Origin of the sequence: Pseudomonas sp. Pdm06 (genome assembly GCF_014851795.1) — a bacterium.
GTDB lineage: Bacteria > Pseudomonadota > Gammaproteobacteria > Pseudomonadales > Pseudomonadaceae > Aquipseudomonas > Aquipseudomonas fluorescens_AA.
Genome location: NZ_JACVAH010000001.1, coordinates 571,565 through 628,970, shown reverse-complemented (window position 1 = coordinate 628,970; position 57,406 = coordinate 571,565). Strand labels below are relative to the sequence as shown.

Below are 57,406 nucleotides of genomic sequence, written 5' to 3'. Positions count from 1 at the left end.
ACCGACCGCTGCGGCCTTTCCCAAGCCGATGCTGATCATTGTCTTCGGCATGTTCAGCGGCCTGCTGCTGGCGATCGCCCTGGTCTATGTGCGTGAGTTCTTCGATCACCGCTTCAAGCACCCAGCGCAAATCACCCGGCAGTTGGAAGTGCCGGTGCTGCTGGTGATCAACGAACAGTCCCCCGAGCAGGTCAATCCGCACCGCAACTGGAGCCTGCCCAGCCTTGTCCATTGGGTGCGAAATTGAACGCGCCGTTCGACCCGCCCCACCACAGCAGCCCCCTGTCGATCATTCATCTGCTCGACAGCGGTGGCTTCTATGGGGCCGAGCGGATGCTGCTCGATCATTGCCTGGCAACGCCCGGACAGCACGAGGTGCTGTTCCTGGCGGCGCCACCGACGTTGATCACACGCTTTCGCCAAGCTGGGGTCGATTGCCGTCACTGCGCCAGTTGGGCCGAGCTGTTGCAGCACCTGCGCCAGCGCCGGGACGAGCGACCGCTGATCAACACCCACAACTTCAAAGGGCTGTTGTTCGGCTGGTCGGCGGCCACGCTGCTGCGCCTGCCGCTGGTGATCACCCAGCATGGCTTCACGCCGCGCAGCCCCAAACAACGTTTCTACACCTGGCTGAGCCTGCAACTGTGCCGCACCGCCTCGGTCAAGCGAGTGGTCTGCGTGGCCGAGAGCATCGCCACGCTGCACCGCCGGGCCAGCGTACGGGCGGAAAAACTCGACGTGATCCCCAACGGCCTGCCAGCGGCCAGCACGCCACTGGCCCACCGCATCGACCAGCAACGCTGGCGGGTCGGCTACGTCGGCCGTTTGAGCAGCGAGAAAGGCCCGGACCTATTCCTCGACGCCATGATCCCCCTGTGCCAGCGGCATTCGTCGCTGCACGCGGTGATGCTCGGCGACGGCCCGGAACGCCAGGTGCTGCTCAAGCGCATCACCGACGCCGGGCTGCCCACGCGCATCGAATTACCCGGCTACCAGACCGACATGAACGCCTGGTGGAGTCGCCTCGACGCGCTGGTGATCAGCTCGCGCACCGAAGGCACCCCGATGATTCTGCTCGAAGCCATGCAGGCCGGCGTGCCAGTGGTGGCGTTCGGTGTCGGCGGCATTCCCGACGTGTTGCAGGACCGCCATAACGGCCTGCTCGCGGCACCGGCCGACAGTGCGGACCTGGCGGCGCAGATCGAAACGCTGTTCAGCGAACCGCCCCTGGCGCGGATCCTGGCCGACAACGCACGCCGCACCCAACAGGATCGCTACGACCTGCGCACGCTGGCCGAACGCTGGTCGCAGCTATACATCCGCACGGCACGGGAGGCTCGCTCATGATTGTCCCACTCTCGATCGTCAGCCTGCTGGGCCTGGTGTGCCTGGCGTTGCTGGCCAGCCCTTATCCGTTCCTCGCCCCGGGCGCGGTGCTCGGCCTGGTCGGCGTCGCCGTGCTGTACCGCAAGCCCGGCTGGGGTTTGCTGGGTATTGCCGCGCTGGTGCCATTCGAAGGCCTGTTCAAGGACAACGCGTTTTCCGGCAGCAAGTTCTTTGGCCTGGCGCTGATCCTGATCCTGATGCTGCAACTGGCCCTGCACCAGATTCCCGCGACACGCTTGCGCAGCAATATCTGGAAGCCTCTGATCGGTTTCATGATGCTGTACGGCCTGAGCCTGTTGATCTCGGAAAACATGGACCTGTCCCTGACCCATCTGCGAGAGCTGACGGTGGGGCTGATTCTATTCGTGATCACTTTGCTGATCGGTCGCGAACTGAACCTGGACCTGTTCGCCCGCCTGATGACGGTGAGCGTCTCCACCACGTGCGTGCTCGCGATGTTCTCGGTCAAATATCAGGATCAGGGCCGCGCTTCCGGCCTGCTGGAAGACCCCAACGCCTTTGCGCTGTTGATTGCGTTCACCGTACCGCTGGCCTTGTGGCTGGTACTGCGCAGTCCGAACTTGTTGCACCGATTGTTCTGGAGCGGGGGTTTCATCCTGTTGCTGGGCGGCATGACCAAGACCGAGTCGCGTTCCGGACTGGTGGTGCTGTTGCTCAGCCTGGTGATCGGCTTGTACCACTATCGTGCGCAGCTGCCGCGTATCCGTCCGCGGCACCTGGGCTTCGCCATGCTTGGGCTGGCACTGTTGATTCCCCTGGCGGTCGCGGTGATGCCCGCCGGCTACGTGGCACGCATCCAGTCGTTGAGCATCCTCAGCGCCGGCGTCAATGCCCACAAGGACGAATCCCTGGGCCGCCGCGCCTCGTACATCCTGGTCGGCAGCCAGATGATCCGCGAGAACCCGATACTCGGGTCAGGGCCTGGAACCTTTCCCCTGCACTACGCCCCCACCGGCTATGCCAAGGCGTTCTCGGCCAACCGCAAGCTGGGGGACCTGTATCGCCGGGCCCATAACACCTACCTGGAAATCTTCAGCGAAATCGGCGTGCCGGGCGGGCTGATGTTCGTCGGCATGCTTGGCCTTGGCCTGTACAACCTGCTGCACGCCCGTCGGCTCTGGCTGCAGCGCCGCGACTGGGCGCAGGCGGACCTGCTGACGCACCTGGGCATGAGTTTCCTGTCCCTGGGGCTGTTCCTGATGTTTCTCAGTGCGCCGAACCACAAATTGCTGTGGATCATGCTCGCCCTCACCAGCGTGTTGCGCTACGACGCCGAACAGGCCGCGCCACAGGAGGCTCGTCCATGAGTGGCATCAGCATTGTGATCCCGATGTACAACGAGGCCCGGCACATCGGCCGGACCCTGCAGGCGGCCCGGGAAGCGGCCCGCCAGGCAGGCTTGGCGTGCGAGTTGATCGTGGTGGACAACGGCTCCGACGACCACGGCCCGCGCATTGCCAACGAGCTGGGCGCCCGGGTGCTGATCGTCCCGGGCGTGCACATCGGCGCCCTGCGCAATCGCGGCGCGGCCCTCGCCAGCGGCGACTGGCTGGCGTTCATCGACGCCGACATCGAGATGCCGGCCGACTGGCTCAAGCTGTTGCTGGAGCTTGAAGGCCACCAGGGCGATGTACTGGGCCTGGACCTGGACACGCCCCGGCAGGCACCGTGGTTCGCCGAAGCCTGGCAGCGCCGCAGTCAACGTCCGGGGTCACGCCTCTTGCATCGGGTGCAGTGGCTGCCCAGCGCCAACCTGTTGATGCGCCGCAATTGGTTCGAACGGGTCGGCGGCTTCGACGAAACCCTGCGTACCGGCGAAGACAAGGATTTTTCCCTGCGCCTGTGCCAGGCCGACGCGCAATTGCTGTTGGTCAACGAAAGCGTGGCCCTGCACTGGGGCTACGAAGGCAGTTGGCGCGAGTGGATGAGCAAGGAGCTGTGGCGCCAGGGCAGTCATCTGCAATTGCTGCGCAGCCATGGCCCGAGCCTGCGCCTGCTGCGCTTCCCGGCCCTGTCCGTCGGCGCTTGGTGCTTGGACCTACTGGCCCTGCTCGCGGTGCTCCAGGGGCAGTTGCACCTGGCGCTGATGCTGTTGCTGGTCACTGCGCTGCCGCCTCTGCTGCTGAGCCTGCGCCAGAGCCGGCGCGACCCGCGCCTGACCCTGCAATTGTGGGCTTTGCATGGGGTGCGCCTGCACCTGACCGGCGCCGCCTTGCTGCTCAACCTGTGTCATTGGAACGTCAGGAGACCTGCCCGTGGCTGAGTTCATTTATTGGTCGTGCCTGCTGCTGCCGGTGTACGCGTACCTCGGTTATCCCTTGATGCTGAGCCTGCTGGCGCCGCTGTTTCCGCTGCGGCGCTATGGCAAGGCGTTGCCGATGGACGTGAGCATCGTCATTGCCGCCCACAACGAGGCGCGGCATATCGAGGAGAAGCTGCGCACCTTGCTCGCCCAGGATTACCAGGCGCACTCGCTGCAAATCATCCTCGCCAGTGATGGTTCCACCGACGACACGGTGGCTTGCGCGCGCAAGGTGATCGACCCGCGCATCACCGTGCTCGACCTGCCGCGCCAGGGCAAGGCCGCCGCCCTCAATACCGGTGTCGCCCACAGCCGCGGCGAGATCCTGGTGTTCACCGACGCCGACAACCAATGGGCCGTCGATACCCTCGGCCACCTGCTGGCGCCCCTGGGCGATCCGGAAGTCGGCGCCTGTGCCGGGCACATGGAGATCCCGGTGCCGGGCAAGGGCCTGAGCCTGGGCGACAGCCTGTATCGCCATTACGAAGGCTGGTTGCGGCGGGTGGAGAGCCGCACCGGTTGCATGGTCTCGGCCGACGGTGCCTTGCTGGCCCTGCGTCGGGCGCTGTTCCAGCCGATCCCGGCCCAGGTCAACGACGACTTCTTCCTCAGCACCTGCGCGCCGGCCGCCGGCAAGTCCATCGTCTACGTGCCACAGGCCCGGGTCACCGACCAGGGCGTGGACGAGGCCGACAAGCAGTTTCGCCGGCGCCAGCGGGTCACCGTTGGCGGGTTGCAGAGCCTGGCCCAACGCCGGGAGCTGCTCAACCCTATGCGTCACGGGCTCTACGCCATCGGGCTGATCAGCCACAAATTGATCCGCCGCCTGGCGCCGGTGTTGCTGTTGCCCCTGTTGCTGAGCAATGCCTGGCTGTGGAACGACCATCCGTTCTACCGCCTGAGCCTGCTGGCGCAGCTGCTCGGCTACACCATGGCGCTGATCGGCTTGATGGATGCCGGCCACCGTTTGCCCCGGCCCTTTCGCCTGGCGGCGTTCGTGCTGGTGACGCTGGCGGGCATGAGCATAGGGCTCTGGCAGTTCCTGCGGGGTCATCGCTACAGCCAATGGAATCCCGAGCAGAATCGCTAAGGAGAAGAGCCGATGTCGATCAAACAAGTCTTCAAGCGCACCGGCGGCTGGCTGTACCTGAACACGTCCCTGGGCCGCCACCCCCTGCGTGGCGCCAGCGTGATCCTGATGCTGCATCGCGTACTGAACAACGACCGCGCCGCCGAATTGCCCCACCGCAACGAGCTGTGCGTGGGGCCCGATGCGTTTGAACACTTGCTGATCTGGCTGCTACGGCATTTCGAGTGTGTACCGCTGATGAGCTTGTTGCTGGCTGATCCTGAAAGCGTCCCGAACCGCCCTCGGGTGGCCCTGACCTTCGACGACGGCTGGCGCGACAACGCCATGAATGCCTTTCCGTTGCTGCGCCAATACCAGGTGCCGGCGAGCATTTTCCTGTCCACCGATTTCATCGGCAGTCGCCAGCACTTCTGGTGGGAAAGCATTGGCGAGACCCTGTGGGGCAGCCATGGCCAGGTGGCCCGACATTCGTTGATCGAGCACTTGCAGCACGCCGGCCGCCCGTTGCCGGTGCTGCTCGATGACATCGACGACGAGCGTCGCAGCCTGGCGTTGCTGCATTACCTGCAAAGCCTCAAGAGCCTCGATCCACGTACCTTGAGCGAGCTCACCGACGCCTGCCCGCAGGGTTCCCAACCCCAGGCCCTGGACTGGTCCCAGGTGCGCATGCTCGAGGATTCCGGCCTGATCCGCTTCGGCCCCCATGGTGCTAGCCACTCGATTCTGACCGGGCTGGACGACCAGCGCCTGCACGAAGAACTGACGCGCAGTTGGACGGCCCTGGAAAACGGCTGCGCCCAGCCCTTGCCGGTGTATTGCTACCCCAACGGCGATCACGATGCCCGCGTGCGCCAACAGGTGGCGGCCCACGGTTTTACCTTCGCCCTGGGCACCGAGGCGGGGCTGTATCGCAACGACGGCGACCCCTTGAACCTGCCGCGCTTCGGCGTCAGCCAGCGCAATGCCCATCATCCCGAATTACTGGCCTGGCGAATTCGCCGAGGGACACGCCCATGAGCCGTGCTCATTACCTCAAGCACCTGGCTCTGAGCATGGGCACGCGCCTGGCGATGATCGGCCTGCGCCTGCTGCGCAATGTGCTGTTGGCACGGATTCTCGGGCCCAGCGAACGGGGGTTGTTTGCCTTGCTCAGCACCCTGCCGGACCTGATCAGCGCCGCCACCAGCGGCGGCCTGAATTCCGCCGTGGGTTATCAAGCGGCGCAGCAGCGTTCAATGGGTTTGTTACTCAGCCAGGTGCTGGTGTTCGGTTGCCTGCTGGCCGGGTTGCTGACCTTGCTGGTGGTGGCGCTGGTGCGCGAGTTCGGCGGCGAACTGGACATCACCACGCAACTGGGATTGCTCGCCTGGCTGCTGTTGCTGGCCGTGCCGTTGACCGTGCTCAAGAGTGGCCTGCTGACGCTGCACAACGCCTCCGGTGGCGTGGGCGCCTTCAATGCCTTGCGCCTGCTGGAATCCCTGGCGCCCCTGCTGTTGTTTATCGCGCTGTTCTGGATGTGGAAAGACACGGCGCTGGAAGCGGCGCTGATCAGTTGGCTGGCAGGCCTGAGCCTGGTGGTGCTGGCCGGTTGGGTGTGGTTGCGCCGCGATCATGTGGTCACCCTGCGCTGGGATCGCAGCCGTCAGAACGAACTGCTGCGCTACGGCGCCCGCAGCCATCCGGACCTGCTGTTCCAGCAAGTGCTGCTGCGCTCGGATTTCCTGTTCATCGGTGCCCTGCTGGGCAGCACGGCCCTGGGTCACTACGCCATGGCCAGCGCCGCTGCCGAACTGCTGCTGATCGTGCCGGAAGCCGTCACCACGCCACTGATGAAACGCCTGCTGCAGCAAGACAGCGACATGCAGCGCCTGACCCCCCTGGCCCTGCGCCTGACCGCCACGGTGATGCTTGGCGCCTGCCTGACCATGGCGCTGATCGGCGAGTGGCTGATCGTCACCTTGTTCGGCATCGCCTATCAACCGGCCTATCCGGCCTTGCTGGCGTTGCTGCCAGGCCTGTTCGGGCTGTGCTACGCGAGCATCCTGCGCCTGGATCTGCTGGGCAAGGACCGACCCGGCACCGTGTCGCTGCTGATGGGCGTGGGCGCGCTGTTGAACCTGGCGCTGAACCTGATCCTGATTCCCCGCTACGGCATCGTCGGCGCTGCCGCCGCGTCGTCAATCGCCTACCTGTGCGTGACCCTGGCGCTGCTGGCGATGTACTGCCGCCTCAGCGGCGTGGCGCTGTGGCAGACACTGATCATCCTGCCCAGCGACTTGCTGCCGATGCGCCAGATGCTGCTGGGGAAATCGGCATGAGCAGGGTTGCCCGCCAAGCCGCCATCGCGAGCGAGCTCGCTCCCACAGGGTGCGGGGTTGTTCTTGTGGAAGCGGTGGGTCAGCTTGCGTCAATGGTGGATGTGCCGCCCTCTTCGCGAGCAAGCCCGCTCCCACAAAAACCTGGTGCCGAACACACTATCCGCGACCACCACAAATCAACTGTGGGAGCGAGCCTGCTCGCGATGGGGCCAGTACGGCATGGGTGGAAAATAGCCGCTGGGCTGTGCCTTTGGAGCCTGGCCTTGTTGGCCCATGGCGCGGCCATGCAATGGACCGGCATCCGCGACGGCAGCCTGTACTTGCAGACCGACCGCCCGGATCAAGTGACCGTGCGCTGGGTACCCGCCTGGCAGGCCAATGCCAACACAGAACACCTGTACCTGCTCAACGGCCAAGGGCGCCTGGTGGGTGAACGCCTGATCAAGGCCGCCGAGGAACGTGGCGAGCAGCAGTGGCCTTTGCTGCCGGGGGCCGCCAGCTATCGCCTGGAAATTCCCGGCTACAGTTTCCGCCGCTACACCGTCGAACACGACGCCCATACCCGGGCGCTGTTCGCACCGGCCAAGGTGCATTTCAATGCCGAAACCCACGACGGCGATGAGTTGTATTTCAAGGTCGCCCCCGGCGAACAGGCCGTACTGGCGGGCAAGTTCCACGGCGGCGTGCGCAGCCTGCAAGCCCGGCGCGTCACCGATGGCAAACAGGTGCAGTTGAACCTCAAGCCGTATCCAGCCTATGGACAGTTCGATCAAGTGGCATTGCCCGTCGCCAATGTCGAGCAAACCTGGCGCCTGCAATTGCAGGGCAACGGCAAGGCGGCATTCTGGCTGGATGGCACGGCGAACCTGTTCGCCCAAAACCCAGAGCATCTGCAACCGCTGCGCCAGGACCCGGGGCAGGCGCACCTGAAACTCTATGGCGATGTCCTGGGAACAACCCCGAAACTGGGGGTCTACCTGCCCTACGTCATGCCCCCGCCATCGGCCTACCCGGTGATCGAAGCCATCAAGCCCCAGGCCGCCAGCTACTACAGCCTGGTCGACATCACCGCAGACAGGCCGGACTATGAAAATCAGTTTCGGCGCCTGTACCAGGACCGCTTCGGCATCACCCGGGACATCACCCTGCTGGCCGGTAGCGCGCGCAAGGCCGACCTGCAGGCCGACCGCGTCAGCAACAACGGCTTGCAAGCCTGGCTCAAGGCGACCCGCGCCTTGGGCGGCAAAGGCATCCACTACCTCAGTTTCGCCGATGAGCCGAACCTCAACTACCCGGATTTCGCCAGCTACCAGCAGGTGTTCGAGAGCATGGCCAATCAGGTTCGCGCCATTCCCGCCAATGCCCGTGCCGGGGTACGCATTGCCATACCGGCCAGCTCCCGGTTCACCAATGGTCCTTTGGCGGAGAACGCCGTCGAGCGGCGCGGGATCGATTGGGCGCGGCGCTTGCTGGATAAATACGGTGACCAGATCGACGCCCTGGCCTGGCATGAATGGATGATCCGCGACCTGCTGGCGACCCGGGTCTATCGCAACAGCGTGCGCCGCGCCGCTGGCCTGGTGGGCCTGGACAGCAAGGGCCGGCCGAACAAGGCCTTGCTGCTGGACCAGACCAACATGTCCAGCGGCTCGAGCCTGAGCCCCTACGACCAGGAAACCCACTACGCCGCCCTGTGGTGGACGTCCGTGGTCATCAACGCCTCGGCCGACGGCTGGCTGGACATGCTCAACTGGTTCATGCTCGCCGACGAACCTGAGTACCCCAAAGGCATGGTGCGGGTGCTGGACAGCCAGCGTTTCGAACTCAAGCCGGTGGGCCTGGCCCAGCAGTTCATCCAACAGCATTGGCTCAACCAGGTGCTACGCCTGGATAACGACGCCTTCGAAGTCGACGTGCTGGCCATGGCCACCGACACGAGACGCAGCTTGCTGGGCGTGAACAAAAGCACGCGCCCGCAACAGGTCAGCCTGGACGGCGCGTCCTGCCCCCAGGCGCAAGCAGAGCTGGTGTATTTCGGCCCCGACAGTCAAAGCCGCAGCGCCCCGTTCAACTGCGAGGCCGGGCAGATCCGTTTTCTCCTGCCAGGAGAAACCGTGTTCGCCCTCGGCTGGACCGCCCTCTCTTTCCCCCCACCCGCCACCCGTCAGGAGGCACCATGAGCGTTCTGCAAGCATTACGTGATGGCATTCAGAAAAAAGGCCTGCGCGCCGTTCTCAAACAGTTGTTCAGGCGCTACGTGTTTTTCCACACCCGACTGGTGTGGCTGGAGCACGATGTGCGGACCCCACTCCCCCCGCATAACCTCAAGCCCTACCCACCGATGCGCCTGGAGTTCATCACGGTCAGCAATGCCGATGCTTTTGCCCGGCACTTCGGCGACCGCGTCGAAACCATGCGCGAGCTGGCAGCCGAAGGCTACACAGGTTTGATGTACCTGGATGCTCAGGGCGACACCGTGGGTTTCGCCTGGGCCAGCACACGAGACTATTTCGACCGCCATTTCTATCGCTGCAACTTCCCGATCAAGCCGGGTGAGTACTTTCAGTTCGGTGGCGAGATGATCCGCGCCTACTGGGGTTCCAGTATGTCGGCGGACATGCAGTTGGAAATGTGGAAAATCATGGTGGACAGCGGCTGCAACACAATGGTCGATGTCTGCGATTTGCAAAACACCCCGGCGATCAAGATGCACCTGCGCATGGGCTTCCAGGAGCGCGGCAAGATCACCCATGTGTATCGCCTGTTCGGTCGCTGGCGGTTTTTCCGCGACACGTTCTACCGCGGCTCGGCACTGAACGCCTTTCGCAAGCCGGCCCCGCCGCTTGCATCGACTGCGCCGGCCTGATGTCCATGGCAATCCAACTCCCCATTGCGAGCAAGCTCGCGATGGGGTCTTTCCCTAACCGGCCCCCGCCAGGAGGCACCATGAACGTTCTGCAAAAATTGCGTGATCGCATTCGGAAAAAAGGTCTGCGCGCCGTTCTAAATCAGCTGAGCAGGCACTACGTGTATTTCCACGAACAACTGGTGTGGATGGAGCGCGATCTGGTCAGCCCGATACGGCCCAACAACCTCAGGCCCTATACGCCGTTGCGCCGGGAGATCATTACCACCAGCAATGCCGATGCCTTCGCCAGGTACTTTGGCGACCGTGTCGAGACCATGCGCGAACTGGCTGCCGAAGGCCACACCGGGCTCATGTACCTGGACGACAAGGGCGACACCGTCGCTTTCATCTGGGGCAGTACACGAGACTATTTCGACCGCCATTTCTTTCGCTGCTGGTTCCCGGTCAAACCGGGCGAGTTCTTCGAGTTCGGCGGGGAGCTGTACCGCGCTTACTGGGGAACCCAGCTATCGGTGGATTTCCAGCTGGATCTGTGGAAAGCCATGGCCGAGCAGGGTTGCAACAAAGTGGTCGACGTCTTCGAGCTGAGCAACATCCCAGCCGTCAAGCTGCACCTGCGCATGGACTATCAGGAGCGCGGCCAGATCACCCACATGCATTGCTTGTTCGGCCGCTGGCGGTTCTTCCGTGACACGTTCTACACCGGCTCGGTCCTGGACTCTTTTCGTAAACCGGCCAAGCCGGTTCCATCCACTGCGGCGGCCTGACGTCCATGACCATCCGGTTCCAATGGTGTCGCTCCCTGGGCGCGGAGGACTTTCCTGTGTCAGCTTATGAACAGCTGCGAACCCAGGTGGCCGACGCAACACCGTTCAACACCCTGGCCTGGCTGCAAGCGGCGGAATTTGCCCTGTTGCCTGATCAGCAATTGCATGTATTACTGGGCTGGCAGGACCAGAATCTGTCGCTATGCCTGCCCCTGGTTTCGGGACGTGAGCGTATCGGCGGACTGCGGTTCCGGGTGGTGCATCACTTGGGTTACCCCTTGGCCGACCGCATCGCCCTGCTGGTGCGCCTGGATGCCGAAGGCATGGGCCAGGCGCTGATGCAGATCCGTCAGCAGGTGCCCCACGCGATGTTGCAACTCAATGAAGTGGTGGAGCCGGTCGGCGAGCAAAGCGTCCTGAGCGCGTGGATGGCACTGAGCTCCACCGGGGAGCGGCGGCTCAGTTGCCGGGTTCCGGTGCACTTGATCAGCGACAGTGATCATCGGGAAGTCTCTGGCGATCCACGCTACAAGCTGCGTCGGGCGCGCAAACGGATCGCCGCTTGCGGTGCCGAAATCCGCCGAGTGACACCGGACGCCATCAGCATGGGACAGCTGTTGCGAGCCCTGGCCGACGTCGAGGCCGCCAGCTGGAAGGGTGAGGAAGGTGTCGGCATTTTCGCCGACCCCAGGCGCCGGCAATGGATGAACCATGCCTTCACCGCCCTCGCCGCCCAAGGCCAGGTGCGGGTGGTGATGCTGGAGCTGAACGGTGAATGCATCAGTTATCGCCTCGGCCTGCTGGACCAAGGCCGATTGTATGACTACAACCTGGCGTTCCTGCCGCAGCACGCCGACCTGGGCAGCGGCCGGGTATTGCTCGAAGAGTGGATTCGCTGGGGGCTGGACGAAAACTGGCGATGGATCGATGCGTCACGGGTCAGTCTCGATAATTCCAGCCATCAATTGCACGAACGCATGACCGGACAACTGGAGCACTGGCGTTGGAGTTTTTATTCCTGGCACCCCGATGGCCTGATTCTCGGGCTCGCCTTGCGACTCTGGAAAAGTCTTAAACCCTGGCTTCGCAAACACTCCCCCCAAAAAACCACGGCGACAGATTCACCCTCTATCCCCAAGGAACAGGAGATCTCACATGCCCCGCCAAGTGATCATCAACGCTGACGACTTCGGGTTGTGCTTCAGTGAAAACGCGACAATCGTTCGAGCCTTCGAAGCAGGGCTGATCAGTTCCGCCACCATCATGGCCAATACGCCGGGCTTCGAACAGGCGTGTGTACTGGCCCGACTGCCCCGGCTCAAAGGGCGCATCGGGCTGCATTTCAATCTCAGCCATGGGCAGCCGCTAAGCCAGGCCATAAAGTCACGCCCGGCGTTTTGCGATGCGGACGGCCAGTTCAGCTTCAGCCTGTCACGCTATTGCCTGCATCTGGGCTCGAAGGACCTCGCCGCAATACAGGACGAACTCCAGGCGCAATGGCAACGCTGCCTGGACCACGGAGTGCGCCCAAGCCACCTCGACTCCCATCAGCACGTGCATAACATCTGGCCCATCGGAGCATTGGTGGCGCGCTTCGCTGCGCGGCAAGATGTGTCCATTCGCCTGGCGCGCAACCTCGGAGCCAACCTGAATATACCCAAGCGCATCTTCAAGACCTTACTCAACCGCCGCCTGCGTCGCTTATGCGGCGCCACGGCCGACTATGTCTGCACGCCAACCGACTTGCAGCACGCCGCCGCACCAGACCATGGCTTGCTGGAAGTGATTGTTCATCCAGTGCAACTGGACGGGGATTTCGGCGACACCTACCTGGCTCCCGGCTGCTCGTTGACCCAGGTGCTGCATCAGCGCCTGGCGGGGGTGCCGAAGGTAGGGTATGGCACCATTGAGCGGACGTTCGAGCTGGTTCAGCTCGAGGATGCGTAATGACCCCTCTGCCATGGAGGCTTGATTGTGAGAAGGGTGTCCTCCCCTAAAGGACTAGGGAACAAGGCTCAGGGTTTGGGGATTTTCCAGCGCCGAAAAGCGCGCTTCAGACGAATGACCGTCACAAATCCCTGCGCCGTTTTCGGAGAATCTGCTACAAGGCATCTTTGGTTTCAGTAGCGAATGGCATCGATGTCTTCACTCTTACTTTCTGGCCTGAGACGCCGCTGGTTGGCCTGGCTGTGCATGGGCGCATTGATGGTCGGCCTGCCGGTGGGCTGTGCTGTGTTGCAGCATAAGGAGCGGGAACTGGTCTTTCGCATCGAGCCGGGGACGGCGAGCTGGTTCAGTGGGCTGCCCAGCAGCGTGCAGGAGTTCGACCTCAAGCCAAAAAGCTTCAAGGCCGGGGAAAACATCCACGGCTGGTGGTGGCCGGCCGAACGCAAGAACGCGCCGGCCATCCTGTATTTGCACGGTGTGCGCTGGAATTTGACCGGCCAGTTGTTTCGTATCCAGCAACTGCGAGGGCTGGGCTATTCGGTGCTGGCCATCGACTACCGGGGCTTTGGCAAAAGCCAGGGAGACCTGCCATCGGAAGCGAGTGTCTATGAAGACGCGCGCATCGCCTGGGAGCGTCTCGCAGCGCTGCAACCAGACCCGAGCCTGCGGCTGATCTATGGTCATTCCCTGGGCGGCGCCGTCGCGGTGGATCTCGCTGCGCAGCTCGGTCAGCAGGCAGCGAAGGATGGCAAAGCCCAGGTCCGGGGCCTGGTGATCGAATCCACGTTCACCTCCCTGGGCGATGTCGCCACCTCGATGGCGAATACATCCCTGCCGGTACGCTGGTTGCTGTCGCAGAAGTTCGACTCCATCGACAAGATCGGCGAGATCAACATGCCGCTGCTGATTGTCCATGGCGCCGCCGACCGCTACGTGCCGCCACGCTTCAGTGAGCAACTGTTCAACGCCGCCCGGGAACCCAAGCGCCTGTTGCTGGTGCCCGGGGCGACGCATAACAACAGCATGAGCCTGGCGGGCAAAAACTACCGGCAGGCGTTGGACGCCCTGATGAAAAGCGCCCCCACCCCCGTGGCCGGAAACGCCACCACCGGCCCGGCCAAAGCGGGCTGAGCCATGGAAATACCCACGCCTTCTTGCGGGAAGCGGTGGGTCAGTCATGGAAATGTTGGGTGTGCCGCCGCCATCGCGAGCAAGCTCGCTCCCACAGTTTTTCGAGGTGTTCTCAACTGTGGGAGCGAGCTTGCTCGCGATGGCGGTGAGTCAGGCGACCATGAACCGTCAGGATCCCGCGCCAAACCGATCACGGCTGTTGGTCAGGTGCAACCACATGGCCGCGCGGGCGGCGTCCGGGTCCTGACGCTTGATCGCGTTGAAGATCGCCTCGTGCTCAAGGTTGGCCAACTGCGCCAGCTTGCTTAAATCGGCCTGGCCGCGCTCGGCCACGTTCACCCGGGTCCTGGGAATCATCGCACTGCCCAGGTGCTGCATGATTTCGACAAAACAGGCGTTGTCCGTGGCTTCGGCGATGAGCAGATGGAAACGCCGGTCGGCTTCGACACAGCTGTCGTTGTTGTTGGACAACCGCTGATAGTCATCCAGCGCCTGGCGCATCTGCTGCAACTGGTGTTCGCTGCGGCGCTGGGCCGCCAGGGCGACGGCCTGGGTCTCCAGGCCCAGGCGCAGTTCCAGGATCGCCCGCACTCCCGCCGCGGTGTCGACATTCAGGCGCAACCCTGGCTCGCCGGTTTGCGCCAGCACGAAGGTGCCGATGCCATGGCGGGTCTCTACCAGCCCCGAAGCCTGCAATTTGGAAATCGCCTCGCGCACCACCGTCCGGCTGACGCCATGGGCCTGCACGATGGCACCTTCCGATGGCAGCTTCTCACCCGGTTTCAACTGCCCCAGCAAGATGCTCTGGCTCAGCTTCGTCACCAGGTCATGGGCCAGGTTGTGGGTACGCTTGCGCGGGGGCGCGTCGGTGTCTTGCGGCATCGCCGGGGTTCCTTGAAAACAGGCTGACTGATCGTATCACCAGCGGGCGCCGGAAATCTCATTGTCAAGCCATTAACTTGTATGACAACACTCAAGCTCAGCCCATCCCAGCAAAAATCGCCCCTTCAAAAAACGGCTTCGCGCGAGCCAGGCAGACGCTGGATAAAATCACAATAGCCGGACAACCCCAACAAATACGCCATAAAAACGCCATTCACCTAATCCAATGATGCTGAAAAACTGCTTGTCATCCAAAAAAATCAAGTTGTATGATGTCTATCAACATCGGCACATGCACGATGCCCCGCATAAAAATAACGAGTGGGAGAAAAACCAGTGAACACATCCAGCCTCAAGGCGAATGCCGGCGCGGATCCGGTGCTGCTGTCGGCCATCGCCAAGGTCAAGCGCCACATCCTGCCGCTGTTCGTCATCATGTTTATCGTCAACTACATCGACCGCGTGAACATCGGCTTCGTCCGTGCCCACATGGAGCACGACCTGGGTATCGGTGCCGCGGCCTATGGCTTTGGTGCCGGGCTGTTCTTCATCGGCTACGCGCTGTTCGAAGTCCCGTCCAACATCCTCCTGCAACGCATCGGCGCCCGCATCTGGCTGACCCGCATCATGCTCACCTGGGGCCTGGTGGCGGCGGCCATGGCCTTCATCCAGAACGAAACCCACTTCTACATCCTGCGCTTTTTGCTGGGCGTGGCCGAAGCCGGATTCTTCCCTGGGGTGATCTACTATTTCACCCGCTGGCTGCCCGGCGTCGAGCGTGGCAAAGCCATCGCCATCTTCCTCAGCGGTTCGGCCATTGCGTCACTGATCTCCGGCCCGCTGTCGGGGCTGCTGCTGCAAATCAACGGCCTGGGCATGCACGGCTGGCAGTGGATGTACTTCATCGAAGGGATGTTTTCCGTCTGCCTGTGTGTCTTCGTCTGGTTCTGGCTGGACTCCAAGCCCCATGACGCCAAATGGCTGAGCCGCGAAGAACAGGATGTGCTGGTCAAGGCCATCGACGATGAACAGCGGGCACGGGAAGCCGCCTCGCCGATCAAACTGTCCATCGGCCAGTTGCTCAAGGATCGCCAGATCATCCTGTTTTGCCTGATCTATTTCTTCATTCAATTGACGATCTATGCCGCCACGTTCTGGCTGCCGAGCATCATCAAGAAAATGGGCGAACTGAGCGACATTCAGGTCGGGCTGTTCAATTCGATCCCGTGGTTGCTGTCAATCGTCGGCATGTACGCCTTCGCCTCGCTGTCGGCCAAGTGGAAATTCCAGCAGGCCTGGGTCGCCACCGCCCTGTTGATCGCGGCAGCCGGGATGTTCATGTCCACCACCGGCGGACCGATTTTCGCCTTCGTCGCCATCTGCTTCGCGGCCCTGGGTTTCAAATCGGCGTCGTCGTTGTTCTGGCCGATTCCCCAGGCTTACCTGGACGCCCGGATCGCCGCCGGGGTGATTGCCCTGATCAACTCGGTGGGCAACCTCGGCGGGTTCGTCGCCCCAACCACGTTCGGCCTGCTGGAAGAGCACACCGGCTCGATCCAGGGCGGCCTCTACGGCTTGGCGGCCACCTCGATCATTGCCGCGATCATCGTGTTTGCCGCACGCAACACGCCCAAGCCCAAAGCCGTGACGACGCCGGCCGATCCGGCCACCAGCCACGTCTGATCATTCGATTGCCAAGGATAAGTACAGATGAGTATTCCTGAAACCAGCAAAGCCCCGATCATCACCAGCATGCAGGTCGTGCCCGTGGCCGGCCATGACGGCATGCTGCTGAACCTCAGCGGCGCCCATGGCCCGTTCTTCACCCGCAACATCGTCATTCTCAAGGACAACGCCGGCCACACCGGCGTGGGCGAAGTGCCCGGCGGCGAGCGCATTCGCCAGACCCTCGAAGACGCCCGCTCGCTGGTGGTCGGCAGCCCCATCGGCACGTACCAGAAGATCCTCAACACGGTACGCAACGCCTTCGCCGACCGCGATGCCGGCGGCCGTGGCCTGCAGACCTTCGACCTACGCATCACCATCCACGCGGTCACTGGCCTGGAAGCGGCGTTGCTGGATCTACTCGGCCAACACCTGGACGTACCGGTCGCCGCCCTGCTCGGCGAAGGCCAGCAGCGCGACGAAGTGAAGATGCTCGGCTACCTGTTTTACGTCGGTGATCGCCAGCAGACCGACCTGGCCTATCGCAGCGAACCGGACGCCGACAACGACTGGTTCCGCGTGCGCCACGAAAAGGCCCTGGACGCCGACGCCGTGGTCCGCCTGGCCGAAGCGGCCCAGGCCCGCTATGGCTTCCAGGACTTCAAGCTCAAGGGCGGCGTGCTCCAGGGCGACGCAGAAATCGAAGCGGTCACCGCATTGGCCGAGCGCTTTCCCCAGGCCCGCATCACCCTGGACCCGAACGGCGCCTGGTCACTCAAGGAAGCGATCCGTTTGTGCCGCGACCAACACAAAGTGCTGGCCTATGCCGAAGACCCTTGCGGTGCCGAGAACGGCTATTCGGGGCGCGAGGTCATGGCCGAGTTCCGCCGCGCCACGGGCCTCAAGACGGCGACCAACATGATCGCCACCGACTGGCGCGAGATGGGTCACGCCATCACCTTGCAGTCGGTGGACATTCCCCTGGCCGACCCGCACTTCTGGACCATGCAGGGTTCGGTGCGGGTAGCGCAGATGTGCAATGAGTGGGGCCTGACCTGGGGCTCGCACTCCAACAACCACTTCGACATTTCCCTGGCAATGTTCACCCACGTGGCCGCCGCGGCACCGGGCGACATCACCGCCATCGACACCCACTGGATCTGGCAGGACGGCCAGCGACTGACCAAGGCGCCCTTGCAGATCCAGGGCGGCTGCGTACAGGTGCCGAAAAAACCGGGGTTGGGGATCGAGCTGGACACCGACCAACTGGCCAAGGCCCATGAGTTGTACAAAGGCATGGGCCTGGGGGCGCGGGACGATGCGGTGGCGATGCAGTTCCTGATTCCGGGCTGGACGTTCAACAACAAGCAGCCGTGCCTGGTTCGTTAAAGCGACCGATATCCCTTGTGGGAGCGAGCTTGCTCGCGATGGCGGTGGGTCAGCCACATTGCTGTCGACTGACACTCCGCTATCGCGAGCAAGCTCGCTCCCACATCTGGATTCATGAGCGCCACAGTCATCATTCGCCTTCAGGTTTTTGTAGAACCTACCCCTCCGGCCGCATGATCAACACCGCCAACGGCGGCAGGTTCAGTTCCAGCGACAGGGCCTGGCCATGGCTGGGCACTGCTTCGGTGAAGGCGCCACCGCCGTTGCCGTAGTTGGAACCGGCGTAGGTGTCGGCGTCGCTGTTGAGCAATTCCACCCAACGCCCGGCGAACGGCACGCCGACCCGGTAGGCCTCGCGCGGCACCGGGGTGAAGTTGGCGACCACCAGCACCGGCTTACCCTCCTTGCTCCAGCGCAACCAGGCGTAGACGCTGTTGAGCGCATCGTCGCCAATCAGCCACTGGAAGCCCTGCGGCGCGTCATCCTGGTCGTGCAGCGCCGGCTCTTCGCGGTACAGCCGGTTCAGATCGCTCACCAGCTTCTGCACGCCCCGGTGCTCAGGGTATTGCAGCAGGTACCAATCCAACTGCTGGTCGTGGTTCCACTCGCGCCACTGGCCGAACTCACACCCCATGAACAACAGCTTCTTGCCGGGATGGCCCCACATGAAGCTGAGGTAGGCCCTCAGGTTGGCGAATTTCTGCCAGCGGTCACCGGGCATCTTGTCGATCAGCGAGCGTTTGCCATGGACCACTTCGTCGTGGGAAATCGGCAGTACGAAGCGCTCGGACCAGGCATACACCAGGCCGAAGCTCAGTTCGTTGTGGTGATGGGCGCGGTACACCGGGTCTTGCTGGATGTAGTGCAGCGAATCGTGCATCCAGCCCATGTTCCACTTGTAGGCAAAACCCAGGCCGCCCTGCTGGGTACTCTGGCTGACCCCCGGCCACGCGGTGGACTCTTCGGCGATAACCAGCGCACCGGGGGTTTCCAGCGCCACCACATCGTTGAGGTGCCGGAGGAAATCGATGGCTTCGAGGTTTTCCCGACCGCCGTGGCGGTTGGGCACCCACTCGCCGGCCTTGCGCGAATAGTCGCGGTACAACATCGAGGCCACGGCATCCACCCGCAGGCCGTCGACGTGGAAATGCTTGAGCCAGTGCAACGCCGAAGCCAGCATGAAGCCGTGCACTTCGGTGCGGCCCAGGTTGTAGATCAGCGTGTCCCAATCCTGATGGAAACCCTCCAGCGGGTTGCCGTATTCGTACAGCGCGGTGCCGTCGAACTGGGCCAGGCCGTGGGTGTCGGTGGGGAAATGCGCCGGCACCCAGTCGAGGATGACACCGATGTTGGCCTGGTGGCAGGCGTTGACGAACGCGGCGAAATCGTCGGGCGATCCGAAGCGTGCCGTTGGCGCGAATTGCGACAGCGGCTGATAGCCCCAGGAGCCGCCGAACGGGTGTTCCATGATCGGCATCAGCTCGATGTGAGTGAAGCCCAGATCCCTGACATACGGAATCAGCCGCTCGGCCATTTCGTGCCAGTTGTATTGCCGGGCCACCTCCCCCGCTTCGTCGATTTCGCACTGCCAGGAGCCGGCATGCAACTCATAGATCGACAATGGCGCGCCCGGTAGCTGGCGTTCGCGCCGACTCTGCATCCACTCGTCGTCCTGCCACTCGATTTTCAAGGGCGAGGCGACTTTCGACGCCGTATCAGGTGGCATTTGCGTGGCCAGCGCCACCGGGTCGGCCTTGAGGGGCAGGATGCCGTGGGCGCCGAGGATTTCATATTTGTAGGCCTCCCCCGCCTCCAGCCGCGGGATGAACAATTCCCACACGCCGGATGGATAACGAATGCGCATCGGATGCCGGCGCCCGTCCCAGACGTTGAAGTCCCCCACCACCGAGACGCGCCGTGCATTCGGTGCCCACACGGCGAAGCGCACGCCCTCGACACCGTCGACGGTGGTCAGCTGTGCACCAAGGCAGGCACTGAGGTCGCGGTGATTGCCCTCGGCGAACAGGTAGAGGTCCATCTCCCCCAGCAGTGGGCCGAAGCTGTACGGGTCTTCGGCAACCTGCTCGCCGCCGGCCCAACGGGTGCGCAGCAAGTACGCTTGGGCGCGATCGAAATGGCCGACGAACAATCCCGGGGTTTCGGTGGGTTGCAGTTCCCCCAGTTCTTCGCCGCCCTCCCGGGCCAGCACATGCACGCTCAAGGCGCCAGGCAGGTAGGCGCGGATGAATTGGCCGCCGGCGCCGTCGCCATGGGGACCCAGGATGGAAAACGGATCGTGATGTTCGGCGCGCACCAGCGCGTCGATGTCTTGGGGGGCCGGCAGCAAGGATTCCTTGGCCTGACCCTGGGGTTCTTTGTTCGAGACACTCATGATTCTCTCCACTAAATCGGTCCGGCTAAGTCGGAAAAGGGTTGCAGCCCACTCAACAACCCGACCAGACCGTGCAACGGCACGGGCAGCCAGGTGGGGCGATTCTCGGCTTCATAGGCCACTTCATAGGCCGCCTTCTCCAGGCCGAACAACGCCAGCGCGGCGTCTTCGCCTTCAGCATCCTTCCACTCATGGGCAAGACTAGCTGCCGCCAGCCGATATGCCTCGACAAATGCCTGGCGGGCCTCTTTCAAATAACGCTCGGCGACCCGTTGCCGCGCCGCATCGGCATCGGCCGTGCTGTCGACGGTATTCAAGTGGATCGCCATGGCCGCCGCATAATCGAAGGAACGCAACACGCCGCTGACGTCCTTGTATGGGCTGTGCTTGCCCCGTCGCTCATGCAATGGCCGCGCCGGCTCACCTTCGAAGTCGATCAGGTAGGCGTCACCCTTGATCACCAACACTTGGCCCAGATGCAGGTCGCCATGGACGCGGATACGCAAGCCACCGACGGCCTTGCCGGCCAACGCCTGGACATGGGCCAGGACGGTTTTCTTGTGCTCCAACAAACGTGCGACCATGGCCTGGTCCGCGGGGTTCAATTGGCCCTGGCTCTGCTTGAGCAGACGCAAGGCGTTTTCCACCTGGCCGGCCACGTCCTTGCCGATGGCCTGGGCTTCCTTGGCGTTGGTGGCCTGCGGCGCGAAGTCCGGATCGTCGGTGGCCTGGGCCAGTACCTGGTGCATTTCTCCCAGGCGCTGGCCGAGCATGCCGGCGAAATCCTTCAGTTCGCCCAAGGCGTTGTAGTGCTGCTCCTGCTCGGACACAGCGTCCGCCAACTCATCGCGCAAGGCGCGTTCGAGGTTGTTCTGGGTCCATTCCCAGGCGTCGCCCTGGTTGCTCAGGTAGCCCTGGGCGATCATCAGCAACGCATCTTCGCCTTCGGCATCGCGGCGAACCACCGAACCCAGCAGCGGTGAAATATTGCTGAAACCCGCGGCGGTCAGGTAGGCGCTCATTTCCAGTTCCGGGTGCACGCCCGAGGCCACCTTGCGGATCAGCTTGAGTACCAGACTCGCCCCCACCACTACCGAACTGTTGGACTGTTCAGCGGACAGGTAGCGTACCTCCGGCTCGTCTCCCAGGCTCAACGCAGCCAGGCCTTCGGTCGGCTCGAAGCGCAACTCACCTTCGGCGAACGGCAGCACCGTGGCGGTCTGCATGCTGTGCAGCACGGCGCGCACGAAGCTTTCCAGGCTGAATGCATCGGTGATCAACCCCACCTGACGCCCCCGACGGACCCGCGACAAGGCCAGTTGCTGCGGCAACGCCGCACCGACCTGGTCTTCGGCGAGCAAACCGAACGGCAACTGATAACGCAGGGTCTGGCCGCCACTGGTGACATCGATTTCACTGAGTAGCACGGGGCGCTGCGGGTCGCCGAAGCGCACACCATAGACAATGTCGACCTTCTCGATCGCACTGTCCTTGCCGGCGAACCAGCGCCGGTTCTGCAACCAGCTCGGCAGGATGGCTTGCTCCAGCGTGGTGCGCGATGGCGCTTCGAGCAATTCTTCCAGGCGTTTCTTCAGCACCAGGGTGGTGAAGTCCGGCAGGCTCTGGGCCGGCTCCACGTGCCAGCTCGGCATCTGGTTTTCCGCCGCCAGGACGAACCAATAGAAACCGTACGGCGCCAGGGTCAACAGGAAATTCAACTGCCCAATGGGTGGGAAAGCGTTGCCACCGAGCATCTCCACCGGAACCATGCCGGCGTAGACCGACAGGTCCAGCTCGGCGGCCTGGGCGCTGCGGGACACGTTGGCCACGCACAGGATGATTTCGTGCTTGCCGTCGGGGCCGGTGTATTCGCGGGTGTAGGCCAGGATCCGGCGGTTGCTGGGCGAGAGCATTTTCAGCGTGCCCCGACCAAAGGCCTTGGACTGCTTGCGCACCGCCAGCATCCGCCGGGTCCAGTTGAGCAGTGAGTGTGGGTCGCCGGCCTGGGTCTCGACGTTGACCGACTGGTAGCCATACTGCGGGTCCATGATCGGCGGCAGCACCAGGCTGGCCGGGTCGGCGCGGGAGAAGCCGCCGTTACGGTCGATGGACCATTGCATCGGCGTACGCACGCCATCGCGGTCGCCCAGGTAGATGTTGTCGCCCATGCCGATTTCATCACCGTAGTACAACGTCGGCGTGCCGGGCATCGACAACAGCAGGCTGTTGAGCAACTCCACGCGCCGACGGTCGCGCTCCATCAACGGCGCCAGGCGCCGGCGAATCCCCAAGTTGATGCGCGCCCGACGGTCGGCCGCGTAGTAGTTCCACAGGTAGTCGCGCTCCTTGTCGGTGACCATCTCCAGGGTCAATTCATCGTGGTTGCGCAGGAAAATCGCCCACTGGCAATTGGCGGGAATCTCCGGGGTCTGGCGCAGGATGTCGGTGATCGGGAAACGATCTTCCTGGGCCAGTGCCATGTACATGCGCGGCATCAGCGGGAAGTGGAAAGCCATGTGGCATTCGTCACCGTTCATCCCTTGGGCGTCGACATCACCGAAGTACAACTGGGTGTCTTCCGGCCACTGGTTGGCTTCGGCCAGCAACATGCGGTCAGGATAGTTGGCGTCGATTTCGGCACGGATCAGCTTCAGGACGTCATGGGTCTCGGGCAGGTTTTCGTTGTTGGTGCCGTCGCGCTCGATCAGGTACGGGATGGCGTCCAGGCGCAGGCCGTCGATGCCCATGTCCAGCCAGTAGCGCATCACCGACAACACGGCCTTGATGACCTGCGGGTTGTCGAAATTGAGGTCGGGCTGGTGGGAGTAGAAACGGTGCCAGAAGTACTGGCCCGCCACTGGGTCCCAGGTCCAGTTGGACTTTTCAGTGTCGAGGAAGATGATCCGCGTGCCGTCGTACTTGTGGTCGTCATCGGACCAGACATAGAAGTCCCGCGCCTTCGAACCCGGCTTGGCCTTGCGCGCGCGCTGGAACCAGGGGTGCTGGTCCGACGTGTGGTTGATGACCAGCTCGGTGATCACCCGCAGGTTGCGCTTGTGGGCTTCGGCGATGAACCGCCGCGCATCGGCCATGGTGCCGTAGTCGGGGCTGACGCCACGGTATTCGGCGATGTCATAACCGTCGTCGCGCCGGGGGGAAGGATAGAACGGCAGCAACCAGATGGTGTTGACGCCCAGGTCGGCGATGTAGTCGAGTTTCTCGATCAGGCCGGGGAAATCACCGATCCCGTCGTTATTGGAGTCGAAATAGGATTTAACGTGAACCTGGTAAATCACCGCATCCTTGTACCAGAGCGGATCCTTGATGAAGGTGGCAGACCGGGGTTTCTTCGCCATTTGCAACTCCTGATAATTCATTAAAGCCGCGGGACACAGGCTTGAAAGGTCTTTTTATGGGGTGAGGTCTTTTTGTGGCGAGGGAGCTTGCTCCCGCTGGGCGCCAAGCGCCCCCCCTGAAATCACGACCGCTTCGCAGCCGAGCGGGAGCAAGCTCCCTCGCCACAACAGCTCTCACTCAACATTGCATCGCATCACGCCACGCTGATCCGCCAAATCCCGAACGGCTGGTACGCCGGATCAATGCGCATGAACTGGTACTTGCCGTACCAGGTCCAGCGATGCCCGTTCATCAAATCCTCGCCCTGGGTCTGGGCGTCGTCGGGCAGGCCCATTTCCCACAGCGGCAATTCGAAACTGGCTTCCTGCGGGTTGTGCGGATCAAGGCTCACCGCCACCAGGATGAAATTGCTGCCGTCGGCGGTGCGCTTGCCGAAATAGAGAATGTTGTCGTTCCACGCGTTGTAGATTTTCAGGCCCAAGTGGGTATGCAGCGCCGGGTTCTGTCGGCGGATGCGGTTGAGCTGGGCGATCTCGGCAATGATGTTGCCCGGCGCGGTGAAATCGCGAGGACGGATCTCGTATTTCTCCGAATCGAGGTATTCCTCTTTGCCCGGTACCGGGGCCGACTCGCACAGTTCAAAGCCCGAATACATGCCCCACAGACCCGAGCCCATGGTTGCCAAGGCCGCGCGGATCAAGAAGCCCGGGCGCCCCGACTCATGGAGAAAGGCCGGGTTGATGTCTGGCGTGTTGACGAAAAAATTCGGCCGGTAGCATTCACGCCAAGGCGACTCATTGAGCTCGCTGAAGTAGGTCGCCAGCTCGGCCTTGGTGTTGCGCCAAGTGAAATAGGTGTAGCTCTGGGAATAACCGACCTTGCCCAGTCGCGCCATCATGGCCGGGGTGGTGAACGCTTCTGCCAGGAACATCACTTCGGGGTATTGGGCCCGGACGTCGGCGATCAGCCATTGCCAGAACGGCAGTGGCTTGGTGTGAGGGTTATCGACGCGAAAGATCTTCACGCCTTCCTTGACCCAGCCCACCACGATGTCCCGCAGTTCCACCCACAGGCTGGGAATCGCATCGGCCGCGTAGAAATCGACGTTGACGATGTCCTGGTATTTCTTCGGCGGGTTTTCCGCGTATTTGATCGTGCCGTCCGGTCGCCAACTGAACCAGCCCGGGTGCTGCTTGAGCCAGGGGTGGTCCTGGGAACACTGGATCGCGAAGTCGAGGGCAATCTCCAGGCCGTGCTGCGCGGCGGCCGCCACCAGGCGCCGGAAATCCTCGCGGCTGCCCAATTGCGGGTGAATGGCCTCGTGCCCGCCCTCCTCGCTGCCGATGGCATAGGGGCTGCCCGGGTCGTCGGGACCGGCGGTGAGGGAATTGTTCGGGCCTTTGCGGAAACTACGACCGATGGGGTGGATCGGCGGGAAGTACAGCACGTCGAACCCCATGTCCTGGATCACCGCCAGGCGCGAATGCACATCATTGAACGTGCCATGGCGCTGGGGATCGTCGGTGATCGAGCGGGGAAACAGCTCATACCAACTGGCAAACTCGGACAGCTTGCGCTCCACATCCAACGGGTATTCGGGGCTGATGCTCAAGTAAGGTCGATGATCGGCCAGGGACATCAGGTCGGCACTGCGCGGTGCCAGGAACAGCGCCACCTGCTCCGTCGGCAACAGGCCGGAAAGCTCGTGGTGCAAGGCCGCCAGTTGCTCGCTCAGTTCCCCTGTGCTGCGCTCGACGGCCATTTGCACTTGGTTGCGTCCTTCCTGCAACTCCAGGCTGATCGGCACTCCGGCACCGAACTTCTTCTCCAGTTCGTAGCGGAAACTGGCGAACTGATCGATCCAGGCCTCGATGCAGAAAACATAGCGACCTTGCTCCGACACGTTGAACTGGCCGCGCCAGCCATTATTGCCCAGGTCGCGCATGACCTCGCTGTTCCACAGCTCATCCTGCAGCGAACGCCAGCGAATGCGCACCGCCAGCTTGTCGTGACCGTCGGCGAACACTTTACTGGTCACCGTCACGTCCTGCCCGGCCACGGCCTTGGCGGCAAATTGCCCGCCGTCGATCACCGGCATGGTGTTTTCAATCGCGATACGCGGTAACAACAAGGCTTGAGACAGCGGTAAATGCGGGTTGTAGGCCTGGTCAGACGGGTGTTCAGCAGTCATCGAGCATCGCTCCTTTTACGCCCCATGGACGCGCTTGTGGCGGTAAAGGCCCAACGGGTCCCTGAAAAAAACTCACTTAAACTCCGAACCGGGACGACGGCTAAAAGTTCAGCGGGATTTGCCTTCGATGTATCCGGGATCAAACCCGGTACAGGATGGTCAACAACCATAAGCACGACTCAAGCCATGTGCGTTACGGAGACCCGTTCCTAATGAATATTCCCATCCCGGCCGAAACACCCGATCCGAACATCGACGACCCCACCTTGCCCCCGCCCGGTCCCGATCCGGATCCGATTCCAGAGCAAGACCCGCCGCTGGCCCCACAACCGCCCAAGGGTGACCCGCCCAGCGAGGCGCCGCCGGAGCGGGTTTGATTCAACGACTCCCTGTGGGAGCGAGCTTGCTCGCGATAGCGGAGTGTCAATCAGCATAGTGGCTGGCTGATCCTCCGCCATCGTCGAAACGCCGCTCGGGGCAAGCTCGCTCCCACAGGTCTTATGTTCAGGCTGATGGCTTGTCGCCCTTCTCCAGCGCCCGAACAATGACCGGCATCACACTGAAGATGGCCAGGGCCAACACCGTACTGAGTACCGCGGTCGCCTCCCGGCCCAGCCCGGCGGCGACGCCAATGGCCGCGGTCATCCACAGGCCGGCGGCGGTGGTCAGGCCTTTGACATGACTTTCATCGCCGTCGTTGTTTTTCAGAATCGTACCGGCGCCGAGAAAACCGATGCCGGCGACCACCCCTTGTATCACCCGGCTCATGGCGTCGGCCTGAGACCCGGACATCTGTGGCACCAATACGAACAATGCCGCCCCCAGCGCCACGAGCATGTGGGTTCGCACGCCGGCAGCCTTGCCCTTGTGTTCGCGCTCGAAGCCCAGGATGCCGCCCAACAGCGCGGCCATGACCAGCCGCACCGTGACCCGGGTCATCTGCTGGGCATCGGTGATGTCGGCGAATTCCGCCTGCAGGGTTATCCAGACTTCATGCCACCAGGCTTCCATGGAGCGTCCTCTTTCTCATTGGATAAACGATGGACCGCAAGCGAAGCCAGAGGTGCACCCGACCGCTGATCAGCCACAACGAACCCTGGCTTGGCCGCGCGACCTAACGTTCATGACCCCTGAAGGAGGAACACCATGACTGTCCGTATCGATGAGAACCAGACCTGCCATTTCGAAACCCCCGACGGCACCGAACAGCGCCCCGCCAGCGAGCTGACCATCATCACCGCCCCGGACAAGGCCATGTCAGTCGTGGAGCTCAATGGCGACCGGTTCTATATCACCGAGGCCGAGGCCGATGCACTGACCGTGGCCGGCGCAGTCGACGGGCGCAAGCACCTGAAGGCCAGCGACAGCGGCTCGGCGATCTGACGCCACCCACCAACTGCGACCTGTACGAACTGCGTAGGAGCTGTCGAGCGAAGCGAGGCTGCGATCTTTCCTCATTGAGTCCAAAGCGAAAGATCAAGATCAAAAGATCGCAGGCTTCGCCAGCTCCTACAGAGCCCAACGGGAGCAAGGTGTTGTTCGCTCGCCCCCCGATGCATCAAAGTGTCGCAGCGCCTGGGCTTCGCGGCATCTGATCCGGTTTTTATCGAAACACCTGAGTCTGTTATGCAAACAGTTCCATGGTCATAGTGCGCCGGCCAGATAGAGGCTGATGAGCGACCGACCATGAGCGATAGAATCCCCGTCCAGTTGATACAGACGTTCGAACCTGCGCCAACGAAGATCAAGGCCAGGACCACCGACAACCTGATCCACACCCGCAGCTTCACCGGTTTGTTCCGCACCTTGCGCATCAGCGGTGCGGGGGTTCTGTTCCTGCTGTTCTTTGGCACGGTGTGGTTGAACTGGGGCGGCCGCCAGGCGGTGCTCTGGGACCTTTCCGAAAGCAAATTCCATATTTTTGGCGCGACCTTCTGGCCCCAGGATTTCATCCTGCTGTCGGCCCTGTTGATCATCGCCGCCTTCGGCCTGTTTGCGATCACCGTGTTTGCCGGTCGCGTGTGGTGTGGCTACACCTGCCCGCAGAGCTCCTGGACATGGCTGTTCATGTGGTGTGAGAAAATCACCGAAGGCGAACGCAACCAGCGGATCAAGCTGCAAGCGGCCCCCTGGGGCCTGAGCAAACTGTTGCGCCGCAGCGCCAAGCACACCTTGTGGCTGGCCATCAGCCTGCTCACCGGCCTGACGTTCGTGGGCTACTTCACGCCGATCCGCCCCTTGGCCGAAGAGCTGATGACCCTGCAGATCGGCGGTGTCAGCCTGTTCTGGGTACTGTTTTTCACCGCTGCCACCTACCTCAACGCCGGCTGGCTGCGGGAAGCGGTGTGCATGCACATGTGCCCCTATGCACGCTTTCAGAGCGTAATGTTCGACAAGGACACGTTGACCATCTCCTACGACACGGCCCGTGGCGAAATCCGCGGCCCGCGTAAACGCGAGGTGAAGCCGGCCAATATTGGCCTGGGGGACTGCATCGACTGCCAGATGTGCGTGCAGGTCTGCCCCACCGGCATCGACATCCGCGACGGCTTGCAGATGGAATGCATCGGCTGCGCGGCGTGCATCGACGCCTGCGACTCGATCATGGACAAGATGGGCTACGCCCGCGGCCTGATCAAATACACCTCGGAACGCCAGTTGCAGGGTGGCAAGACCCACTTGCTGCGGCCCCGGCTGGTAGGCTACACCGCCGTGCTGCTGGTGATGATCGGCGCGCTGGCCCTGGCTTTGGTGCAACGGCCAATGGTATCCCTGGACGTCAGCAAGGACCGCGGCCTGTTCCGCGAAAACAGCGCAGGCCAGATCGAGAACATCTACAGCCTGAAAATCATCAACAAGACCCAGCAACGCCAGGACTATCACCTGTCCCTGGTGGATGGCGACGGCTTCGTCCTCCAGGGCAAGACCCAACTGAGCCTGGCGCCCGGGGAAATCGTCGACGTGCCGGTGTCGGTGGCGATGCTCAGCGAGCGGCCTCGCAGCGGCTCCCAGGAAATGACCTTCAAGGTGGCCGACAGCGATGAACCCGGCATCTACAGCCTGGCCAAGAGCCGTTTTGTCGCACCGATGAATCGTTGAAGCTTTAAGATGCCGGGCGCCCTGTGGGAGCGAGCTTGTGGGAGCGAAGCTTGCTCGCGAAGAACGATGACGCGACCTTACTGTTGATCCGTGTCGCCTGCGTCGCGAGCAACCTTTGCTCCCACGGGCTCCCTCACAGTTTAAAAAGCGCAAACCATGTGTCACTCAAGACTGGGCCCGCCATGAAACGCTATGAAAAATTCGCCGACGACATCGCTGAACTGATCCGCTCCGGCATGCTGGGGCCCGGCCAGCGCGTGCCCTCGGTGCGTTATGCCAGCCAGACCTACGGCGTCAGCCCGTCCACCGTGTTCCAGGCCTATTACCTGCTGGAGCGACGCGGCCTGATCCGCGCCCGGCCGCGCTCGGGCTATTTCGTCAACACCCATGCGCCGAGCCCGTTTTCCGAACCGGCCATCAGCACCCAGGTGCACGAGTCCACCGAAGTGGACGTCAGCGAACTGGTGTTTTCGGTGCTGGACTCGATCAAGGACCCGGCCACCGTACCGTTCGGCTCGGCGTTCCCCAGCCCGCTGCTGTTTCCGTTGCAGCGCTTGTCGCGCTCGCTGTCCAGCGCCACACGGGACATGGACCCTCGGGTCGTCGTCACCGACATGTCGCCGGGCAACCCGCACCTGCGCCGGCAAATTGCCCTGCGCTACATGGTGGGCGGGTTGATGCTGCCCATGGAGGAACTGCTGGTCACCAACGGCGCCCTCGAAGCCTTGAACCTGTGCCTGCAAGCCGTGACCGAGCCCGGCGACCTGGTGGCGATCGAGGCACCGGCGTTCTACGCCTGCCTGCAAGTGCTGGAACGACTCAAGCTCAAGGCCGTGGAAATCCCCGTCCACCCCCGCGAAGGTATCGACCTGGAGGTATTGGCGCAGACCCTGGAGCGCCATCCGATCAAGGCCTGCTGGTGCATGACCACTTTCCAGAACCCCATGGGGGCGACCATGCCCGAGGAAAGGAAGCAGGCACTGGTGGAGTTGTTGCGCCGCCACCAGGTGCCGTTGATCGAAGACGACGTGTACGCCGAGCTCTATTACGGCCAACAGGCCCCCAAGCCCGCCAAGGCGTTCGACACCGAAGGATTAGTAATGCATTGCGGTTCGTTCGCCAAGAGCCTGGCGCCGGGCTATCGCATCGGCTGGGTCGCCGCCGGGCGCTATGCGCAGAAGATCGAACGGCTCAAGCTCATGACCTCGCTATGCGCCTCGATGCCGGCCCAGGCCGCCATCGCCGACTACCTGCAACACGGCGGCTACGACCGTCACCTGCGCAAACTGCGCTACGCCCTGGAAGAACAGCAAAGCGCGATGCTGAGCGCCATCGCCCGTTACTTCCCGGCCCAGACCCGGGTCAGTCAGCCAGCGGGCGGTTACTTCCTGTGGCTGGAGCTGCCGGAGCAGATGGACTCGCTGAAACTGTTCCAGATGGCCCTGGCCCAAGGCATCAGCATCGCCCCGGGACCGATCTTTTCGCCGACCCGACGCTTCAGGAATTGCATTCGCTTGAACTATGGCAGCCCGTGGACCGAGGCCTCGGAAAAGGCCATGGAGACATTGGGGCGGATTATTCGCTCACTGATAACGAGACAAGACAACTGAAGACGACCTGTCAGCTCTGACAGTAGCAGGCTTGTGGGGAACGACTTAGCGTAGAGATCGCCAACCGAAATGAGCATCCCGCGTTGGCAACAATCAGCTAAGGAGAAGATCATGAAATATTTTCACGATTTCGAGAGCGGTCCAGACGGTTGGAGATTTACTCAAAGTGAAGGAGAAATAGTAAGGGAACCGAGCGGCAATCATTACATCACAGGCAACGAGTATGTGACTGATTACAGCTTGGCCAAGATATTCAAATTGCCATTCGTGGACAATCTTCCAGTCACCGTAAAGTTCGACATCAAAGTCCCCGATGGGGTGACGCTGAAAGAGTTGGCTTGTACAGTCAATAATAATGTTCAGCTACTGGACGTCCCCGCAGGCGATGACCAATGGCATTCTTGCAAAGTGACATTTCCCCCTCCTCCACCTCAAACGTCCGGATTTCCTACCGTTCGTATTACAGCATTCCGAGAAGTTGAAAAGCCTCCACACGGCGTAGGGTTCGATAACATCTACGTCATCCAGGAATAACCCCTGTCCGGCCATTTCAATGCAGGCGTTCTGCATACCGATAACATCCAAGGCAACCCCGCTCCCATAGGCGGTCTGTATTCAAATGTGGGAGCGAGCTTGCTCGCGATGGGGCCAGACCAGACAACCCAGGGCTCAGCGCCCACCGCCCAGGTCCACAAACGTCCCGGTCGCATACGAAGCCTTGTCCGACAGCAGCCAGATAATCGCCTCGGCGACTTCATCCGGACGACCGCCCCGGGCCATGGGGATTGCCGATTCCAGCTTGCTGACCCGATCCGGGTCGCCGCTCAGGGCATGGAAGTCGGTGTAGATGTAGCCGGGACGCACCGCGTTGACGCGAATGCCTTCGCCGGCGACTTCTTTGGACAGGCCGACGGTGAACGTGTCCAGGGCGCCCTTGGAGGCCGCGTAGTCGATGTACTCGTTGGGGGAGCCCAGGCGAGCGGCCACGGACGAAACGTTGACGATGCTGCCGCCCTGCCCGCCATGCCGGGGCGACATGCGCAGCACCGCGTGCTTGGCGCAGAGAATCGGACCCAGCACGTTAGTCTTCATGATCTTGAGAATGCGGAATTCGGACATTTCATCGAGCCGGGCTTTCTGGGCAACCGTCCCGGCATTATTCACCAACGCGGTGACACGCCCCAGCTCGGCATCCACCCGGTTGAACAGGCCGATCACTTCGTCCTCGATGCTCACATCGGCGCGCACGGCAATCGCCTGTGCGCCCTTGGCCCGGACCTGTTCGAGCACCTCCTGCGCGGCGCTTTCATCGGACTGGTAGTTGATGCAGATCCGATAGCCCAACTCGGCAGCCAACAGCGCCGTGGCCGCCCCGATTCCGCGGCCGCCACCGGTGATGACGATGACTTTATCCACGCTTGCTTCTCCCATTCCACGGATAGACGTCCGGCCCAAGGATAGCGTTCACGTCACGCTTTGCACAAACCGCTGCGCTTACCGGGCCAAGGCGCGCAGATCCAGGCGTCCGTCCAACAATGGCGGGCACCAGTAATAGCCGCCGGTGATCGGTCGGCTCATGCGGTACAGGCCGTCGGTGATGCCGTCTTCCAGGCCGCTCATGCGCCGCAATTGAGCCTCGAAGGCATCGAGGGAGAAACCGAACGCCAGGAACATCAGCCCTGCACGGTCGCCTTCGATCCAGGGCATGGACCGACGGACCACGAATGCCTCCGGGGCAAAGCTTTCCTGGGCGGTGCGCTTGACGTGGGCCGATTCCGGCGCGTCGTCGATTTCTTCGTTGTCGCTCAGGCGCCGGCCCATGATGTTGTCGCGCTCATGGGGCTGCATCGCCGCGAAACCGTCCAGGTCGTGTTGCCATTGCTGGATCGCGGCGAAACTGCCACCGCGCACCCCGTCGGCGCCCTGGGCCAGGGCGGCGGCGATGGCCGCTTCGTCGTGAGGGTTTTCGGTGCCATCTTCATAACCGGTCAGGTCATGGCCGGTCATGTGGCGGAAAGTCTCGTTCATCTGCACCAGGCGCAGCGCCGGGGCCAGTGCCGCTTCGATGGCGCGGCTGCGGTGCATCAGCTCGCCGCGGTCTTCACCGTGCAGCCAGCACCACAGGGCATGTTGGGTCGAGGGGTTGTCCACACCTACGCCGGCCAACGCCGGAAAAGCCCGCAGGCCAGCGACCTGGGAGCCCAGCGCGTGGACCAGCGATTCGCCAAAGCCGATCACGGCCCGGCCATCGAGCAGCAACAGGAGTTTGTCTAGCGCAGCCGGCAATGCCTCGACCGATTCCAGGGCAAAAAACAAATGACGGGCCTGAGGCGGAACAGGGGTGGCAAGAATGCCGGACTGGTAGTAACTCATGTGAACTCCTTTAGAAAGAGCCGCGAGTTTACCCGGCGGCTGCCGCTTTGTGTGGTTTGGCTTGAGGTCCGATCGCGCCCGGCAACCCGACCCTTTTGTGGGAAGGTTCCCGTAGCCCCGTCAGACAACTCAGAAACATCCCCCCGGCCCGATAGCCTCGGATTGCCCGGCCGCCAAAAACGCCCTAGATTGAGCCCCCTCCAGGAAGGCCAACGAGAACGCTGCACCATGCCAATTGCCAGATCGATACTCGCCGGGATTGTTTTCCTGGTCTGCGGGACGTCCGTAAGCTTTGCCCAGGAACGCATTGAAGACACGGTCAATGCCGTCATCCAGCCCTTGATGAAACAACAGGACATCGCGGGCATGGCCGTCGCGATCACGTATAACGGTCAACGCCATTATTTCAACTACGGCCTGGCCTCCAAGGACACGAAAAAGCCGGTCACCGACCAGACCCTTTTCGAAATCGGCTCGGTCAGCAAGACCTTCACCGCCACCCTCGGCGCCTATGCCCAGGCCCGGGGCAAACTGTCCCTGACGGATCCGGCCGGTCGCTTTGCACCCGAACTGCGCGGCAGCGCCATGGAGGGCACCCGCCTGCTCGACCTTGCCACCTACACCGCCGGCGGCCTGCCCTTGCAGTTTCCCGACGAGGCGGATCACCCGGACCGGATGTTCAGTTACTACAGGAACTGGAAACCGCTCTACCCGACCGGCACCCAGCGGCTCTATTCAAACCCGAGCATTGGCCTGTTCGGCTACCTGGCGGCCCGCAGCCTGGGGCAGCCATTTGATGAGGTGATGGAGCGCACGCTGATGCCAGGGCTGGGCCTCAAGCACAGCTATGTGCGGGTGCCGCAGGATCAGATGGGGCGATACGCCCAAGGCTATGCAAAGGACGGCAAGCCCGTGCGAGTCGGCACCGGCGCATTGGATTCCGAAGCCTACGGGGTGAAGACCAGTTCAACGGACCTGATTCGTTTCGTCGAGGCCAACCTGCAACCTGAAAAACTGGACGCGGACCTGAAGCAAGCCATCGCCACGACGCATACGGGTTTCTATAAAGTTGGCGGGATGAATCAGGGGCTGGGCTGGGAGTTCTACCCCGCCCCGTACACCTTGAATGACCTGCTCGCTGGCAACACACCGCAGATGGCCCTGGCCCCACAAAAAGCCGAACCTCTCGACCCGCCTCGCCCGGCGCCGGACGGCGCCTGGATCAACAAGACCGGCTCCACCAACGGTTTCGGCGCGTACGCAGCGTTCGTGCCCGGGAAGGACATGGGGATCGTCCTGCTTGCCAACAGGAACTACCCGATCGAGGAACGGGTGAAGGCGGCGCACCGGATCCTGATGGCGCTGGATGGCCAATAAAACGGCCATGAGTCCTAATGCCAGCCAGTCAGAGCCCTGATGCCAGTCAGTTAACCTGTGGGAGTAAAGCTTGCTCGCGATGGCGGCAGACCCGTCAATGGCGTTGTCGACTGGCTCACCCCAATCGCGAGCAAGCTTTGCTCCCACGGGTTTGAGGCTTAACTGACTGGCATTGGCCACAGGGGCATCAGTCATCCAGCGGCTTCGGCGGCGCTGTCGGCTTGGTTGCCTTGCCAGGCTTGGTGCCTTTCGCATCCTTGGCCGGTGCGGGCTCCGGCGCGGGAGGTGGCGCCGGGGGCGTCGCTTCTTTTTCCGCGGCGGGGAGTTTATCGACGGTGTCGAAGAGGTCTTTCAATTCGATCGCCCCGGAATGCTCAAGCTTCTTTTCCCCGTCCTTGCCCACCAGGATGATCTTGGTCTGGGCCCCGGCGCCCAGCTTGAGGGAGCGGATCAGCGCCATGGTGCTTTGCGGGTCCAGGTCCTTGCCATCGCGCTGCCCAATGGTATTGAGCACGGTGTAGAGCACCATGTTGCGCTCGGAAAAACCCTGCTTGCCCGCCGGTTCACCCAAGGCCTTTTTCAGGCTGACCCAGGCCGGGTCGACTGTACTGGGCGCGATGACGATCAGGGGACGTGCCCTGCCTGCATCCGCCACCAAGGGTGAGTCGCCATCGGCTGCGAACAGGGGGCCGGCGATGGCCAGCAAGGTAGCGAAGGTCAACGACCGAATGAGCATGCGCCTCTCCTTTTGATATTTACGCTGTACTGATTGCACAGGGCGGCGATTGTTCCGCGAGAGTCGCTCAATACTGCGCCTGCCTGCCTTGAAGCTTAGGCCAGGGGGATCATTGCGCAACCGTAGGGAGAGTGCTGAAGTCGGAAGCGACCAGTGTGGGAGCGAGCTTGCTCGCGATAGCGGTGGTTCAGCTTGCATCGATGCTGAATGTGCCTGCGTCATCGCGAGCAAGCTCGCTCCCACACTGGATCGGGGTGATCGTGCTAGAACGCCAGCTTGAACCCGATCATCGCCAGCATCACCGCCAGGCAGGGGCGCAGCAGCTCGTCGGAGATCCGTCCCGACAAATGACTGCCCAGGTAGATCCCCGGCAACGAACCGATCAGCAGGAAACCCAGGATGTGCCAGTCCATGTTGCCCATGCTCGCGTGGCCCAGGCCAGCGACCAGGGTCAGCGGCACGGCGTGGGCGATCTCGGTGCCCACCAGGCGCTTGGTGACCAGGAACGGGTAGAGGATGAACAGCGCGACAGTGCCCAGGGCGCCGGCGCCGATGGACGTCAACGCGACCATCGTCCCCAGCACGAGACCGGTGATGACCGTCAGCACATTGAGACGCGCGCCAGAGGGGTTGTAGTGACCACCGGCACGGTCGTGGGCGAATTGCAACAGACGCTTCTTGAACAGGATTGCCAGGGCGGTGGCGAACAACACGAAGCCCAAGGCTTGCTTGATCACCGCGTTCATGGCGTCGGGCGAGCTGTGCAGGCTGCTGAGGAACCACAAGGTCAAGCCAACCGCCGGCACGCTGCCCAACGTCAACCAGCCGGTGATGGCCCAGTCGATGTTGCGGTTCTTGGCATGAACCAACACGCCACCAGACTTGGTAATGGCCGCATACAGCAGGTCCGTACCCACCGCCGTCGCCGGGTTGATACCAAACCACAACAGGATCGGGGTCATCAGCGACCCACCACCGACGCCGGTCATTCCAACGATGAAGCCGACCACCAGGCCCGCAACGACTAAACCGACATTACCGAAATCCATTAAACCCGTCTCAACACGACCGCATGAAAAATCTGGCCGCGAGCATAGCGATTTTTCTTATAACGCCCTATATCGATATGATCTATCTTTATTCCTTTCTTCTCTAATCACTGAACCGGCAGGAAATTGAGGAACAGCAGGCTCTGGGCGTAATTCAAACCGATACGCCGGTAACGCTCGTCGAGCATCTGGGTCAGCAGGTCCAATCGGGCGACAATTTTCCCGAACTCGACGGCGAAACTCAGGTTGCTGCCCTCCTCCGAAATCTCATTGGAAAACAGCAGCGGCTTGCCGTCCTTGTTCTGCCGCTGGCTAAGCAGCCAAGTGGCTTTTTCGATGTTGCGCGCCGCATTGCTGACAAAACGCGGGTCGATGGTGTCGGTCATGTAGAACTCGAGGCGATTGCCATGGGCGGTGACCAGCATGCTGCCGATGGCATAGATGAACGCCCCGACCCGATCACCGAGAAACTCCGGGCTCATGGCATAGCTCAGGGCGGCCAGGTCCTTCTTGCCACCCAGGGTCGGCAAGGGTTGCTGCTGCTCGATGGCCATGCGCACCTGTTTTTCCGCGGTGCGGGCGTCAAGAAAGCCGGATTTGCGCAGTTCCTCGGGGTTGCGCAGGTAAAGCTTGCTCATCAGCAGGTAGAGGCTTTGCAGGTTGTCGTGCATGGCCAGCGTTGCCATGCGGTCGACACTGGTTTGCAAGAACTCCTGGGGCTTGGCATTGCTGAACTGCGTGACCATGTCCTGCCCCTGTTGATGGCTGCAGCCGCCGCTGAACAGCATCGACACAGCGACCAACCCTGCCATGCAGGCACGGCGCAACCTCGTCACAGAAGAAAAAACACCGACCATCGAGTCTCGATCTGGGCTGGGGGAAGCGATGGGGGTCGCCGCTTCCAGGCCATGGATAGAGCGGCAAAAATCGCAAAAGTGCAGTGCCCAGAGAAAATCCTCGACCTTAGGCAAAGTCTTTTTTGCCTAATTAGTCTTACTTTTTAATTGATAAATCTTAATTTATGGCTATAAATCCCTTTTCACCCATCAAATAGAAAGACTACTAGACGAAAAAGCCTTCATCGCTGTCCGACCAGTAACGGACTCGACCCGCGTTAAAACAACAACAAAACAACAGGAAGGAAGGTCACCATGCTTGAATCCAGACAACTGCTCACGGCCCTCGGAGTGTCTCTGATGATCGCCACCTCGGCTTCCCAGGCTGCCGGCCTGACCAATGAACGCGCTGCGTTCGGCAAGACCGACGACGGCACGGCGGTGGAAAAATTCGTACTGCGCAACAGTCATGGCGTGGAGGCCACGGTCATCACCTATGGCGGCATCCTCCAGTCATTGAGCGTGCCGGACAAAAACGGCAAGGTCGCCGACATCGTGCTCGGTTTCGACGATGTGCAGGGTTATCAGAAGAATGGCAGCGTGTATTTCGGCGCGACCATCGGCCGTTTTGGCAATCGCCTGGCCGACGGGGCTTTCGAGCTGGACGGCAAGCGTTACCAAGTGCCGCAGAACGACCATGGCAACTCCTTGCACGGCGGGCCGCAAGGGTTCGACAAACGTGTCTGGAAGGCCCAGCCCCATAATGCCAAGGACTCGGTGGGCGTCACCCTGACCTACCTGTCACCCGATGGCGAGATGGGCTTTCCCGGCGCACTGAAAACCGACGTCACCTACAGCCTCAACGAACAGAACGAGTTGCGCATCGAGTACCAGGCCACCACCGACAAACCCACGGTGCTGAACCTGACCAACCACAGCTATTTCAACCTGGCCGGCGCAGGCAACGGCGACATACTCGAGCAGGTCGCGACCCTGCACGCGGCCCACTACACGCCGGTCACCGGCAAACTCATTCCCACCGGCGAACTGGCCCCGGTGGCCGGCACACCGATGGATTTCACCCAACCCACCGCCATCGGCACCCATATTAAGGCTGATCACCCACAACTCAAGTTCGCCGAACCGAAACAGGGCGGCTTCGACTTCAACTGGGCACTGGACGCCAAGGGCGATGTGAAAAAACTGGCCGCCGAGGTGTATGACACGGAGTCCGGACGACGCCTGCAGCTGTACACCACCGAGCCTGGCGTGCAGTTCTACACCAGCAACTTCCTCGATGGCACCGTCAAGGGCAAGCAAGGCAAGGTCTATCCGCATTGGGGCGCGTTCACCCTGGAAACCCAGCACTACCCCGACTCGCCAAACCAGCCGAACTTCCCTTCGACGCGGCTTGATCCGGGCCAGACCTACACCCAGACCATGGTGTTGAAGTTCTCCGCGAAGTAACGCCCCCGCCGAATCGTTCCCATGCTCTTGTGGGAGCGAGCTTGCCCGCGATAGCGGTGTGTCTGCGTGTGATGCTGCTGGATGGGCCGACGCCTTCGCGAGCAAGCTCGCTCCCACGGGTTGGTGTTGAGTTCGGATGCTGCGGGCTCGCGCAGAGCATGGGAACGATCCATGCGGGAACACTTGGTCTATCCTGCTGCCACACGTCAAAGCAAAAAACAGGAGATAGGCATGAGGACGCTGGAATTGGCGGGTGTGTCCGTACCGGTAATCGGCCAGGGCACCTGGCGCATGGGTGAAGAACCGTCCCATCACAAGAAAGAAGTAGCGGCCCTGCGGTTGGGGATCGAACTGGGCATGACCCTGATCGACACGGCGGAGATGTATGCCGAAGGCGGTGCCGAGACCGTCGTTGGCGAAGCGATCACCGGCCTGCGCGACCAGGTGTTCCTGGTGAGCAAGGTCTATCCCCACAACGCCAGTCGCAAAGGCATTCCCCTGGCCTGCGAACGCAGCTTGCGCCGGCTCGACACCGATTACATCGACCTGTATCTGTTGCACTGGCGCGGGCAGTACCCCTTGGCAGAAACCGTCGAAGCGTTCGAACGTCTGCGCGAAGAAGGCAAGATCGGTCGTTGGGGTGTGTCGAACTTTGACGTCGATGATCTCGAGGAGCTGGCCTCGCCGGCCTGCGCCACCAATCAAGTGCTGTACAACCTGCAGGAACGCGGCATCGAATTCGACCTGCTGCCCTGGTGCCAGCAACGGCGCATGCCGATCATGGCTTACTGCCCGGTCGGCCAGGGCGGGCACCTGCTCAAGGATCACACCCTGGGACAAATCGCCGAACGCCATCGGGCAACACCCGCGCAGATCGCACTGGCCTGGTTGCTGCGCCAGGACAATGTGATTGCCATACCCAAGGCTGTAAAACCTGAACATGTGCGCCTGAATGCCGAAGCGGCCAACCTCAGGCTCGAGCCTCAGGACCTGGCCGCCCTGGACCTGATATTTCCCCAGCCCCAGGGCAAGCAGCGCTTGGCGATGGTGTAGGAGCTGTGTAGGAGCTGTCGAGTGCAACGAGGCTGCGATCTCTCCCCTGACACTTGAATCTCAAGCGAAAGATCAAAAGATCAAAAGATCGCAGGCTTCGCCAGCCCCTACAGAGCCCAGCGGGAGCAAGCTCCCTCGCCACAAAGGCATCCTGCCAATAACCGGGCCTCCTCCCGTCAGAACAACCCCATCTGCCCCCCCACCAATGTCGAAAAATCATCATCCACAAACGGCAGGATCGCATCCGCCACCGGCTGCAGTTGTTTGGTCACGTAGTGGTCGTAATCGATTGGCGCACTGCGAATTTCCAGCGGCTCGGGGCCGGCGACGGTGATGACGTAGCTGATCCAGCCGCCATTCTGGTATTGCCGCGGACGGCCCTGGCGCTGGTTGAACTCATCGGCCAGCCGCGCGGCCCGCACGTGGGGTGGGACGTTGCGCTCGTAATCCTCCAGCGGCCGCCGCAGGCGCTTGCGATAGACCAACCGATCATCGAACGCACCGGCCAGGGTCTGCTGCACATAATCACGCACATACTCCTGGTAGGGCTTGCGGTGGAAGATCCGCCCGTACAATTCCTGCTGGAACTGCCGGGCCAGCGGCGACCAGTCGGTACGCACGGTTTCCAAGCCTTTGTAGACGATTTCATCGCTGCCGTCGGCGCGGGTCACCAGCCCGGCGTAGCGTTTCTTGCTGCCCTCCTCGGCACCCCGGATGGTCGGCATCAGGAAGCGCTTGAAGTGCGTTTCGAACTGCAGTTCCAGCGCGCTTTCCAACCCGAATTCGGCACGCACCTGCTCACGCCACCATTGGTTGACGTGTGCCACCAACTCGCGACCGATCCTGGCCGCTTCCTCCTGACCATGGGCACGACGCAACCAGACGAACGTGGAGTCGGTATCGCCGTAGATCACCACATGGCCCTGGGCTTCGATCAACTGGCGAGTGCGCTGCATGATCTGGTGGCCACGCAGGGTGATGGACGAGGCCAGGCGCGGATCGAAGAAGCGACAACCACTGGAGCCGAGCACGCCATAAAAGGCGTTCATGATGATTTTCAACGCTTGGGACAGCGGCGCATTGTGTTCGCGCTTGGCGGTCTCCCGGCCTTCGGAGACCCGCGCGACGATGGCCGGCAGGCAATGTCGACTTCGGGAGAAGCGCCCCCCGCGAAAGCCCGGCACCGATTCACGGTCATCCGGGTGACGCAGCCCTTCGATCAAGCCCACCGGGTCGATCAGGAAGGTGCGGATGATCGACGGATACAGGCTCTTGTAGTCCAGCACCAGCACCGACTCGTAGAGCCCCGGCTGGGAATCCATGACAAAACCACCCGGGCTGGCCTCGGGCGGACGCTGGCCGAGATTGGGGGCAACAAAACCCTGGCGGTGCATCAGCGGCATGTACAGGTGCGTGAAGGCCGCCACCGAACCGCCGCTGCGGTCCGCTGGCAGGCCGGTGACGCTGGCCCGTTCCAGCAGGAACTTGAGCAACTCGGTCTTGGCGAAGATCCGCGTCACCAGCTCGCAGTCCTTGAGGTTGTAGCGGGCCAGGGCCGGCTTGTCCTCGGCGAACATGCGATTGATCTCGTCCATGCGCTGGTACGGGTTGTCGATGGACTTGCCCTCCCCCAGCAGCGTCTGGGCGACGTTTTCCAGGCTGAACGACGGGAAGCTCCAGGTCGCCGAGCGCAGGGACTCGATCCCGTCGATGATCAGCCGACCGGCCGCCGAGGCGAAAAAGTGGTTGTTGCGCGCGCCGTGCTCGCGCCACTGCATTTCTTCGCCACCGCGGCCCAGGCGCAACGGCACCGCCAGCCGCCGGGCATGTTCATGCAGCACCCGCAGGTCGAATTGCACCAGGTTCCAGCCAATGATCGCGTCGGGGTCGAAACGGGCGAACCAGTCGTTGAGTTTCTTCAGCAGCAGCGTGCGCGATTCGCAGTATTCCAGCTGGAAATCCACACTGCTATCGTCTCCATTAGGTGACCCGAGCATATAGACCTGGCGCTCGCCGCAGCCTTCCAGGGCAATGGAATACAAATCGCCCTGGGCGGTGGTTTCGATGTCCAGGGACACCAGGCGCAACGGTGGACGGTAGTCGGGCGCCGGTTTCATCTGGGCATCCACCAGCAGGCCATCGACAGCCGGCGTACCGCCGAACCACACCGGGGCGGTGATGAAACGCTCCATCAGGTAGCGCTCCGGCGGCCGGATGTCCGCTTCGAACACCTCCACACCGGCGCGGCGCAAGGTGCCGTCCAGGCGCATCAGTTGGGCGTGTTGCTGGCAATACAGGCCCAGCACCGGGCGATGCTCGAAATCCAGCAGGTCCAAGGGGCGTAGCTCTACCTCCTTTTCCCCTTGCAGCAAGGCTTCGAGCTGGCCGCGCTGGATCTGCGGGACGAAGGCCACCGACGTCTGCACCGGCAGGCGCACGCGCCGGGGACCGGCGTCGGTCGCCAGCCAGAACTCGACTTCGGTGCCGGCCGGGGTGTCGCGCCAATGCCGGGTCAGGACGAAGCCCTGCTGTAAATCCACCGCTGAAACCTCGAATTTTGCGTAGGCGACGATTCTACCTGTGGCGAGGGGATTTATCCCCTCGCCACAACAGCGCCCGACCACGGGATGGGTGGTAATTTCCCGGGCAATGACGCTTTTGGACGACTGGCCGCCGCTTTACCGCTTGCTCTGCGCCGCTGGGTCTACGATTCTTTAATCACCCGCAAAACAACACCTGAGGCTCCCCATGAAAACCGTCGCGCAGTTGCTCCGGCTAAAAGATGATAAGAACCAGCAAGTGCACACCATCTCACCGGACGACATGGTATTGCAGGCCCTGATGCGCATGGCCGAGAAGAACGTCGGCGCCTTGCTGGTGGTGAAGGACGAAAAAGTGCTGGGGATCATCAGCGAGCGCGACTATGCACGCAAAATGGTCCTGCACGGTCGCTCATCCGTGGGCACGAAAGTGAGCGACATCATGGTATCCCCCGTGATCACCATCGACCCGCACCAGAATGTCGAGACGTGCCTGAGCATCATGACCGACAAGCACTTGCGACATTTGCCGGTGGTAGAAGACGGCAAGCTCGTCGGGCTGCTGTCCATTGGCGACCTGGTCAAGGAAGCCATCGCCGAACAGGCCGACCTGATCCGACAACTGGAGCAATACATTCGCGGCGAATGATCCCTTCCATCGGGTTGCTCATTCTCAACACACTTCTATATTGAAGGGGTTGTTCCTGCGAGCATCCCGATGGCCGCCACCGACCGACTGATCATTTGTGAACATTGCGATGCGGTGTACGAGCCGGTTGTGCTCGCCCCGCATCAAAAGGCCACGTGCGTGCGCTGCCACGCGGTGATCCAGCGCTACAACGGCCTGACCATCGAACAGCGCCTGGCCTTGAGCGTGACGGCCGCGGTGCTGTGGGCTTTCGCCAACCTCTACCCGGTGATGAGTATCCGTCTCCAGGGCCTGAGCAACAGCGCGACGTTGTGGGATTCCATCGTGGCGCTGAGCCAGGGCCCCATCACCTTCATCGCCCTGGTGACAGCGGTGGCGATCATCATTGCACCGGCCTTCCAACTGGCGCTGCTGCTCTGGGTACTGGGCCATGCCTACCTCCAGCGGCGGGCGCCAGGGTTCAGCCTGTGCATGCGCAGCCTGGAAACCTTGCGGCCCTGGAGCATGCTGGAGGTGTGCCTGCTGGGCGCGCTGGTGGCGGTGATCAAGCTCGCCGGCCTGCTGGACGTGCTCCCGGGTATCGGCCTGTTCGCCCTGGCGGCCTTGAGCCTGCTGATGATCCGTATCGCCGGGCGCGATGTCCGCGACCTGTGGGACACCCCATGAACGGCCAGCCGCAGGACACCCCGCCAGAGGCCCGCGACCTGGACCTGTGCCTGTGCCACAGTTGTGGCCTGGCCTGCGACATGGCCGACGGCCCCCAGACCTGCCCGCGTTGCGACGCCGCCCTGCACCGCCGCAAACCCGACGCCATCACCCGCACCTGGGCCTACATGCTCGCGGCGCTGGTGTTCTACATCCCGGCCAACCTGCTGCCGGTCATGAACACCCAGATGCTCGGCGAAGGTGCCGACAGCACCATCATCAGCGGTGTCATCGAGTTCTGGCAAAGCGGCGCCTGGGACATCGCGCTGATTATCTTCATCGCCAGCATCGCGGTGCCCGGCATCAAGTTCGTGGTACTGACCCTGCTGCTGGTGACCGTACAACGACGCAGTACCTGGGCCCAGGTCCAGCGGGCGAAGCTGTACCGGCTGGTGGAAGTCATCGGCTACTGGTCGATGCTCGATGTGCTGGTGGTGGCCCTGGTGGCCGCCCTGGTCAAGTTCCAGGCACTGAGCGATATCGAGCCACGACCGGGTATCCTGTTCTTCGGCCTCGTGGTGCTGTTCACCATGCTTTCGGCCATGAGTTTCGACCCCCGGCTGATCTGGGACACTCAACCATCCGAGGAGGTCATGGATGAAGTCGCAAGCCACTGACGGGCAACAACCTGTCCCCGGCCGGGCCCACGTCACCACCCGCCGCTGGACGGTGTCGCTGGTGTGGATCGTGCCGATCATCGCGGTGCTGGTGGGTGTTTCCCTGGTGGTCCACAACTGGCTGCAGGAAGGCCCGACCATCACCATCACCTTCAAGACCGGCCAGGGCCTGACCGCCAACAAGACCCAGGTGAAATACCGCAACGTGGTTATCGGCCAGGTCACCGACGTGCAACTGAGCAACGACCAGAAGAACGTCACCGCCACGGTCAAGCTCGCCAAGACCGCCGACACCTTCACGCACGAAGACTCGGTGTTCTGGGTCGTACGGCCGCGCATCGGGGCCGGTGGGATCTCGGGGATCGACACGCTGCTGTCCGGTGATTTCATCGGTGCCGACGCCGGCCAGTCGAAAGTGCGCGCCAAATCCTTCACGGGGCTGGAGAACCCGCCGCCGATCACTTATGGCGAACCGGGCAAGCGCTTTACCCTGCACGCCCAGGACCTCGGCTCGCTGGACATCGGCTCGCCGGTGTACCTGCGCAAGATCCCGGTGGGCCAGGTGGTGTCCTACGCCTTGGACGCCGACGGCAAAGGCGTCAACATCGACGTGTTCGTCAACGCGCCCAACGATGTGTATGTCACCGAAAACACCCGGTTCTGGAACGTCAGCGGCGTGGACGTGAACGTCGGCGCCAACGGTTTCGCCGTCAAGACCGAATCGCTCTCGGCCTTGCTGCTGGGCGGCATCGCGTTCCGGGCACCGGAGTACAGCCCCAACGACACCGCCGCCAGCGAAGAAAAGACCTTCGAACTGTTTGCCGACCAGCAGAGCGCCCTCGCCCCGCCCGATGGCAAGGGCCAATACCTGGCCTTGCGTTTCGACCAGGCCCTGCGCGGGTTGCGCGTCGGTGCGCCGGTAGAGTTCCTCGGCGTGGAAGTCGGCAGGGTGGTGGCCATCAACCTCGATTTCGATGAGAAGCAACGCAGCTTTCCGGTCAACGTCGGCGTGGTGATCTACCCTCAGCGCCTGGGCAAGGCCCATGAAAAACTGCTCAAGTCGCTCAACCACGATCCTGAAGACGAAGCCGCCAGTGCCCGCCTGATGGGCAGCTTCGTCGAGCGCGGCCTGCGTGCCCAGGCCCGTAGCGGCAACCTGCTGACCGGGCAGCTGTACATTTCGCTGGACTTCTACCCCAAGGCCGAAAAAGTGGCCTTCGACCCCAGCGCCCGCCCCGTGCGTATCCCGACCCTCCCGGGCAGCCTCCAGCAATTGCAGGAACAACTGCAGACGATGGTCGAACGAATCAACAAACTGCCACTGGAGAGTATCGCCGGCAACCTGGATGGCAATCTGGTAGAGCTGCGCAAAGGCCTGGCCCAGTTCAACAGCAAGACCCTGCCAGGCGTGCAACACACCTTGCAAGACGTCAGCAAGACCCTGCAATCGGCCAACTCGACCCTGGCCGAAGACTCACCCCAGCGCGAACAACTGACCCAGACCCTGGACGACCTGGGGCGCATGTCGCGTTCGCTGCGCGAGCTGTCGGACTACCTGAGCCGCCATCCCGAATCGCTGCTTCGCGGCCGGCCCAAGGACGCACCGGCACAGAACCTCACATTGCCGGTGAAAGAATGAGTACAGGAGCCCGTCCCATGCCACTGACGCTGAAATTCACCCTGCTCGCCATGGCACTGCTGCTCGGCGCCTGTCGCAGCGATCCGATTCATTACCACACCCTGAGCCCGGCTCAGCCGACAGGCCAGGCACGCGCCGGCGTGGACATCCAGATCGAACAGGTGAGCGTCCCACCCCAGGTGGATCGCACCCAAATGGTCATTCGCCAGGGCAACAGCGGGTTGGCGATCCTGGAAACCGAATGGTGGGGCGCCAGCCTGGCAGATGAACTGTACAGCACCCTGGACGAACAACTGAGCAACCCTGGCGCGCCGAAATCATCGCTGCGGGTGGACGTGCAGCGCTTTGACTCGATCCCCGGCCGCTATGCCCGCATGGACGTGCAATGGCGCCTGCGCAACCTGGGTGGCGATACCCGCTCCCTCACCTGTCGCAGCAGCCTGCAAACGCCGGCGGGGGCCAGTATCGACGAACTGGTGACGGCGCATCAGCAGAACGTCCAGCAGTTTGTCGACTTGGTTGAGCAGGCGGCTGTACGCAAGGCTTGTCCTTGACCCGTAGGAGCTGCCGAAGGCTGCGATCTTTTGATCTTTTGATCTTTTGATCTTTCGCTTGAGATTCCAGCGTTAGCGCAAAGATCGCAGCCTCGCTTCGCTCGGCAGCGCCTACGAAGGCCAATGCAACGACAGCATCGGTGCAACGCGCGGATGGTGGTCGATGCGCTCCAACAATCCGTGGAACGCCGGACGGGCGTTGAGCATTGCCTCCCGCGTGTTTCTCCACTTCGTGATCACGGCCGCCAGGATATCCATCGCCCCCGGCTCGGCACCGCCAAGGAAAGGCTGGGCCGGGAACTGATCGGCAAACAGCGCCCAGTTGCGGTACAGCCGTTGCTGGGTGCCCGCTACCAAGCGCTGCCGAGTCGCTTCGTCCGCATCGTCCAACCAGCGTTCCGGAAAATCGATGATGCCGATGGGCGTGTAGCAATTGGCTGCGATATAGACCAGCCCCCGTATGGCTTGGGCACGCTGGGTTGCGTCATCAGGGAGCAGCTTCGAGGCCGGAAAGGTCAGCCCGAGGTGAATCAGGATCGCCGCCGCTTCGGTCAGCACCGAGCCGTCCGGCAACTGCAAGGTCGGGACCTGCTTCTGAGGGTTGAGTGCCTCGAGCGCTTTCGCGGCGTCGTTGTCCTGGGTCGAATAGGCGTCGACCCGCCGATATGCCACATCACAAAGGTCCAGGGCAATCTCCACCGCCGCAGAACCGGATTGCCTGTAACCGAATAACTGGTACATGAACTTGCCTCCTGCCTGTGGTTTACCCGGTAGAGCCCACAAACCTGGCTGTGTTCCACCCGGAGGACGACGCGCACGTTGCGGCTCAGCTTCGACATCGATGCGACTGACGAGCTATCACTGCCGTCGATGTTCACCATCATGCCAATGAAGTTCTCTTGATGATCGCCCGGGACAACAATGGCCCCACACAAACCACTGCACCCCCGGAGCACACCATCATGAAACGCCAAGTCATCCTCAGCCTCGCTTTCTCCGTACTGGCCGCCAACGTATTTGCCGCCTCCTCGCAACCCGTCGTCGCCGAAGGCGGTTCTGATCGCCTGATCGAAAACCGCGTCGCTGAAGGTGGTGCCGATCGCCTGCTGGAACGTCGCGTCGCCGAAGGTGGTGCCGATCGCCTGCTGGAACGCCGTGTCGCTGAAGGTGGCTCTGATCGCCTGCTGGAACGTCGCGTCGCCGAAGGTGGCTCCGATCGTCTGATCGAAAACCGCGTCGCTGAAGGCGGTGCCGATCGCCTGCTGGAACGCCGCGTCGCCGAAGGTGGCTCTGACCGCCTGATCGAGAACCGTGTCGCTGAAGGCGGTGCCGATCGCCTGCTGGAACGCCGCGTCGCCGAAGGTGGCTCCGATCGTCTGATCGAAAACCGCGCATGAGTTGCTTGACCGCAATGCCTGAAAATATCGCAAATCATGTGCAACACACCCCGTGGCGAGGGAGCTTGCTCCCGCTCGGGCGCGCAGCGGCCGCAACCTTCAAGCAGCCGCCGCGCAGCTCACCCGACACACCGCTCCAGAACACCTCCAAACCCAACCCATCACAGTAAAAGCCCGGCCTCATCCGCCGGGCTTTTTCATACTTCAATGCCTGGCTAGCGCCCCGCCGCCCGCGCCATGCAGCGCTGATAACGCTCATCCACCCGCTTGGCAAACCACGCCGTGGTCAGCTTGCGCGTGATTTTCGGGCTCTTGAGCACGATCCCCGGCAATACCGCCCGCGACAACGGCTTGCCCTCGGCCCGCTCAGCCAGTTCGAACACACGCTTGTAGAGCTTGCTGTCCTCGAACGCCAGGCTGTCGCCCTGCTCCAATTGATCGCGAATGGTTGGGTTGCGCATTCCCAACGACTTGCCCAGCGTGCGTACCGCCAACTCCGTACTGCCCGGCATGATTGAATCATGGGCAACCAGATCGCCATCCAGCGCCAGGGAAATGCCCGACGCTACACTCACCGCATGCTGGAAAGCCGCGTTGCGACTGGCGTACCACCCGGCATTGAAATCGGCGAAACGATACAACGGCTCGGTATAGTTCACCGGATAGCCCAGCAAATGCGCGATACCGAAATACATCCCACCACGGCGACTGAACACTTCGCGACGAATCGAGCCATCCACCGTGTAGGGATAATCCCGCGCATTGGCCTGGGCAAACGCGATACTGACCTGCATCGGCCCACCCGTGTGCACCGGATTGAAACCGCCGAACAGGGTCTTGCCCAGCGGCACCATGTCGATGAAATCATCGAAAATCCCGCTCAGCTCTTTCTCGCTACGGGCCGCGTTGAGCCGATCGCTGTAGCTTTTGCCATTGGGCGAACGCACCTGGAGCGCGCCGCTGACCAACAGCTCCGGAATGTGCACCTTCGCCGCGCGGCGGTTGATCTCCTGACGGGCGATCTTGCCCAGCCCCGGCACCGGCGGATCGGCCTGGAACGTCGACTCCTGCTCGGTCACCGCCAGGACCGCACAGATATTCTGCGTCGTGGACGGAATCTGCTGGGCCGCAAAGGCCACGTAGATGTCTGTCGCCCAGCCTTCACGATCCACCGTCTTGGCCGGCAACAACTGCACGATCTGCTTCTTGACCTCAGCGGGCTGGCGCTCGGGCTCCTGCAACTGACGGTTGCCGCAACCGGCCAGGGCCAGCAACGCCGCGAGGCTGATCATCAATGGGTTGAATTGCATGGTGCTCCATCGCGTTCGTTATTCCGGAGCAACCATACGATCAAAAGTGGATGCGGGCTATGCCCAATGTGGGAGCAAGCCTGCTCGCGATGACGGCGGCACAGTCACCACTGAGGCAAGTAGAAGGAACGCAGGATCAGATCCCACTCAGCGCCAGGTCCATGGCGAAGTAGGTGAAGATCAGGTCTGCCCCCGCCCGCTTGATTGCGCCAAGGCTCTCGCGGACCACACGGGCTTCGTCGATGGCGCCGGCCTGGGCGGCGAATTTGATCATCGCGTATTCGCCACTGACCTGGTAAGCCGACAGCGGCAGGTTCGAAGCCTGGCGAATATCGCGGATGATGTCGAGGTAGGCACCGGCCGGCTTGACCATCAGCGCATCGGCACCCTCTTGCTCATCGAGCAGGGATTCACGCAGGGCTTCGCGGCGGTTCATCGGGTTCATCTGGTAGCTCTTGCGGTCACCTTTCAGTGCGCTGCCGCCGGCCTCGCGGAACGGCCCATACAGCGCCGAGGCGAATTTGGTGGAATAGGCCATGATCGCCGTCTGGCTGAAACCGGCTTCATCCAAAGCCTTGCGAATCGCCTGGACCTGGCCGTCCATGGCCGCCGACGGCGCGATCACATCGGCACCGGCGCGGGCCGCCGCCACGGCTTGCTTGCCCAGGTTGATCAAGGTCCGGTCGTTGTCCACTTCATCGCCGTGGAGCACGCCGCAGTGACCATGGTCGGTGTATTCACAGAAGCAGGTGTCGGACATCACGATCATTTCCGGCACCGCGTCCTTGCAGATCCCGGCCATGCGTGACACCAGGCCGCGCTCACGCCAGGTGTCGCTGCCCTCGTTGTCCAGGTGATGGGACACGCCAAAGGTCATCACCGACTTGATGCCAGCACGGGCATAGCGTTCGATCTCACCGGCCAGCTTCGACTCCGGGATGCGCACCACGCCGGGCATGCTCTTGATCGGTACAAAATCATCGATTTCTTCTTCGACGAAAATCGGCAGCACCAGATCGTTCAAGGTGAACTCGGTTTCCTGGAACAGGCTGCGCAGGCTTGCATTGCGACGCAGGCGGCGTGGACGTGCTTCGGGGAACTGGCTGGACATGGGACTCCTGGGCAAAAAATGCGGCTCGATCACAGGGAGCGAAGCTTATGCCCAGGCCAGCCAGGGCACAAACGCCTGCTGGAAAACAGAGTGTTACCAGCCGGGTAATAATCACCTCACAAAGTCAGCGAGCCATTGATGCACGTCACGACTGCACCGCCAATCCAAACCTCGTCTCCCAACTGCTCGACATGAATCCGCCCGGCCCGACCCATCGTCAGCCCCTGGCTGACCACGTAGGACGCAGGTGCCAGCCCTTTGCCCAGCATCCATTGGGCAAGCCCGGCGTTCAGACTGCCGGTGGCCGGATCCTCGGGCATGCCATCACCGGCGATAAAGCCGCGCACTTCGAAGTGGGCCTCATCGCCATCCACGGCCCGATCCCAGGGTGCGACCACGCCCACGGCCAAATCCAGCAACTGCGGGTAATCCGGCTCGAGCGTCAGGACTTGCTGGCGATCCTTGAGCATCACCGCCAGCCAGCCGGCACCGTTATCGACCCATTGCGCCTCGACAATCGCCTGCGCTGCGAGCCCCAGCCCCTTGCGCACCCGCTCCAGCAGCTCGGCCTCCAGCGGGCCGGACTTGAGCAAGGGCGGCGCGAGGAACGCCAACCCATGATCGCTGCGGCGCACCCTGACCAGGCCGACACCGCACTCTTGCACGATCTCCTGCCCTTTGGGCACGCCTCCGGCTTCCAGCCAGGCGTGACAACTGCCCAGGGTCGGATGCCCGGCAAACGGCAACTCGGTGGAAGTAGTGAAAATACGCACCCGATAATCGGCCTCCGGGTGCTGCGGCGCCAACAGGAACGTGGTTTCGCTGAGGTTGGTCCAGTTGGCAAAAGCGGCCATGCGCGAGTCACTGAGCCCATCGGCCCCCAACACCACCGCCAGCGGATTACCCTTGAGCGGCACATCGCTGAACACATCCAGTTGCTTGTAATCGAATCGGCGGGTCGTCGGCTTGCTCATTCCGGGATCTTCAACCCACGGGCCACGGCCGGTCGCGCCAGGAAGCGCTCCAATACCCGCGTCACATTGGGGAAGTTCTGGATACCCACCAAATCACCGGCTTCATAAAAACCGATCAAGTTGCGCACCCAGGGAAACGTGGCGATATCGGCAATGGTGTAGCGCTCGCCCATGATCCAGTCCCGCCCTTGCAGACGGCCATCGAGCACCTTGAGCAGGCGCCTGCTTTCCTCGACATAACGATCGCGTGGCCGCTTGTCCTCGTAGTCCTTGCCGGCGAACTTGTTGAAGAACCCCAACTGCCCGAACATGGGCCCGATCCCACCCATCTGGAACATCAGCCACTGGATCGTCTCGTAGCGCGCCGCCGACTCCTGGGCCAGCAACTGTCCGCTCTTGTCCGCCAGATAAATCAGGATCGCCCCCGACTCGAACAACGCCAACGGCTGGTCCCCCGGCCCATGGGGATCGAGAATCGCCGGGATCTTGTTGTTGGGGTTCAGGGAAAGGAACTCGGGCGACAGCTGGTCGTTGCTGGCGAAGTCCACTTTGTGAGGCTCGTACGGCAGGCCGATCTCTTCCAGCATGATCGAAACCTTCACGCCGTTGGGGGTTGGCAGGGAGTAGAGCTGGATCCACTCCGGGTATTGGGCGGGCCATTTCTGGGTGATGAGGTATGGCGTCAAGTCGGGCATGGGGTCGGCTCGGAAATGAAGAAAAACCCGAGGATAATCCAAGATGTTGGGGACGACACCACTGCCCGTCACAGAATTCACGTCGTCCCTTCTTAATTCAGCAACATCCTGTCGTTAACGTTCGTCCCATCTCCTGACGGAGATCGCTACAGTGCACCGGAATCGAACCAAAGCGCTCGAAGGGACTCTGAGCAATGCCCCCGAAGAACCAACGAGGCGTAACGACAGGGAAAACACCCGAGGCCAAGCGCTTCGCGGTGCCAGGGTTTGTCAGCCTGACTCAAGCGTGCTGAAGACTATTATTCGATGATGAACCCACTGAATTTCGCCAGACGCTTCAAACACCGTTCGTGGCTGATGCTGCCAACGCTGCTTGTGGTCTGTGGCCTGGTGCTGTCGCTGGAATCCAGCGTCAGCCGCGCCCAGCCAGCCGACGGCGTACAGACCCTGGTGTTCCTGCGCCACGCCGAGAAACCCGCCGGTGGCCTGGGCCAGCTCAACTGCCAGGGCCTCAACCGCGCCATCGACCTGGCCACCCTGCTGCCGGAAAAATTCGGCAAGGCCGACTACGTGTTCGCGGCCAACCCTACCCGCAATGTCGAAGAGGGTGAGCTGGACAACTCCTACAGCTATATTCGCCCGCTGATGACCATCAGCCCCAGCGCCATCAAGCTCGGGCTGCCGGTAAACATCAATTTCTCAGCCAACGACACCAGCGACCTGGCTGACGAGTTGCTGCACGACAAGTACCACAACTCCACCATCTATACCGCCTGGTCCCATGGCTACCTGCCGGAGCTGATCAACAAGGTCGCCGGTGAGGCGGTGGGCAAGGAGCAGACCATTACCGAAGACTGGGCATCCGGGGACTTCGATTCGCTGTATGTGCTGACACTCACCTGGCACAACGGCAAGGCCAGCCTCACCAGCCAGAGCTACAAGCAAGGTTTGGACAATGGCCAGCAAACCTGTCCGACCTGATCATCAGTGTGGGAGCGAGCTTGCTCGCGATGGCGGTGAGTCAGCTTGCATCAAGGGTGCCTGTGTCGCCGCCATCGCGAGCAAGCTCGCTCCCACAGGTCACCCTCCCCGGGCCACCCGCTCGCGCAAATACTCCAGCACCGCCGCCTGCTCTCCCGAGAACTCGATCCGCAAGCCCTTCTTTTCCCGCTGGAACACGTACATCGGGTCGTAATACTCACGCAGCAAACCCTCGATCCAACCGCGATGCACATCGACCGCGCCGCTGTGGGCCTGCTCGGCCAGGGCTATTTCCAGGATGTCCTTCAAGCGCCGGTGACGGTCGCCACCCAAGCGCTTGTGGATGTTGTCCAGGCTTGCCAGCAATCGCTCTGAAAACAGCGAAAAACCTTCGTCGCCATGTACCGCGACAAATTCCGCACACAGGTCGATGACGTAATCCTGCAGGATCCGTTCGACCCGGCGCTCCAGGCTGTCTTCCAGCCAGACCATCGGAACCTGCTGCATGCGCTGGTACAAGGACAGTGGCAAGGCGCAGCTGCCGACCGCGCGGCTCTCATCTTCCAGCACAAACTGTTCGATGCCGGCGGCGCGTTTTTTCAGCACATCCACCGCCAGGCGATTTTCAAAATCGATGTTGGAAGGCTGGCCGGTGGCGCGTTTGCCGAAGCTCGAACCGCGATGGTTGGCATACCCTTCCAGGTCCAGGCTGTTGCCCAGTTGGCCCAGCGTTTCGGTCTTGCCGGTACCGGTCATGCCGCCCAGCAGCACCAGGTCGCACTCGGCGACCGCCTGTTCGACGGTGTCCAGCAAGAACGTGCGCATGGCCTTGTAGCCACCGCCGACCCGAGGGTAATCAATGCCCGCTTCGTCCTTGAGCCATTGCTGGACTATCTGCGAACGCAAGCCGCCGCGAAAGCAATACAGCAGACCGTCGGGATGGGCCTTGGCGAACGCCGCCCAAGCCTGGATGCGCTGGGCCTTGGTCTCACCGGACACCAATTGATGCCCCAGGACGATGGCGGCCTGTTGCCCCTGTTGTTTGTAGCAGGTCCCGACACGTTGCCGTTCGTTGTCGGTCATCAACGGCAAATTGACCACGCCGGGGAAAGCGCCCTTGATGAATTCGACTGGGGCGCGCGTGTCCATCATCGGTCGGTCACGGAGGAAGATGTCGCGGTAATCGGTGATGTCATGGCTCATCAAGACACCTCGACCGCGTAACGCTGTCGCTCGACCAACTCGCCGATGGGCTCCAGCGCCAGGCCGAGTTCGGTGGCCACCCGCAGGAACTCGTCCTCGCCTTCGGGGGTAACGGCAATCAACAGACCGCCGCTGGTCTGCGGGTCGCACAGCACTCGCTTGTGCAGTTCCTGGACCCGACCGACCTTGCTGGCGTAGCTGTCGTAGTTGCGCAGCGTACCGCCCGGCACACAGCCCAGGTCGAGGTAGTATTCGACGCCCGGCAGACGCGGCACCGCGTCATAGCGGATGCGCGCGGTCAACTGGCTGCCGTCGGCCATTTCCACCAGGTGCCCGAGCAGGCCGAAACCGGTGACGTCGGTCATCGCCGTCACGCCATCGAGCTTGCCGAAGCGGCTGCCGGGTTTATTGAGGGTGCACATCCAGTCACGGGCCAGGCCGACATCGGCGGCGCGTAGCTTGCCTTTCTTTTCCGCCGTGGTGAGGATGCCGATGCCCAGGGGCTTGGTCAGGTACAGGCGGCAACCGGCGGTGGCCGTGTCGTTGCGTTTCATATGACGCTTTTGCACCAGGCCCGTGACCGCCAGGCCGAAGATCGGCTCGGGCGCATCGATCGAATGCCCGCCCGCCAGGGGAATACCCGCCTCGTCACACACGGAACGACCGCCGCGAATCACTTCCCGGGCAATTTCCGGGGCCAGTACGTTGACCGGCCAGCCAAGAATCGCGATGGCCATCAGCGGATCACCGCCCATGGCGTAGATGTCGCTGATGGCATTGGTGGCGGCGATGCGACCGAAATCGAAGGGATCATCGACAATCGGCATGAAAAAATCGGTGGTCGAGACCACCCCACGCTCTTCGTCGATGGCATACACCGCAGCGTCGTCGCGAGAAGCATTGCCGACCCACAGCTTGGGATCGAGGTTCTGCGCACCGCTGCCGGCCAGGATCACTTCCAGCACTTGGGGCGAAATCTTGCAGCCGCAACCGGCGCCGTGGCTGTACTGGGTCAGGCGAATCGGCTCGCTCATGGGCATCTCTCCGGTCAATCAAGGGGATCGATTCTAACAGCAACGCCGCCGACTCAGTGCCGTGCCGAGCATTCGCCCGTGCAACACTTTGGTGCTGCTTCAGGCGAGCGTGAAGCATTCGGCGCACCAGGTCTGACCAAAAGGACAGGAAAAATGCCTTAAACCCAAGATTTTCAAGCCACTGCATAAAATTGGTATGGGATGTGCAAACGTTTGCGCATTCGATCACCGCCAGCGGATCGACGGTTTTTTTCAATCACGGAACCCGGGCTTCGGCCCGCACGAACAAGGACTTTCCATGCACTTCACTTCCCGGTGTCGCGCCACGCCCGGCGTATGGGCAACCACCTTGCTACTGACCGCCGTTACCGGACTACTCAGCGTCACGACCCACGCCCAACCCACCGAGGTGTCCGCCCAAGGCGAAGCCCTCAGTCCTGAAGCCACCCCGTCAAAAAAAGGCGCCTACCTGTCGGACTGGTACAACCAGGACTTGACGCTCATCGGCAGCAAGGACATCAGCTTCGGCCCGCAACCGGTCGACGATATCTATCTGGAATATGAATACTTCGGACGCAAGGGGCCCTTCGAACTCTATGGCTACGTCGACATCCCGAAGATTTTCAACATTGGCAACAGTCACGACAAAGGTGCGTGGGACCACGGCTCACCCGTGTTCATGGAACACGAACCGCGGATTTCCATCGACTACCTGGCCGGCCGCAGCCTGGCCATCGGACCGTTCAAGGAATGGTATGTGGCGTTCGACTGGATCTACGACCACGGCAGCAACAGCGCCAATCGCGCGAACACCTTGTACAGCGGCCTGGGCACCGACATCGACACTCACTCGAGGGTCAACTTGTCGGCCAACCTTTATGGCCGTTATCAATGGGAAAACTATGGCGCCAGCAATGAATATTCCTGGGATGGCTACCGCGCTCAACTCAAGTACATCGTGCCGATCAGCCAGTTCAGCAATGGTGCCTCGCTGACGTACATTGGCTTCACCAACTTCGACTTCGGTTCGGACCTGCACAAGGACAACCCGGCCCGCACCGCCAACGCCACGGTCGCCACCAATGTCTTGCTGTACGCGTTCACCCACGTGCGCTTCACTCTGGTGGGCCGCTACTTCCACAACGGCGGCAACTGGCAGGATGGCAGTGAACTCAACTTTGGCGATGGCGACTTCCGCGCCCGCTCCGATGGGTGGGGGTATTACGCCGGGGTCGGCTATCAATTCTGAGCACATCGTCGCAGCACCCTTTCGAATCCATGGAGGTCACGAACACATGATCAATCGCCTGTTTGCTTCAATCGGCCTGGCAAGTACTGCACTCTTCGCGACAAGCGCCGGAGCCGCACCGCCACTTCAACCCAAAGTGATGCTGATCACCATGTTCGCCCCCGAAGCGCAGAACTGGATCGAACGCTTGCAGCTCAAGGATGAAATCCGTGTACCGGGGCTGTCCGCCGAGTACCCGACGATCCGCTGCAATGCCGAACGGGTCTGTCTGTTGATCACCGGCATGGGCCAGACCAACGCGGCGGCCTCGACCCTGGCCCTGGCGCTCGCCCCGACCGTCGACCTGCGCAAGAGCTATTTCCTGGTAGCCGGGATCGCCGGCATCAACCCGCACCACGGCACGCTCGGCACAACCGCCTGGGCCCATTACCTGGTGGAGTTCGGTACTCAATGGGAACTGGATTCGCGGGATGTACCCAAGGATTGGCCCACCGGCTACCTGGGCATCAACACCAAAGGGCCGAACGAAAAACCACCGCTGGACTACAAGACAGAAGTCTTCGAACTCAACCCGGCCCTGCAAGCCAAGGCCTTTGCCCTCAGCCAGCAGGTGACCCTGGCCGAAAGCAAGGAGTCGGCAGCCTGGCGCTTGAAGTATCCGTATGCCCCGGCCAACCAGCCACCGGTGGTGACCCGCTGTGACACCCTGGCCGGCAACACTTGGTTCTCCGGCACACGCCTGAGCGAGCGTGCCGAAGTCTGGACCCGCCTGCTCACCGACAACAAAGGCGTCTACTGCACGACCCAACAGGAAGACAACTCGACTTACGAGGCCTTGCTACGGGCCAGCCGTGAAGGTCGGGTGGACATCAACCGGCTGGCAGTGCTGCGGGCCGGGTCCGACTTCGACCGCCCCGAGCCCGGTGGCAATGAAGTGGATAACCTGCTCAAGTACGCCGACCAGGGCGCGTTCGTCCCTGCGTTGGAAAACCTGTTCCGCACCGGCAACCCGCTGGTGCAGGACATTGTGAAGAACTGGTCGGCGTGGAAGAACGGCGTGCCTGGCCTCTGATTTCTCCTCCGTGGCGAGGGAGCTTGCTCCCGCTGGGCTGCGCAGCGGCCCCTGGCTCTTTGCGGCTGCTGCGCACCCGAGCGGGAGCAAGCTCCCTTGCCACGGGGCTATCGAGCTGAGCCCCAGGGCGGTTCCCAACGGCTCAGCCAATGGAATTTTCCCTCCCGGGCAGGATCATTTGAACATCAACCGCGTGCCCCAGGAGACCGCCGATGCCTCTCACACCCTCCGCCGCCGACAGCACTCACCTCGACTACGGTCTCGACACCCTGTTCGGCCGCCAGACCAAAAGTATCGACTGCCAATACACCGTCCAGCGCCTCGACGAGGACAAGCCGGTGTGGTTCGCGCTGCACGTTCAACCGCCGA

51 protein-coding genes (2 of these 51 cut by a window edge) are annotated in these 57,406 nt (G+C 62.2%); 33 read left to right on the top strand and 18 right to left on the bottom strand.

Annotation, left to right across the window (positions count from 1 at the left end):
• The 13 genes from IB266_RS02825 to IB266_RS02765 all read left to right on the top strand — a co-directional run.
• Positions 1-247 carry the final stretch of a GumC family protein gene (locus IB266_RS02825; RefSeq protein WP_092327370.1) on the top strand. 1,346 nt of this gene lie to the left of the window's left edge, so the window shows 247 of its 1,593 coding nt (coding positions 1,347-1,593); its start codon lies off the left edge, out of view; its stop codon occupies positions 245-247.
• Positions 244-1,347, top strand: a complete 1,104-nt coding sequence (locus IB266_RS02820) for a glycosyltransferase family 4 protein (protein ID WP_192260020.1) — start codon at positions 244-246, stop codon at positions 1,345-1,347. Before IB266_RS02825 ends, IB266_RS02820 begins: the two co-directional genes overlap by 4 nt.
• A complete protein-coding gene (locus IB266_RS02815; RefSeq protein WP_192260018.1) occupies positions 1,344-2,714 on the top strand; it encodes an O-antigen ligase family protein in 1,371 nt (456 codons plus the stop codon). Before IB266_RS02820 ends, IB266_RS02815 begins: the two co-directional genes overlap by 4 nt.
• Positions 2,711-3,670: a glycosyltransferase gene (locus IB266_RS02810; protein WP_192260016.1), complete on the top strand. Its 960-nt coding sequence runs from the start codon at positions 2,711-2,713 to the stop codon at positions 3,668-3,670. Before IB266_RS02815 ends, IB266_RS02810 begins: the two co-directional genes overlap by 4 nt.
• Positions 3,663-4,799 carry a glycosyltransferase family 2 protein gene (locus IB266_RS02805; RefSeq protein ID WP_192260014.1) on the top strand — a complete coding sequence of 379 codons (1,137 nt, stop codon included), beginning with the start codon at positions 3,663-3,665 and terminating at the stop codon, positions 4,797-4,799. Before IB266_RS02810 ends, IB266_RS02805 begins: the two co-directional genes overlap by 8 nt.
• A gap of 12 nt (positions 4,800-4,811) precedes the next feature.
• Positions 4,812-5,816 carry a polysaccharide deacetylase family protein gene (locus tag IB266_RS02800; RefSeq protein WP_192260012.1) on the top strand — a complete coding sequence of 335 codons (1,005 nt, stop codon included), beginning with the start codon at positions 4,812-4,814 and terminating at the stop codon, positions 5,814-5,816.
• A complete protein-coding gene (locus IB266_RS02795) occupies positions 5,813-7,117 on the top strand; it encodes a lipopolysaccharide biosynthesis protein (RefSeq protein WP_192260010.1) in 1,305 nt (434 codons plus the stop codon). Before IB266_RS02800 ends, IB266_RS02795 begins: the two co-directional genes overlap by 4 nt.
• Positions 7,118-7,320: 203 nt before the next feature.
• Positions 7,321-9,297, top strand: coding sequence for a hypothetical protein (locus IB266_RS02790; RefSeq protein WP_412548281.1), 1,977 nt, complete (start codon positions 7,321-7,323; stop codon positions 9,295-9,297).
• The gene (locus IB266_RS02785; protein ID WP_192260008.1) at positions 9,294-9,983 is read left to right on the top strand and encodes a GNAT family N-acetyltransferase; all 690 of its coding nucleotides are present in this window, start codon (positions 9,294-9,296) and stop codon (positions 9,981-9,983) included. The genes IB266_RS02790 and IB266_RS02785 overlap by 4 nt, the downstream gene beginning before the upstream one ends.
• 80 nt (positions 9,984-10,063) lie before the next feature.
• A complete protein-coding gene (locus tag IB266_RS02780) occupies positions 10,064-10,753 on the top strand; it encodes an N-acetyltransferase (RefSeq protein WP_192260006.1) in 690 nt (229 codons plus the stop codon).
• Positions 10,754-10,758: 5 nt separating this feature from the next.
• Positions 10,759-11,937, top strand: a complete 1,179-nt coding sequence (locus IB266_RS02775) for a GNAT family N-acetyltransferase (RefSeq protein WP_192260004.1) — start codon at positions 10,759-10,761, stop codon at positions 11,935-11,937.
• On the top strand, positions 11,909-12,700 hold the full coding sequence (locus IB266_RS02770) for a carbohydrate deacetylase (protein ID WP_192260002.1): 792 nt from the start codon (positions 11,909-11,911) through the stop codon (positions 12,698-12,700). The genes IB266_RS02775 and IB266_RS02770 overlap by 29 nt, the downstream gene beginning before the upstream one ends.
• A gap of 192 nt (positions 12,701-12,892) precedes the next feature.
• Positions 12,893-13,831, top strand: a complete 939-nt coding sequence (locus IB266_RS02765; RefSeq protein ID WP_192260000.1) for an alpha/beta hydrolase — start codon at positions 12,893-12,895, stop codon at positions 13,829-13,831.
• Positions 13,832-13,999: 168 nt separating this feature from the next.
• On the opposite strand, the gene IB266_RS02760 is transcribed toward IB266_RS02765, so the two are convergent.
• A complete protein-coding gene (locus IB266_RS02760) occupies positions 14,000-14,713 on the bottom strand; it encodes a FadR/GntR family transcriptional regulator (protein ID WP_192259998.1) in 714 nt (237 codons plus the stop codon).
• Between the two features lie 336 nt (positions 14,714-15,049).
• Between IB266_RS02760 and IB266_RS02755 the strand changes: the two genes are divergently transcribed.
• Together IB266_RS02755 and gudD are read left to right on the top strand one after the other, a co-directional pair.
• Positions 15,050-16,396 carry an MFS transporter gene (locus IB266_RS02755; RefSeq protein WP_192259996.1) on the top strand — a complete coding sequence of 449 codons (1,347 nt, stop codon included), beginning with the start codon at positions 15,050-15,052 and terminating at the stop codon, positions 16,394-16,396.
• Positions 16,397-16,423: 27 nt separating this feature from the next.
• On the top strand, positions 16,424-17,767 hold the full coding sequence (gudD, locus tag IB266_RS02750; RefSeq protein ID WP_192259994.1) for a glucarate dehydratase: 1,344 nt from the start codon (positions 16,424-16,426) through the stop codon (positions 17,765-17,767).
• A 157-nt stretch (positions 17,768-17,924) separates the two neighbouring features.
• Here the strand turns inward: gudD and glgB are convergent, their stop codons facing one another.
• From glgB to IB266_RS02735, 3 genes are all read right to left on the bottom strand, one after another.
• Positions 17,925-20,159 (bottom strand): 1,4-alpha-glucan branching protein GlgB, encoded by a 2,235-nt coding sequence (gene glgB / locus IB266_RS02745; RefSeq protein ID WP_192259992.1) that lies wholly within the window; start codon positions 20,157-20,159, stop codon positions 17,925-17,927.
• Between the two features lie 11 nt (positions 20,160-20,170).
• Positions 20,171-23,515: a maltose alpha-D-glucosyltransferase gene (gene treS / locus IB266_RS02740; protein ID WP_192259990.1), complete on the bottom strand. Its 3,345-nt coding sequence runs from the start codon at positions 23,513-23,515 to the stop codon at positions 20,171-20,173.
• 194 nt (positions 23,516-23,709) lie between these two features.
• On the bottom strand, positions 23,710-25,707 hold the full coding sequence (locus IB266_RS02735; protein WP_192259988.1) for an alpha-1,4-glucan--maltose-1-phosphate maltosyltransferase: 1,998 nt from the start codon (positions 25,705-25,707) through the stop codon (positions 23,710-23,712).
• A gap of 212 nt (positions 25,708-25,919) precedes the next feature.
• Here IB266_RS02735 and IB266_RS02730 point away from each other — a divergent pair, with 212 nt between their 5' ends.
• Positions 25,920-26,084 (top strand): hypothetical protein, encoded by a 165-nt coding sequence (locus tag IB266_RS02730; protein ID WP_192259986.1) that lies wholly within the window; start codon positions 25,920-25,922, stop codon positions 26,082-26,084.
• Positions 26,085-26,211: 127 nt separating this feature from the next.
• Here IB266_RS02730 and IB266_RS02725 read toward each other — a convergent pair whose 3' ends face one another.
• A complete protein-coding gene (locus IB266_RS02725; RefSeq protein WP_192259984.1) occupies positions 26,212-26,718 on the bottom strand; it encodes an MgtC/SapB family protein in 507 nt (168 codons plus the stop codon).
• A 135-nt stretch (positions 26,719-26,853) separates the two neighbouring features.
• Between IB266_RS02725 and IB266_RS02720 the strand changes: the two genes are divergently transcribed.
• The 4 genes from IB266_RS02720 (at position 26,854) to IB266_RS02705 (ending at position 30,950) form a co-directional block, all read left to right on the top strand.
• Positions 26,854-27,090, top strand: a complete 237-nt coding sequence (locus IB266_RS02720; protein WP_192259982.1) for a DUF3203 family protein — start codon at positions 26,854-26,856, stop codon at positions 27,088-27,090.
• 303 nt (positions 27,091-27,393) lie between these two features.
• Complete coding sequence (gene ccoG, locus IB266_RS02715; RefSeq protein WP_192259980.1) at positions 27,394-28,806, top strand: cytochrome c oxidase accessory protein CcoG; 1,413 nt, start codon at positions 27,394-27,396, stop codon at positions 28,804-28,806.
• A 182-nt stretch (positions 28,807-28,988) separates the two neighbouring features.
• Complete coding sequence (gene mapR, locus IB266_RS02710) at positions 28,989-30,416, top strand: GntR family transcriptional regulator MpaR (protein ID WP_192259978.1); 1,428 nt, start codon at positions 28,989-28,991, stop codon at positions 30,414-30,416.
• Positions 30,417-30,527: 111 nt separating this feature from the next.
• A complete protein-coding gene (locus tag IB266_RS02705) occupies positions 30,528-30,950 on the top strand; it encodes a hypothetical protein (protein ID WP_192259976.1) in 423 nt (140 codons plus the stop codon).
• A 135-nt stretch (positions 30,951-31,085) separates the two neighbouring features.
• On the opposite strand, the gene IB266_RS02700 is transcribed toward IB266_RS02705, so the two are convergent.
• Both IB266_RS02700 and IB266_RS02695 read right to left on the bottom strand, forming a co-directional pair.
• Positions 31,086-31,832 carry an SDR family oxidoreductase gene (locus tag IB266_RS02700; RefSeq protein ID WP_092199200.1) on the bottom strand — a complete coding sequence of 249 codons (747 nt, stop codon included), beginning with the start codon at positions 31,830-31,832 and terminating at the stop codon, positions 31,086-31,088.
• Between the two features lie 78 nt (positions 31,833-31,910).
• Positions 31,911-32,789 carry a Dyp-type peroxidase gene (locus IB266_RS02695; RefSeq protein WP_192259974.1) on the bottom strand — a complete coding sequence of 293 codons (879 nt, stop codon included), beginning with the start codon at positions 32,787-32,789 and terminating at the stop codon, positions 31,911-31,913.
• Between the two features lie 228 nt (positions 32,790-33,017).
• Here IB266_RS02695 and ampC point away from each other — a divergent pair, with 228 nt between their 5' ends.
• A complete protein-coding gene (ampC, locus tag IB266_RS02690) occupies positions 33,018-34,166 on the top strand; it encodes a class C beta-lactamase (protein ID WP_192259972.1) in 1,149 nt (382 codons plus the stop codon).
• Between the two features lie 187 nt (positions 34,167-34,353).
• Here the strand turns inward: ampC and IB266_RS02685 are convergent, their stop codons facing one another.
• From IB266_RS02685 to IB266_RS02675, 3 genes are all read right to left on the bottom strand, one after another.
• Positions 34,354-34,902: a DUF4174 domain-containing protein gene (locus IB266_RS02685; RefSeq protein ID WP_192259970.1), complete on the bottom strand. Its 549-nt coding sequence runs from the start codon at positions 34,900-34,902 to the stop codon at positions 34,354-34,356.
• Between the two features lie 263 nt (positions 34,903-35,165).
• Positions 35,166-35,951 carry a sulfite exporter TauE/SafE family protein gene (locus IB266_RS02680; protein WP_053183477.1) on the bottom strand — a complete coding sequence of 262 codons (786 nt, stop codon included), beginning with the start codon at positions 35,949-35,951 and terminating at the stop codon, positions 35,166-35,168.
• A gap of 107 nt (positions 35,952-36,058) precedes the next feature.
• On the bottom strand, positions 36,059-36,763 hold the full coding sequence (locus tag IB266_RS02675; RefSeq protein ID WP_225613378.1) for a hypothetical protein: 705 nt from the start codon (positions 36,761-36,763) through the stop codon (positions 36,059-36,061).
• Between the two features lie 339 nt (positions 36,764-37,102).
• Between IB266_RS02675 and IB266_RS02670 the strand changes: the two genes are divergently transcribed.
• Both IB266_RS02670 and IB266_RS02665 read left to right on the top strand, forming a co-directional pair.
• Positions 37,103-38,254 (top strand): aldose epimerase family protein, encoded by a 1,152-nt coding sequence (locus IB266_RS02670; protein WP_192259966.1) that lies wholly within the window; start codon positions 37,103-37,105, stop codon positions 38,252-38,254.
• A gap of 231 nt (positions 38,255-38,485) precedes the next feature.
• Positions 38,486-39,307, top strand: a complete 822-nt coding sequence (locus IB266_RS02665; RefSeq protein ID WP_192259964.1) for an aldo/keto reductase — start codon at positions 38,486-38,488, stop codon at positions 39,305-39,307.
• 176 nt (positions 39,308-39,483) lie between these two features.
• On the opposite strand, the gene IB266_RS02660 is transcribed toward IB266_RS02665, so the two are convergent.
• Entirely contained in the window at positions 39,484-41,847 is a 2,364-nt protein-coding gene (locus IB266_RS02660) for a DNA polymerase II (protein ID WP_192259962.1), read from the bottom strand.
• Positions 41,848-42,055: 208 nt separating this feature from the next.
• On the opposite strand from IB266_RS02660, the gene IB266_RS02655 reads away from it, so the two are divergent.
• The 5 genes from IB266_RS02655 (at position 42,056) to IB266_RS02635 (ending at position 46,011) form a co-directional block, all read left to right on the top strand.
• The gene (locus IB266_RS02655; RefSeq protein WP_060738251.1) at positions 42,056-42,496 is read left to right on the top strand and encodes a CBS domain-containing protein; all 441 of its coding nucleotides are present in this window, start codon (positions 42,056-42,058) and stop codon (positions 42,494-42,496) included.
• Between the two features lie 69 nt (positions 42,497-42,565).
• Positions 42,566-43,162 carry a paraquat-inducible protein A gene (locus IB266_RS02650; protein ID WP_192259960.1) on the top strand — a complete coding sequence of 199 codons (597 nt, stop codon included), beginning with the start codon at positions 42,566-42,568 and terminating at the stop codon, positions 43,160-43,162.
• Positions 43,159-43,818 (top strand): paraquat-inducible protein A, encoded by a 660-nt coding sequence (locus tag IB266_RS02645; protein WP_103309733.1) that lies wholly within the window; start codon positions 43,159-43,161, stop codon positions 43,816-43,818. The genes IB266_RS02650 and IB266_RS02645 overlap by 4 nt, the downstream gene beginning before the upstream one ends.
• Positions 43,799-45,457, top strand: a complete 1,659-nt coding sequence (locus IB266_RS02640; protein ID WP_192259958.1) for an intermembrane transport protein PqiB — start codon at positions 43,799-43,801, stop codon at positions 45,455-45,457. The genes IB266_RS02645 and IB266_RS02640 overlap by 20 nt, the downstream gene beginning before the upstream one ends.
• Positions 45,458-45,474: 17 nt before the next feature.
• Positions 45,475-46,011: a membrane integrity-associated transporter subunit PqiC gene (locus IB266_RS02635; RefSeq protein WP_192259956.1), complete on the top strand. Its 537-nt coding sequence runs from the start codon at positions 45,475-45,477 to the stop codon at positions 46,009-46,011.
• A gap of 111 nt (positions 46,012-46,122) precedes the next feature.
• Here IB266_RS02635 and IB266_RS02630 read toward each other — a convergent pair whose 3' ends face one another.
• Positions 46,123-46,752, bottom strand: coding sequence for a glutathione S-transferase family protein (locus IB266_RS02630; protein WP_103309731.1), 630 nt, complete (start codon positions 46,750-46,752; stop codon positions 46,123-46,125).
• A gap of 221 nt (positions 46,753-46,973) precedes the next feature.
• Here IB266_RS02630 and IB266_RS02625 point away from each other — a divergent pair, with 221 nt between their 5' ends.
• Positions 46,974-47,408 carry a phage infection protein gene (locus IB266_RS02625; protein WP_192259954.1) on the top strand — a complete coding sequence of 145 codons (435 nt, stop codon included), beginning with the start codon at positions 46,974-46,976 and terminating at the stop codon, positions 47,406-47,408.
• A 215-nt stretch (positions 47,409-47,623) separates the two neighbouring features.
• Here IB266_RS02625 and IB266_RS02620 read toward each other — a convergent pair whose 3' ends face one another.
• The 4 genes from IB266_RS02620 to IB266_RS02605 all read right to left on the bottom strand — a co-directional run bounded on the left by IB266_RS02620 (position 47,624) and on the right by IB266_RS02605 (position 51,498).
• On the bottom strand, positions 47,624-48,718 hold the full coding sequence (locus IB266_RS02620) for a DUF1615 domain-containing protein (protein WP_192259952.1): 1,095 nt from the start codon (positions 48,716-48,718) through the stop codon (positions 47,624-47,626).
• Positions 48,719-48,854: 136 nt separating this feature from the next.
• The gene (gene hemB / locus IB266_RS02615) at positions 48,855-49,829 is read right to left on the bottom strand and encodes a porphobilinogen synthase (protein WP_060738258.1); all 975 of its coding nucleotides are present in this window, start codon (positions 49,827-49,829) and stop codon (positions 48,855-48,857) included.
• Between the two features lie 116 nt (positions 49,830-49,945).
• A complete protein-coding gene (locus IB266_RS02610; RefSeq protein ID WP_192259951.1) occupies positions 49,946-50,803 on the bottom strand; it encodes a PhzF family phenazine biosynthesis protein in 858 nt (285 codons plus the stop codon).
• Positions 50,800-51,498 (bottom strand): glutathione S-transferase family protein, encoded by a 699-nt coding sequence (locus tag IB266_RS02605; RefSeq protein WP_092174953.1) that lies wholly within the window; start codon positions 51,496-51,498, stop codon positions 50,800-50,802. Before IB266_RS02605 ends, IB266_RS02610 begins: the two co-directional genes overlap by 4 nt.
• A gap of 306 nt (positions 51,499-51,804) precedes the next feature.
• Between IB266_RS02605 and IB266_RS02600 the strand changes: the two genes are divergently transcribed.
• The gene (locus tag IB266_RS02600; RefSeq protein WP_060738261.1) at positions 51,805-52,479 is read left to right on the top strand and encodes a hypothetical protein; all 675 of its coding nucleotides are present in this window, start codon (positions 51,805-51,807) and stop codon (positions 52,477-52,479) included.
• Between the two features lie 99 nt (positions 52,480-52,578).
• Here IB266_RS02600 and mnmH read toward each other — a convergent pair whose 3' ends face one another.
• Both mnmH and selD read right to left on the bottom strand, forming a co-directional pair.
• Positions 52,579-53,682, bottom strand: coding sequence for a tRNA 2-selenouridine(34) synthase MnmH (gene mnmH, locus IB266_RS02595; protein ID WP_192259950.1), 1,104 nt, complete (start codon positions 53,680-53,682; stop codon positions 52,579-52,581).
• Positions 53,682-54,716, bottom strand: a complete 1,035-nt coding sequence (gene selD, locus IB266_RS02590) for a selenide, water dikinase SelD (protein WP_072405298.1) — start codon at positions 54,714-54,716, stop codon at positions 53,682-53,684. The genes mnmH and selD overlap by 1 nt, the downstream gene beginning before the upstream one ends.
• 298 nt (positions 54,717-55,014) lie before the next feature.
• Between selD and IB266_RS02585 the strand changes: the two genes are divergently transcribed.
• The 3 genes from IB266_RS02585 to IB266_RS02575 form a co-directional block, all read left to right on the top strand.
• Complete coding sequence (locus IB266_RS02585; RefSeq protein WP_192259949.1) at positions 55,015-55,965, top strand: nucleoside-specific channel-forming protein Tsx; 951 nt, start codon at positions 55,015-55,017, stop codon at positions 55,963-55,965.
• A gap of 46 nt (positions 55,966-56,011) precedes the next feature.
• Positions 56,012-57,037, top strand: coding sequence for a purine-nucleoside phosphorylase (locus IB266_RS02580; RefSeq protein ID WP_192259948.1), 1,026 nt, complete (start codon positions 56,012-56,014; stop codon positions 57,035-57,037).
• A gap of 212 nt (positions 57,038-57,249) precedes the next feature.
• On the top strand, positions 57,250-57,406 hold the 5' portion of the coding sequence (locus IB266_RS02575) for a hypothetical protein (RefSeq protein WP_192259947.1). The gene runs 128 nt beyond the window's last position; 157 of the gene's 285 nt are visible here — the first part of the coding sequence; its start codon is at positions 57,250-57,252; its stop codon lies beyond the right edge, outside the window.

What these genes read in the sequence shown, in the direction of transcription:
- IB266_RS02680 (WP_053183477.1), bottom strand. Translation starts at nt 35,951, where the DNA reads ATGGATTTCGGTAATGTCGGTTTAGTCGTTGCGGGCCTGGTGGTCGGC.
- IB266_RS02585 (WP_192259949.1), top strand. Translation starts at nt 55,015, where the DNA reads ATGCACTTCACTTCCCGGTGTCGCGCCACGCCCGGCGTATGGGCAACC.
- IB266_RS02720 (WP_192259982.1), top strand. Translation starts at nt 26,854, where the DNA reads ATGACTGTCCGTATCGATGAGAACCAGACCTGCCATTTCGAAACCCCC.
- mapR (WP_192259978.1), top strand. Translation starts at nt 28,989, where the DNA reads ATGAAACGCTATGAAAAATTCGCCGACGACATCGCTGAACTGATCCGC.
- IB266_RS02620 (WP_192259952.1), bottom strand. Translation starts at nt 48,718, where the DNA reads ATGCAATTCAACCCATTGATGATCAGCCTCGCGGCGTTGCTGGCCCTG.
- IB266_RS02695 (WP_192259974.1), bottom strand. Translation starts at nt 32,789, where the DNA reads ATGAGTTACTACCAGTCCGGCATTCTTGCCACCCCTGTTCCGCCTCAG.
- ccoG (WP_192259980.1), top strand. Translation starts at nt 27,394, where the DNA reads ATGAGCGATAGAATCCCCGTCCAGTTGATACAGACGTTCGAACCTGCG.
- gudD (WP_192259994.1), top strand. Translation starts at nt 16,424, where the DNA reads ATGAGTATTCCTGAAACCAGCAAAGCCCCGATCATCACCAGCATGCAG.
- IB266_RS02780 (WP_192260006.1), top strand. Translation starts at nt 10,064, where the DNA reads ATGAACGTTCTGCAAAAATTGCGTGATCGCATTCGGAAAAAAGGTCTG.
- IB266_RS02790 (WP_412548281.1), top strand. Translation starts at nt 7,321, where the DNA reads ATGGGGCCAGTACGGCATGGGTGGAAAATAGCCGCTGGGCTGTGCCTT.
- IB266_RS02760 (WP_192259998.1), bottom strand. Translation starts at nt 14,713, where the DNA reads ATGCCGCAAGACACCGACGCGCCCCCGCGCAAGCGTACCCACAACCTG.
- hemB (WP_060738258.1), bottom strand. Translation starts at nt 49,829, where the DNA reads ATGTCCAGCCAGTTCCCCGAAGCACGTCCACGCCGCCTGCGTCGCAAT.
- IB266_RS02645 (WP_103309733.1), top strand. Translation starts at nt 43,159, where the DNA reads ATGAACGGCCAGCCGCAGGACACCCCGCCAGAGGCCCGCGACCTGGAC.
- IB266_RS02610 (WP_192259951.1), bottom strand. Translation starts at nt 50,803, where the DNA reads ATGAGCAAGCCGACGACCCGCCGATTCGATTACAAGCAACTGGATGTG.
- IB266_RS02735 (WP_192259988.1), bottom strand. Translation starts at nt 25,707, where the DNA reads ATGACTGCTGAACACCCGTCTGACCAGGCCTACAACCCGCATTTACCG.
- selD (WP_072405298.1), bottom strand. Translation starts at nt 54,716, where the DNA reads ATGAGCGAGCCGATTCGCCTGACCCAGTACAGCCACGGCGCCGGTTGC.
- mnmH (WP_192259950.1), bottom strand. Translation starts at nt 53,682, where the DNA reads ATGAGCCATGACATCACCGATTACCGCGACATCTTCCTCCGTGACCGA.
- IB266_RS02765 (WP_192260000.1), top strand. Translation starts at nt 12,893, where the DNA reads ATGTCTTCACTCTTACTTTCTGGCCTGAGACGCCGCTGGTTGGCCTGG.
- IB266_RS02770 (WP_192260002.1), top strand. Translation starts at nt 11,909, where the DNA reads ATGCCCCGCCAAGTGATCATCAACGCTGACGACTTCGGGTTGTGCTTC.
- IB266_RS02600 (WP_060738261.1), top strand. Translation starts at nt 51,805, where the DNA reads ATGATGAACCCACTGAATTTCGCCAGACGCTTCAAACACCGTTCGTGG.
- IB266_RS02815 (WP_192260018.1), top strand. Translation starts at nt 1,344, where the DNA reads ATGATTGTCCCACTCTCGATCGTCAGCCTGCTGGGCCTGGTGTGCCTG.
- treS (WP_192259990.1), bottom strand. Translation starts at nt 23,515, where the DNA reads ATGGCGAAGAAACCCCGGTCTGCCACCTTCATCAAGGATCCGCTCTGG.
- IB266_RS02800 (WP_192260012.1), top strand. Translation starts at nt 4,812, where the DNA reads ATGTCGATCAAACAAGTCTTCAAGCGCACCGGCGGCTGGCTGTACCTG.
- IB266_RS02655 (WP_060738251.1), top strand. Translation starts at nt 42,056, where the DNA reads ATGAAAACCGTCGCGCAGTTGCTCCGGCTAAAAGATGATAAGAACCAG.
- IB266_RS02605 (WP_092174953.1), bottom strand. Translation starts at nt 51,498, where the DNA reads ATGCCCGACTTGACGCCATACCTCATCACCCAGAAATGGCCCGCCCAA.
- IB266_RS02725 (WP_192259984.1), bottom strand. Translation starts at nt 26,718, where the DNA reads ATGGAAGCCTGGTGGCATGAAGTCTGGATAACCCTGCAGGCGGAATTC.
- IB266_RS02630 (WP_103309731.1), bottom strand. Translation starts at nt 46,752, where the DNA reads ATGTACCAGTTATTCGGTTACAGGCAATCCGGTTCTGCGGCGGTGGAG.
- IB266_RS02810 (WP_192260016.1), top strand. Translation starts at nt 2,711, where the DNA reads ATGAGTGGCATCAGCATTGTGATCCCGATGTACAACGAGGCCCGGCAC.
- IB266_RS02675 (WP_225613378.1), bottom strand. Translation starts at nt 36,763, where the DNA reads ATGGCAGGGTTGGTCGCTGTGTCGATGCTGTTCAGCGGCGGCTGCAGC.
- IB266_RS02625 (WP_192259954.1), top strand. Translation starts at nt 46,974, where the DNA reads ATGAAACGCCAAGTCATCCTCAGCCTCGCTTTCTCCGTACTGGCCGCC.
- IB266_RS02670 (WP_192259966.1), top strand. Translation starts at nt 37,103, where the DNA reads ATGCTTGAATCCAGACAACTGCTCACGGCCCTCGGAGTGTCTCTGATG.
- IB266_RS02730 (WP_192259986.1), top strand. Translation starts at nt 25,920, where the DNA reads ATGAATATTCCCATCCCGGCCGAAACACCCGATCCGAACATCGACGAC.
- ampC (WP_192259972.1), top strand. Translation starts at nt 33,018, where the DNA reads ATGCCAATTGCCAGATCGATACTCGCCGGGATTGTTTTCCTGGTCTGC.
- IB266_RS02640 (WP_192259958.1), top strand. Translation starts at nt 43,799, where the DNA reads ATGAAGTCGCAAGCCACTGACGGGCAACAACCTGTCCCCGGCCGGGCC.
- IB266_RS02635 (WP_192259956.1), top strand. Translation starts at nt 45,475, where the DNA reads ATGCCACTGACGCTGAAATTCACCCTGCTCGCCATGGCACTGCTGCTC.
- IB266_RS02650 (WP_192259960.1), top strand. Translation starts at nt 42,566, where the DNA reads ATGGCCGCCACCGACCGACTGATCATTTGTGAACATTGCGATGCGGTG.
- glgB (WP_192259992.1), bottom strand. Translation starts at nt 20,159, where the DNA reads ATGAGTGTCTCGAACAAAGAACCCCAGGGTCAGGCCAAGGAATCCTTG.
- IB266_RS02705 (WP_192259976.1), top strand. Translation starts at nt 30,528, where the DNA reads ATGAAATATTTTCACGATTTCGAGAGCGGTCCAGACGGTTGGAGATTT.
- IB266_RS02685 (WP_192259970.1), bottom strand. Translation starts at nt 34,902, where the DNA reads ATGCTCATTCGGTCGTTGACCTTCGCTACCTTGCTGGCCATCGCCGGC.
- IB266_RS02775 (WP_192260004.1), top strand. Translation starts at nt 10,759, where the DNA reads ATGACCATCCGGTTCCAATGGTGTCGCTCCCTGGGCGCGGAGGACTTT.
- IB266_RS02785 (WP_192260008.1), top strand. Translation starts at nt 9,294, where the DNA reads ATGAGCGTTCTGCAAGCATTACGTGATGGCATTCAGAAAAAAGGCCTG.
- IB266_RS02580 (WP_192259948.1), top strand. Translation starts at nt 56,012, where the DNA reads ATGATCAATCGCCTGTTTGCTTCAATCGGCCTGGCAAGTACTGCACTC.
- IB266_RS02795 (WP_192260010.1), top strand. Translation starts at nt 5,813, where the DNA reads ATGAGCCGTGCTCATTACCTCAAGCACCTGGCTCTGAGCATGGGCACG.
- IB266_RS02665 (WP_192259964.1), top strand. Translation starts at nt 38,486, where the DNA reads ATGAGGACGCTGGAATTGGCGGGTGTGTCCGTACCGGTAATCGGCCAG.